Below are 55,089 nucleotides of genomic sequence, written 5' to 3' on the forward strand. Positions count from 1 at the left end.
CACGGCGGGAGCCGGGGCCCGGCCGCGTAAGCTGGGCACCGGTCCGTCTGTACCGCCACCCCTGGCTCGTCCCAAGGAGCACCTCGTGCTGGAGTACTTCTACGAAGCCCTGCTGATCCTGGTCTGCGTCGGCGTGCTCGCCTTCGCCGGGCTGACCGTGAAGAAGCTGTACCAGGGCCAGCGCTGACCCACGTCTAGGAACCTCTCCTCATGATCGAGATCCCGTCCGACCTCCACAAGGACCTCGTACCCCTCGCCTTCCTGCTCGGCAACTGGGCCGGCGCGGGCGTGCACGACTTCCCCGGCTCGGAGAAGTGCAACTTCGGGCAGGAGGTCACCTTCACGCACGACGGCAGGGACTTCCTCGAGTACCACTCCCGCACCTGGGTGCTGGACAACGACGGGAACAAGGTCCGTCCCCTGGAGTCCGAGTCCGGCTTCTGGCGGGTCGACGCCGGCCGCAGGGTCGAGGTCACGATGACCCGCGACGACGGCGTCATCGAGATCTGGTACGGCGAGCTGGCCGACAGGAAGCCGCAGATCGACCTGGTCACGGACGCGGTGGCGCGCACGGCGGCCTCCCGCCCCTACAGCGGCGGCAAGCGCCTGTACGGCTACGTCAAGAGCGACCTGATGTGGGTCGGCGAGAAGCAGACGCCCGACGTCGAGCTGCGCCCCTACATGTCGGCGCACCTGAAGAAGGTCGTCACCCCCGAGGAGGTCGAGCGCTGGGCCAAGGCCCTGCCCGACGACCTGCCCGACGACGGGATCGCCTTCTTCAAGTAGTCCTAGACTTTCCGGTGTGGTGAGCACCGACTGGAAGAGCGACCTGAGGCAGCGCGGCTACCGGCTGACGCCGCAGCGCCAGCTTGTCCTCGAAGCAGTGGACACCCTGGAGCACGCGACCCCCGACGACATCCTCATGGAAGTGAGGAAGACGGCGTCGGGGGTCAACATTTCCACCGTCTACCGCACCCTGGAGCTGCTGGAGGAGCTGGGGCTGGTCTCGCACGCCCACCTCGGGCACGGAGCGCCCACCTACCACCTCGCCGACCGCCACCACCACATCCACCTGGTCTGCCGCGACTGCCAGAACGTCATCGAGGCGGACGTCCAGGTGGCGGCCGAGTTCACCGCGAAGCTCCGGCGGGAGTTCGGCTTCGAGACGGACATGAAGCACTTCGCGATCTTCGGCCGCTGCAAGGACTGCTCCCTCAAGGGTTCAACTGCCAAGTCGTAGGCTTGTGTCCATGAAAAGCCCCCTGCTGTCCCTGCCCGGCGCCGTCCCCGCCGAGGGTGTGGACGAAGGCGTCGCCGCCCACTACGGCGACCTGTTCCGCGAGCAGCGCGCCCTCGCCGACGGCACCGGCTTCGTCGACCTCTCCCACCGCGGCGTCGTCACCGTCTCCGGCGAGGACCGGCTGAGCTGGCTGCACCTGCTGCTCACCCAGCACGTCAGCGAACTGCCGGCCGGCCAGGCCGCCGAGGCGCTGATCCTGTCCGCGCACGGCCACATCGAGCACGCGCTGTACCTGGTGGACGACGGCGCGACGGTCTGGGCCCACGTCGAGCCCGGCACCCAGGAGGCGCTGATCGCGTACCTGGAGTCGATGAAGTTCTTCTACCGGGTCGAGGTCGCCGACCGCACGGACGAGTTCGCGGTCGTCCACCTGCCGGCCGGCTCGATCGCCGAGGTGCCCGAGGGCGTCGTGGTGCGCGAGACGCCGTACGGGCGCGACCTGTTCCTGCCCCGCGCGGACCTGGAGTCCTACGCCGCGCAGGCCGGGCCGCCGGCCGGGATACTCGCCCACGAGGCGCTGCGCGTCGAGCAGCACCGCCCGCGCCTCGGCTTCGAGACCGACCACCGTACGATCCCGCACGAGCTGGGCTGGATCGGCACCGCGGTGCACCTGCAGAAGGGCTGCTACCGCGGCCAGGAGACGGTCGCCCGCGTGCAGAACCTCGGAAAGCCCCCGCGCCGCCTGGTCTTCCTGCACCTGGACGGCAGCGAGGTCCACCTGCCGCCGCACGGCACCGAGATCCGGCTCGCGGACGAGGGCCCCGACGGCCGCAAGATCGGCTTCGTGACGACGTCCGCCCGCCACCACGAGCTGGGCCCGGTCGCGCTGGCCCTGGTCAAGCGGAACATCCCGCTGGACGCGCGGCTGGTGGCCGGGGACACGGCGGCCGCCCAGGAAACGGTCGTGGAGCCGTAGACCCGACCGGGTCCCGCGTCCGCTTCGCGGGGCCTCAGATGTCCAGCAGGACGGTGAACGGGCCGTCGTTCGTCAGCGACACCCGCATCCGCGCGCCGAAGCGGCCCGTCGCCACCGTCGCGCCCAGCGCGCGCAGCTGGGCGACCACCTCGTCGACCAGCGGTTCGGCGACGTCGCCGGGGGCGGCCGCGTTCCAGGTGGGGCGGCGGCCCTTGCGGGCGTCGCCGTACAGGGTGAACTGGCTGATCACCAGCAGCGGGGCGGCGATGTCGCTGCACGACTTCTCGTCGTGCAGCATCCGGATCGACCACAGCTTGCGGGCGAGCTGGGCCGCCTTCTCCTTGGTGTCCTCGTGCGTCACGCCGACCAGGACGCACAGTCCCTCGCCGGTGATCTCCCCGACGGTCTCGCCGTCCACGACGACGCTCGCGCCGTCCACCCTCTGCACCACTGCACGCATGCGCCCCATGATGCCGTGCCGCCGTGAGCGGCCCGCACCGGGCTTCCGGGCCGGTCCGGAAAGCTTCCCGGGGGACCTGTTTCTGACCTCAACCCCCTCATGTGGGGCCGATCGGGGGCACTCGGTCACATAGCGGCCACTTGGGGTGGCACGATGCTCCCACACGCCGGTCGAGGGGACGGTAGAGGCACATGAGAACTTCGAGTACCGGGCAGCCGCCCGGGCCCGTCGCGCTGACCGACGCGACCGGCCCCGGCACGCTCCGGCCGCCCGCGCAGCGCACCGACAGTCCGGGCCCGTTTCTGCCCGCCGACGCGCCGGAGCACGACCTGACCGTGCTGAGCCTGCCCGAGCTGCGCGCCCTGCGCCGGGACGCGCAGCGCGACGAGGCCGACCTCAGCTACGTACGGCGGCTGCTCCAGGGCCGGGTCGACATCCTGCGGGCGGAGCTGGCCCGCCGGTCCCCCGCGGGCGCGGGCTCCGTCGTCGAGCGGCTGTCCGAGATCCTCGCCGACGGCCCCGCCCGGCACCGTTCCTCGGCCCGCCACGTGACGCTGGGCACGCCGCACGGCGAGGAGTACCGGCGGCTGGCCGCCGACATGCTCGCCGAGGTGGAGCTGTCGGACCTGGGCGCGCGCACGGACCAGGAACTGCAGACCGCGATGGGGCGGCTGGAGCGCTACGAGCAGCAGGTCTCCCGGCGACGGCAGCGGCTGCAGCGCACCGCGGACGACTGCGGCGGCGAGATCGCGCGCCGGTACCGCGAGGGGGAGGCCCAGGTGGACGACCTGCTGACGTGAGGGCGGCGACCGCTCGAGGCCGCGCTCAAGCGTGCTCGAGCACGTGCTCGAGCACGCGCTCAGGGACGTGCTCAGGGACGTGCTCAGGGACGTGCTCAAGCACGCGCTCAGGGACGTGCTCCAGCACGTGCTGAGGGACCCCGCTCGAGGACGTGCGGGGGAAAATCCGCGCGACACCCTCGCCGCCGTGCGCCTACCGTGCTGCCATGAGCCGAGCCGCCGACATCGACGTGCGCCCTGTGACCGAGGCCGAGTACCCCGAGTGGCTGCGGGCCCTGAGGGGCGGGTTCCTGCTGGGGCCGACCGTCTCCGAGGACGAACTCAAGGCACGCGCCACCCAGTTCGAGCCCGGCCGTTACCTGGGCGCCTTCGACGGGGACCGCTGCGTGGCGACCTTCCGGTCCTTCACGCAGGAGGTCACGGCGGTCGGCGGCGCCCCGGTGCGGGCCGACGCGGTCTCCGCCGTCACCGTCACCGCCACCCACCGCCGCCGCGGCCTGCTCACCCGGATGATGACCCGCGACCTCGCGGCCGCCAAGGAGCGCGGCGACGTGGTCGCCACGCTGATCGCCGCCGAGTACCCGATCTACGGCCGCTTCGGCTTCGGCCCCGCCACCCACCTGGTCGAGTGGACGGTCGACGTCCCGCGCGCCGGCCTCGACGTCCGCGGGCCGTTGCCCGCGGACGGCGGCCGCGTCGACCTGGTGGACGGCGACGAGGTGCGCAAGATCGGCCCCGAGCTGCACGAGCGGGTGCGCCGCGCCACGCCGGGCGCCGTCAGCCGCAGCGACTGGTGGTGGCAGCTCAACACGGGCGCCGTGCGCGTCGACCCGAAGTGGACCGAGCCGTTCTGGGCGGTCCACCGCGCGGCCGACGGCACGGTCGAGGGCCTCGTGGCGTACGAGGTGGACGACCGGTGGGGCGACGCCAAGCAGCCGCTGAACACGGCGAGCGTGCGGTCCCTGATCGCGTCGACCCCGGCCGCCGAGCGCGCCCTGTGGCACTACCTCTGCTCGATCGACTGGGTCACCCAGGTCAAGAGCGGCTCGCGGGCCCCCGACGACCTGCTCCCCCTCCTGCTGCCCGACCCGCGGGCCGCCCGCATCACCTCGCAGGCGGACTGGCTGTGGGTGCGCATCCTGGACGTCGAACGCGCGCTCCGGGCGCGGACGTACGAGGGGACCGGCTCGCTGGTGCTGGAGGTGACCGACCGGGCAGGCCTCACCGGCGGCCGCTACCGGCTGGAGGCGTCCGCGGCGGGCGCGTCCTGCGCGCCCACCCGCGACCGTGCCGAACTGACGCTGGACGTCGCCGAGCTGGCGGCCCTGTGGCTGGGCGACGAGTCGGCGGTGCGGCTGGCGGCGCTCGGCCGGGTCCGGGAAGAACGAGCGGGCGCCGCCCTGGTGGCCGACGCCCTGCTGCGTACGTCCAGGCGACCGTGGTGCCCGGACATGTTCTGACGCTCCTTTCGCCGGTGACGGTGGACTCATCCGTAGCGTGCTCTTCAGTTGTGGCTGTGCTGTTCAGTTGTGACTGTGCTGTGGAGTTGTGGCTGTGCGGGTGCTGCTGTTCGGTTGTCGGTGTTCGGTTGTGACGGTGCCGTTCGTGCGGGCCGACCGAGCTCCCGGCTCCCCTCCGGAAGGGAACGCGGTCGACCGGATCCGTGGCGGCCGAGCCGGTGCGGCGCGGCCGGTGCCGTCCGGACCGGGCGTGATCCTCGTGACGCGGCGTCCCGGAATCTATGGCCAACAGTCCAGAAGCTTGACCATGTTGCTCAAGTTGGCGACCAACTTGTCTGTAGTTATCTCCGCTTGGAAGCGTCTCATAACCACCTTCGCATGAACTGCCGCAAGATGGCGGGAAGTTGTAGTGTTCTTGTGTGGACCCGAAACACGCCTCCGCCAATGGGCGGGAACGGTCACAGCGGCCACAGAAGACACACCGTGAAGTGGCCGACGAGCTGCGCGCCCGCATCCGCTCGGGCCGGCTCCGCGCCGGTCAGCGCATGCCCACGCAGGCGAAACTCGCCGACGAGTTCGGCGTCGAACGCGGCGCCGTGCGCCAGGCCCTGCGCATCCTGCAGTCGGAGCACCTGCTGACCAACGTCTCCAAGGGCGCTCCGGCCACTGTCGCCCCCGATCCGGACCTCACCGACGCCCTGACCGGCCCCGCGGCCCTGCCGATGCCCACGACGGTCGCCCTGGCCCCGCGGATCGCGGCCGCCTTCGCCGCCCCGCACGTCGAGATCGACGCCCTCTGCCTGACCTCGGTGTCCCTCACCCTCGCCATCGGCGAGCCGCTGCGCCGGATCCACGCCGGACAGCTGAAACCGGCCAAGGTCGACGTCCGGGTGCTGCTGCCCAGCCGCGACATCGACCTGGCCTTCCCGACCCCGGTGGACCCCTCCGCCGACGGCCGGCTCCAGCGCCGCTGGCTGGCCCAGCGCAACGCCCAGGGGCAGGTGCTCAAGCACAACCTGCTGGCCCTGCGCGCCACGCACGGCATCGACGTGCGCGTCGCCTTCCGCGCGCTGCCCTTCACCCCGCCGGTCAAGCTGTACCTGCTCAACGGCACCGAGGCCCTGTTCGCGTACTACACGCTCACCCGGCGCGAGGCGGAGATCGACCAGGAGCACCTGGAGATGTACGACGCCGAGGGCACCCAGTCGATGCTGTTCGCCTTCGAGCAGGGCACCGGCCTGCGCGACACGACGTTCGTGGAGCAGTCGCACCTGTGGTTCAACGCACTGTGGGAGACGATCAGCTCCGAGCTGCTGCTCACGGGCTGACGTCTCCCACGGACGGCCGGACCGGGCTTCCCCTCACAAGGCGGGGCCCGCGACCAGCAGGGCGAGCAGTACCGCCCCGACGGAGCTGACGGTCGGGTTCTTGGCCTTGATCCCCGTGGTGAGCAGGAGCAGGCCGATGACGCCGACGGCGCCGTACTTCCAGGTGACGAGCTGCTCGAAGCCGACGACGAGGACCGCCGACAGGAGGGCGAGGGCAGGCATGGTGGTTCCCCCTTCAGGCGTGGGCAGGACGGGCATGGGGGGTGCGAGGCGGATGAAGTCGGACGGACGGGGAAGCAACGGGAAGCAAACCCTCCGCCAACTCAACCAAGTTGGTAACCAACTCTGCCTATGTTGTCCCCACTTGGCAGCCAGTCATAAACAACTTTCAAACAACTCCCGGTAGATGGATCGAAGTTGTAGCGTTTGGTCGTGACCCAGGAGAACGTGGCGGAGAACGTGGCAGTGAACGGCGACAGGAAGCTCTCCCCGCAGGAGATCGCCGGCATCCTCCGGGACCGGATCCGCAGCGGTGACCTGAAGGCGGGGGACCGCCTGCCCACCCAGGCCGAGCTCGCGGTCGAGTTCGGCGTGGAGCGGGGCACCGTGCGCCAGGCCCTCCGGGCACTCCAGGAGGACGGCCTCCTCAGCAACGTCAGCAAGGGCAGCCCGCCGAGGATCGCGGAACCGGCGCCCGACCGGAGCGAACCCCAGCCCACGATGGTGGGCCTGGCCCCGCGCCTCGCCGAGGCGTTCTCGGCCCCGCGGGTCCGCGTGGACGCCGCCTGCCTCACGGCGGAGACCCTCATGCTCGCCCTGAGCGAGCCGGTCCGGCTGATCCACGAGGGCCGGATCCGCCCCGAGTCGATCGACGTGCGCATCCTGCTGCCCAGCCGCAAGATCGACCTCGCCTTCCCGGTGCCGGTGGACGGCCGCGGCGAGGACGACGCCGTGCACCAGCGCTGGCTCGCCCAGCGCAACGCCCAGGTGCAGGTCCTGCGGCACAACCTGTGGGCGCTGCGCTCCTCGCACGGCATCGACGTGCACGTGACCTTCCGCGCGCTGCCCTTCACCCCGCCGGTGAAGCTGTACCTGCTCAACGGCACCGAGGCGCTGATCGCGTACTACATGATCACCCGGCGCGAGGAGGAGTGGGACAGCGGCACCCTGGAGATGTACGACGCCCTGGGCGGCAAGTCGCTGCTGTTCTCCTTCGAACAGCGCGCCGGCCGGCGGGACGCCGCGTTCGTCGAGCAGTCCCAGAAGTGGTTCGACGCCCTCTGGGAAACCATCACGACGGACCTGACACTCTCCTAGTGACTTCCGATACGGCGCAGACTGAACCGGTGACGGCAGAGACAGAGAACCTGCGTGAGCTGATCACCGAGGCCCGCTTCGTCCTGTTCGACTTCGACGGCCCCATCTGCCGTCTCTTCGCGGGGCACACGGCGGAGAGCGTGGCCAAGGAACTGGTGGACTGGCTCGAGCTGCAGGGACTGAGAGGGCTGCTGACGGAGGCGGAACGGGTCCACCCCGACCCGATGGTCGTCCTGTACGCCGTCAACAGGAGGCATCCGCGCAGCGACCTGGTGACCGAGCTGGAGGAACGGCTCACGCAGCAGGAGCTCAAGGCGGTCCCCTCCGCCATGCCGACCGCGTACGCGGACCCGCTGATACGCACCTGGACCGCCGTGGGCGGCAGGCTGGCGGTCGCCAGCAACAACTCGCCCCGCACGGTGACGGAATACCTCTCCGTCCGCGGCCTGGCCGACTGCTTCGCCCCGCACGTCTACGGACGCACCGGCGAACTCGACCTCCTCAAGCCCCACCCGCACTGCCTCAACCGGGCACTGAACGCCATGGGCGCCGCCCCCTCCACCGCCCTCATGATCGGCGACGCCCCCACGGACCTCCGGGCCGCCGAGCGGGCGGGAGTGCCGTTCCTCGGCTACGCGAGTAATCCGTACAAGGAGAAGCAGCTGAGGGACGCGGGCGCCCGCACCGTCGTGGCGTCCCTGGAACCCGTACTGAGAGCGCTGCGCGGTTAGGGCCCGTCCGGCGGATCATGCCGGAGACGCGGGGCCTGGCACGCCCGTCCGGGTTGGAAGGCGCCGCCGGTTTCCTCCGACCCGATCCGCCGACCAGGCCCTAGGCCTGAGTCATCAGGAGCACGAAGACCACGGCGCCGGCCGACAGGCAGGCGGTGTCGCGCGCACGGAAGCCGGCGCCCAGCAGGAACAGGCACAGCAGCCCGAGGGGCCCGAACCGCGACGTCAGCATCTGCTCGGCGCCCAGCGCCATGACGGTGCCCACCAGTTGGAAGAAGACCACGGCTCCCACCCCTTCAGCTCTCCGACAACCGATCAACAACCCTTCCAATTGGACTGGTTGCCTTGAATTGGATGTGCCCCGACTGCTTGATCCCTTAACTGCCCTTCAAATACCGCCCGTCCAATCGTCCAATCCGTCGCCTATATGACCGAAAGCCGTTTGCCCCGTTGTCCGGAGAGGTACGGTCGCGGTGTGAGCACAGGGCGTGGCGACAGCGGCGGGAAGGGCTCCAGTTCCCTTCTGGAGGACCTGCGTGCCCGTATCGCCGACGGCACCTACCCCCTGGGCGGCCTCCTGCCGACGCAGCGGGAGCTGGCCGAGGAGTTCGGCATCTCGCGCGACACCGTGCAGCGCGTGCTGCGGGAGCTGAAGAACGAGGGCTGGATAGAGTCCCGCCAGGGCAGCGGCTCACGGGTCGTCAAGAGCCCCGTGCACTCCGGCAGGGAGCCGCAGGCGGCGCCACGGCTGCGTGCGGCGCTCGGGCCGTTCGTCGCCCGGGCCTTCGCCCAGCCGGTCGTCCGGCTGGACGTCCACACCCTGACCTCCGAGAGCCTGGACGCGCACGTCCGGCTGCAGGCCGAGCGCATCCGCACCGGGGAGATCGCCACCCCCGAACGCATCGAACTGCGGATGCTGCTGCCCTCCGAGACGCTGGAACTGCCGTACCCGCGAGCGATGACCCGGGGCGAGGACGGGACCGCGGCGGAGCAGCCGGCCGCGCTCCAGGAGCGCATCCAGGAACGGCTGCGCGGCATCACCCGGCGGCACACCACCTCCTTGCGGTCGGCGCTGCGGGACCTGGAGACGGAGGGCGTGGTGCCGTCCGTGGACGTGCAGGTCCGTCAGGTCCCCTTGGTCCCCGCCTTCAAGCTGTACCTGCGCCGGGGCGCGGAGGCGCTGTTCGGACCCTACGAGGTGATCGAGCGCCCGATCCTGCTCGACGACGGAACCGAGATTGCCGCCCTGGACGTCCTGGGCCTGGGCTCGACGCTGACGCGCCACGTGAACGACGAGGGCGACCCCAACTCCACCGGGTCCGTCTTCATGGAGAGCATGCAGGCCTGGTTCGACTCCTGCTGGGAGCGGCTCGCCACCGCACTCTGAACCGACGGCGGCGCGCGCCGCGGGACGGGCTCGGCAGCGTGCGGTGTCCGCTGTCACCGCCTCGGGCACCACACACGTTGGCGAGGTGGTCATTTCTGTGGCCTCCGGGGCACTACAGTGTGCGCACCCCTCCGCGGCGCAATGACATCGGTGGCGTCGTGCAGTCATCCAGGAGTGACCTTTGGGCGGTCCACCCATGCCCGGGACCTCCGCTCTGGCGCGTGACGCGGCGTTCGACCGCCTGGTGTCGTATGCCACGGCGCAGGGCGAGGCCAGCCGAGGCCATCACAACCTCAACCACGTGGTGCGGCCTCCGGAGGACGTCGTCGCCGTGCTCCCGGCCCTGACAGGGCACGACCGGGTGACCGTCAGGCGGCGGATCCGGGCGGCGCTGCCCGTCGTGATCAGGACCTGGCAGGACGAGGCGGAGATCCTCGGCGCGGTGCACGGCGTGCTCCCGCACGTGCCGCAGTGCCTGGTCAAACGGGGTGATGTGACCGTCCTGAGCTACGTGCAGGGCGTGCCCCTGTCCACCATCTGCCGCAACGGCAAACCGGTGGAACCGCATCTGGTGGCCGCCCTCGCGGGCCTGCTGGCGGACATGACGCAGGTACGCAGAAAGGATCTGCCACCACTGCCGCAGTACTGGCCCCGCACCAGCCGGGACAGCCGGGCCTTCCTGCGGGCCCTGGCACAGGCCGCGGAAGAACAGATCAGGCGGCCCAACTGGGCCACCTTCGGCGGTCTCTTCGCCATGCTCGGCATCTGGGAGGACGCCATGGTGCGTTTCGCCGAGCGGGTGCCGACCCTGATCAGCCGCCCGTTCAGCCTGCTCCACACCGACCTGCACCGCGACAACGTCATCTTCTCGTACGACGGGGACCCGCCCCTGATCTGCGTGGACTGGGAACTGGCCACCTACGGAGATCCTGTGCATGACCTGGCCACCCACCTCGTACGCATGCGGTACCCGCACCGGCAGTGGCACGAGGTCGTCGACGCCTGGGTGGAGGCCATGGGGACGCGGTGCAGCAAAGCGGTCAACGGTGCCAAGCGGGATCTCAAGCACTACGTGGCCTTCGAGCAGGCCCAGTCCGTCTACCCCGACGTGATACGTGCGGTGACCTCGCTGGGCGACGAGTTCGACCAACGGCACCTGGACGCCGCGACGCACGCGGTGCAGCGCGCACTGAAGGCCGCGGCCGAGCCCCTGCGCCTGAAGAGCGTGCCGGACGAGAAGGCGATCGAGGGGATCCTCGTCCGCTGGAACACATCCCACGGCAAGCGGCACAACCGGGACAGGGCGGCTACGTCCATCCCGTGGAGCAGCGACCCACGGGTCCCGGAGCATCCCAGGTTCCCTGCCTGGGCGGTCAGGAACGCGTTGTTCGAGGAGGGCGCCGCGCCGGCGAACCACGTGTTCAAGGGGACCGCGCACCTCAGTACCGCGGTGCGGGTGCGGGGCATTCCGTTCCCGGTCATGGTGCGGCGGAAGGTGGGGGCGGCCAACCCGAGGGAGCGGCGTTTCCTCAACGAGCATGCCGTGCTCGGGGCGATCGAGAAGTCCCGGGTGCCGGTGAACGCCCCGCGCGTGCTGGCACTGGGCACGAGCCACCGCCATCGGGACCAGTTCACCATCCACACCTTCGAGGGTCCGCAGGGCGAGATCCGGCCACCGGACCATCCGGTGGACGGCCTGCGGCCGCACGAGGCGGACGACCTCGTCGACCAGCTGCGCGCGCTGACCTCGGTCGACTGCTGCGAACTCGGTCCGGACACGCTCGGCCAGGACTTCTACCGCGGACTGCGCGAGGAACTGCTGCGCATGGTGGCCGGACTCCCCAAGGGAACCCTGGCCCTGGCCAGGGAGCTGGGACTGCCCGGGGACATCGTCCGGCTGGGCGAGATCCTCGACCGGCATCTGCCGACTCCGCGCCGGGCCGTCCTGCTGCACGGAGACCTCAACCCGTGGAACCTGATCCGCCGGGAGGACGGCACCGGACTGACCTTGATCGACTGGGAGATGGCGATGGTGGGTGACCCGCTCTACGACCTGGTCCGGCACATCCACCTCACGCCGACCCTCCCGGACATCCGGGAGCGCCTTTTCGTCCGCTGGTCCCGGCTGCTGCCGGAGGAATGCACGAAGGGCTGGCGCGACGACTGGCGGGTGTACCGCTGGATCGAGACCGTCCGCTCGGCCTACGTGGACCTGGACCGCCTGGTCACGGGCGACGGCCTGGACGCCCCGAACGTCCGGCGGGCCGTGGACACGTACGCCATGACGCTGAAGTCGGCGACCGCGGTGCTCGGGCTCAAGGACCGGACGACGACCAATCCCTATCTTGCCCTCGCCCTGCCGCGTGCCGACCATGAAGAGGCGCCGGCGTACGGGGCGCCCATGGAGGTGTGATCCCCGGACGGTGCGGAGTGCGGGGGAGGGCTGCGCATGTCCGGTGGTGGGAACGGCATACCCGACGACGGTGTGGGCGAGAGACTGAGGCGCTTCCAGGCGCGCTTCGAGCCGGCGATCACCCGGGTGGTGTTGCTGGGCATCTTCGTCACCGGGCTGACGGCCCAGTTCGTGAAGCCCGTGGGCGACGCCCTGGAGGACAAGGCGTTCCTCGGCGGAGCTCTGCTCAGTCTGGTGGGGTACGTCCTGTACGACACCCTGAAGGACCTCGACGCGTCCCTCCGGCTGCCTACGCGCACCCAGGTCGAGTCCCGGGAACTGGGCGGCTTCGTGACCGAGACGTTCCGGGCCCGGGAGGTGGAGATCAGCTTCCTCGGCTACACGGGCGAGACGCTCTACAACGCCCTCTACCACCGGCTGGAAGCTCTCCTCGACGACCCCGGTCCGACGAGACGCGTCTCCATCAGGTTCCTGGTGCCGGACTTCCAGAAGCCCATGAGCGTGCCCTCCCGGGTGGGGCCCGACGGCGCGCCGGTGGACGACGAGAGGTTCCGCAAGCGTCTGGAGCTGAAGTGCCGCGAATACGACCGGACGCTGTCGGCGATCGCGCAACGGCTCACCGCGGTGGGACGGGTGACGGCGGAGTGCGAGTACCGCTTCTACCCCGGTATCCCCAGGGACAAGATCTGCATCTTCAACCGGGAGTCGGTGCTGCACGGCCTGTACGACGTCGTGGCCCGCACCAGGGGCTACAGCACCGAACCCGACTACTACGACCCCAAGGGCTACCGCACCGACCTGAATCTGTGGTCACGCCGGGACGGTGAGGACTCCAAGGCGGTCGTCGCCACCTGGAGCAAGCACTTCGACGACCTGTGGGGCCTGGCCGCGAAACCGCCGTGGCGCCGGGGTACGACGCCCTGACGCCCGCCCCCGGCCGCATCCGGCACCCTCATGGGCCCGGTGGTGCCCGCCGCCGCCGACTCGTACGGCCGGTTCCGTCGCCGCCCCCGCTTCGGCGATCCTGGCTTCGATGCTGCTCTTCCTCGACATCGACGGCACGCTGATCCCGTTCGGCGGGGCGGCGCCGTACCCGGTGTACGCCGCGCGCCGCGTGTCGCCGCGACTCGCCGCCTCGCACCCGTTGCTCACCCGCGTCGACCCGGCACTCGGCCCGAAGCCGGCCGCGCTGGGCTGCGTGCTGGTGTGGGCCACGACCTGGGACGACGACGCCAACGAGTGCCTCGCGCCCTGGCTCGACCTGCCCCCGCTGCCGCTGGTGACCTGGCCGGACGAGGCCGCGGACGACGTACCCGCCGAGACGTACGGCGACGACGGGCCGGCCGGGGCGACCCACTGGAAGACCCGGCCCCTCGTCGCCTGGGCGGCCGGCCGCCCCTTCGTGTGGCTGGACGACGAACTCACCGACGCCGACCGCGCCTGGGTGGCGGTCCACCACCCCGCTCCGGCCCTGCTGCACCGTGTCGACCCCCGGTACGGCCTCACCGACCGGGACTTCGCGGCCGTCGAGGCGTGGCTCAGAGGCGTCGGAGGGATCAGAAGTCGTACACGGACCAGTCGGTGAGGTTGCGGTAGCCGAGGCGCTGGTAGAGGGCGTTGCTGGTGGGGTTGGACCGGTCCGCGAACAGCACCACGTCCCTCGCGCCCGCGGCCAGCGCGGCCCGGCTCACCTCCGCCGTCACGGCGCCCGCGTAGCCGCGACCGCGCAGGTGGGCCGGGGTGTAGACGACGTCCACCTGGATCTGGCCGCCGATCAGCGGTTTCATGCCCGCGACGGAGACGGGGGTGCCGTCGGGGGTCTCCCAGAGGGTGTAGCGCTTGTCGGCGAAGCGGGTGCCGGCCCACGAGCCGGCGTCCAGGGAGACGTCCTCCCCGACGGCCTTGGCGAACTCGCCGCACCAGAAGATGATTTCGTCGAGGTCCCGCTCGCCCAGGACGCGGCCCCGGCCCGCCGGCATCGGCTCCGGCGGGGTCAGCGTGCCGAGGCGGTACAGACGGACCCGCGTGTCGCGGAGCCTCGGCGTCGCCCCGGTGCGCCGCTGTCGGAACAGCCGGCCTGAGACGGGTGTCCCGTCCCCGGCATGTCCGGGAGCTGAACTCAGGTGCCGGCAGGCACGGGGTCGGGCGTCGCCGGGACGAGGCCGGCGGCGGTCACTCCGCGGCCGACCCGGGCGAGGCCGATCAGCAGGTCCGCGCAGTCGATGCGGTCGGATCCGCGCCGCTCGGACGGGCCGTTCCTGCCCGCCAGGGCGCCGGAGACGGGCGGCGGCGTCCTCGCGGACGCCGGTGACGACGGGGCCACGGCGTCGTCGGAGGCGCCGGTAGCGATTCCGGGCGCGGACGCTGCCGGGGCCTGCGGACGCAGGGGAGCGCACTCCTGCAAGCAGCTTGCTTGCAATAGTTAGCGCATGGGTGCACAGTGGAGACATGGCATCGCTCAACGTCGGCAATCTCGGTGAGTACCTGCGCGAGCAGCGGCGCAACGCGCAGCTGTCGCTCAGGCAGCTCGCCGACGCCGCCGGGGTGTCCAATCCGTACCTGAGCCAGATCGAGCGCGGACTGCGCAAGCCGAGCGCGGAGGTGCTGCAGCAGGTCGCCAAGGCGCTGCGGATCTCCGCCGAGACGCTGTACGTGCGGGCCGGCATCCTCGACGACGAGCGGGACCGGGACGAGGTGGAGACGCGCGCCGTCATCCTCGCCGATCCCACGCTGAACGAGCGGCAGAAGCAGGTGCTGCTCCAGATCTACGAGTCCTTCCGCAAGGAGAACGGATTCGGGATCGCCACGGCGGAAGCGGCGAACGAGGCGAACGCGGCGGGCAGGGCGGACGACGCGGACAGGGCCGGCATGGCGGCCGGCGGCGCCGCGGTGAGCGACACCGGCGAAGACGGCGGCACCGCAGCGCGCCGCGCCCGCGAGGGCGACGGCGACGCCACCGGCGAGCGCCGTCCCCGCACGACCACCCGCACGGCCGGCGGTCGCAAGTCCGCCGCGCGCCGTACCGCCCGCACGTCCGACGGCAGCGACGCCGACCCGCAGCAGACAGCCGGCTGATCATGACCGAGCAGCGAGACCGACCGGTCGGCCGACCGATCGCGGGAATCCAGACCCTCAGCCGAAAGCGATCCGGGAGGACCAGCATCATGGCCATCACTGACGACCTGCGTAAGACATTCAGCGACCCGACGCCGCTCTACTTCGCCGCCGGCACCGCCGACCTCGCCTTCCAGAAGGCCAAGAAGGTTCCCGCGCTGGTGGAGCAGCTGCGCGCCGAGGCGCCGGCCCGCATCGAGGCCGTCCGCAACACCGACCCCAAGGCGGTCCAGGAGAAGGCCGCCGCGCGCGCCAAGGAGGCGCAGGCCCGCGTCAAGGAGCGGCAGGAGAGCCTCCAGGCCAAGGTCAACGAGTTCCTCAACACCCTCGACGGTGACGTCAAGAAGCTCGGCGCCACGCTCGACGCCGACCTGAAGAAGCTCGGCGAGGCCGCCCAGGACATCGCCCTGCGCGGTGTGGGCGTCGCCGCCGAGTACGCCGTGAAGGCCCGCGAGACCTACGAGAAGGTCGCCGAGCACGGCGAGCAGACCGTGCGGACCTGGCGCGGCGAGGCCGCCGAGGGCATCGAGAACGTGGCCGAGGAGGTCGAGGAGCTGGCGGTCGCCGTCGAGCCGAAGCCCGAGCCCGCCGGGGTGAAGGAGGAGGCCAAGCCCGCCGAGGTGAAGCTCGCCGCGGTCGAGTCCGAGCCCGCCGCGGACAAGAAGCCCGGCGTCAGGAAGACGCCGGCCCGCAAGACGACCACCGCGAAGAAGACGATCCCGCCCGTCAAGTGATACGGGGACCCGTCAAGTGATACGGGGAAGGGGAACGACGCCGGACGGGCCGGGCACTTACGGAGTGCCCGGCCCGTTCTGCGGGTAGCGGGGTCGCGGGAGCGGGTACGGTGACCCGCGTAGGGACGAGCCGAGTCTGGTGGTGGACGTAGTGCTGATGCAGGGCTTCGCGGGGTTCATGTGGCTGCTGAGCATGGCCCTGATCCTTTTCAGCGGCTTCGCGCTGGTCGACGCCGCCACGCGCCGCGAGGACGCCTACCGCGCGGCCGACAAGCAGACGAAGCCCTTCTGGCTGATCGTCCTCGGGATCGCCTTCGTGGTGAACCTGATCTTCAACATCCTGTCGTTCCTGCCGATCATCGGCCTGATCGCGACCATCGTGTACATGGTCGACGTCCGGCCCGCCCTGCGCGGCATGTCCGGCGGGGGCCGCAGCCGCCGCGGCTCCAGCAGCGACGGTCCGTACGGCCCGTACAACGGCGGACGCTGACCGACGCTGACGCCGTCGGCCCGGCTTCCCGCACGGCGCCCCGGTCCGGCGGCAGGCAGGCCCGCGGAGCGCTACGGCGTCCGGTCCAGCAGCAGGACGGCGACGTCGTCCGTCAGTTCGCCGCCGTTGAGGTCGCGCACCTCGTTCACCGCGGCCCGCAGCAGTTCCTCGCCGTTGAGGCCCCCGGCGAGCTGCCGGCGCACCAGCTCCACCATGCCGTCCTGGCCGAGCCGCTCCCCGCTCTCGCCGACGCGGCCCTCGATCAGGCCGTCGGTGTAGAGCATCAGACTCCACTCGGCACCCAGCTCCACCTGCATCCGCGGCCAGCGGGCGCCCGGCAGCAGGCCGAGCGCGGGGCCGTTGTTCTCCTGCGGCAGCAGCCTCGCCGGGCGGCCGGGGTGGGCGATCAGCGGCGCCGGGTGACCCGCCAGGCACAGGCCGGCGCGGCGGCCGTCGGGGGCGATGTCCACCGTGCACAGCGTCGCGAAGATCTCGTCGTCGGAGCGCTCGTGCTCCAGCACCTGCTGCAGCGTGCCGAGCAGCTCGTCGCCGCACAGGCCCGCCAGCGTCAGCGCCCGCCAGGCGATGCGCAGCTCCACGCCGAGCGCGGCCTCGTCCGGGCCGTGGCCGCAGACGTCGCCGATCATGGCGTGCACGGTGCCGTCCGGGGTGCGGACGACGTCGTAGAAGTCACCGCCGAGCAGCGCGCGGGAGCGGCCCGGGCGGTAGCGGGCGGCGAACCGCAGCGGCGAGCCCTCCAGCAGCGGGGTCGGCAGCAGCCCGCGCTCCAGGCGCCGGTTCTCCTGGGCGCGCAGCTTGCCCTCGGCGAGCCGCCGCTCGGCGGTGTCGGAACGCTTCCGCTCGACGGCGTAGCGGATCGCCCGGCTCAGCAGCCGGCCGTCCAGCTCGTCGCGGAAGAGGTAGTCCTGGGCGCCCACGCGCACCGCCTCGGCGCCGCGCTCGGCGTCGCCGGACGCGGTGAGCGCGAGGACGGCGTGCCGGGGCGCGAGCCGCAGCACGTGCCGGAGGACGGCGAGCTCGTCGTCGCCGTCGGAGCGGCCCGGGGCGGACAGCGCGAGGTCGAGCAGGATGCAGTGCACGTCGTCCGTCAGCAGCCGCTCGGCCTCGGTGAGGTTGCGGGCGGTGCGCACGCGGATCGGCTTGCCCGCCGAGTCGTGCAGTTCGGGCACGATCGGCGAACCGCCGGGATCGTCCTCGATCAGCAGCAGCGTCAGATGGGCGGGCGTGGCGCCGTTCGTGTCGACCGTGACTTCCTTCGGCGGGGCCGACGTTTCCTTGGCGGAGCCGCCGTCCGGGGACACGGCCTGCGCCTGACCGCTCTCCACGGCCGGGATCGCTCTCTGCCGCGGTACGGGTACGGGCATCGTGCTGGGTTCCTTCCCTCCCCCCGAGGGCACGGCAGCGCGAGGGGCCTCGACCTGCCGACGGGGACCATAGCGGGTGTCGGCGCCGCAGCGGAATGGCGCGGGCCACGTCCATCGGCAGCTGGCCACTGTCATATGCCGCGATCCGTATCGCACTTCGACAGGCGGGCCGTGACGGCGGAATGACGAACGTCACGTCCGCGCGGGGTTTGGCCGCGCACCCGTGTGGGGCGCGTCACGTGGCCCGGCTCACGCGTCCGGCCGGACCACCCCGAGGATCGGCATCGTCCCGGCGCCCGCGAGCGTCACCGTCCGCCCCGGGCGCGGGGCGTGCACGATCGCGCCGTCGCCGACGTACATCCCGACGTGGCTGGCGTCGTCGAAGTAGATGATCAGGTCGCCGGGGCGCATGTCCTTGACGTCGACGTGCTTGAGCTGCTTCCACTGCTCCTGCGAGGTGCGCGGGATGGGGTGTCCGGCGTCCGCCCAGGCCTGGGAGGTCAGTCCCGAGCAGTCGTAGGCGTCCGGGCCCTCGGCGCCCCACACGTACGGCTTGCCGATCTGCGCCGTGGCGAACTTCACCGCCTTCTTGCCCTGTTCGGAGGCCTTTCCGTTGATCTCGTCGAGGATGCCGGAGTCGAGCCAGGCGGTCTGCGCCTGGTAGGCGGCCTGCCGCTCCAGCTTCGCCAGGCGCTCCTTCTCCTGCTTCTCCAGCTGCGACTCGAGGTCCTCGGCCGCCGCGATCTGCTGCTTGATCTTCTTGCGGGCCGCGGCCTTCGCCTTGCGGTGGCTCTCCAGCTTCTTCCACTGGGCGGAGGCGTCCGCGGCGTACTGCTTCAAGTCCTGCTGGGTGTCCGTCATCTCACGGATCAGGCCCTTGGTCGCGCGCTGGCCCTGCAGCACCCGGCCGGTGCCGTCGAGGAAGTCCTGGGGGTCGTCGCTGAGCAGCAGCTGGGCCTCGTCGGGCAGACCGCCCGTGCGGTACTGGGCGGCGGCCGCGGCGCCCGCGCGCCGCTTCAGCTCGTCGAGCCTCCGCTGCCCCTCGACGATCTTCTTCGCCAGCTCGACGATCTCGGCGGACTGCTTCTCGGCCTTCTCCTCGGCCGCGTTGTACGCGTCCGTGGCGACCGCCGCGTCGTGGTACAGCTTGTCGAGCTTCTCGCGGACGGCCTCGAGGTCCTTGTTCGGGGCCGGCGCCGGCGCCGGGGACGCGGAGGACGAGGGCGAGGGGGACGCGGAGGGGGACGCCGACGGGGACGGGGCCGGGCCGGGGCTCGCCAGCGCGGTGCCCGGTGCCGCCAGGACGGTGACCGCGCAGACCACGGTGACGGCGGTCGCGATCAGGCCGTGCTTGCCCGGTGCCATCGCCATCCGCATGCCTCTGTCCCCCAACCTGATTAACCGTCAGTAACTTGCGACGCCTGGGGGATCGTGCCATGCCCGCGCGCAAAACGACAGAGGCCGTCGGACGTGGGACTTCCCTTCTTGCCTTCCCCTGATGGCGATCTCCCCGCCTTTGTGACGAACGACTCACCTTCGCCGTTCCCGACAGGCCGTCACTCCTGCGGCAGTTCACCCGGCCGGTGCACTCTGCCCGGTGCCCGGCCGGTGCACTCTGCCCGGCGCCCCGGTGGGTCGTTCCCTCCGGACCGCCGCGCAGGTCAGCCGGTGCGCGGCAGGCGGGGGTTCACCCGCGCGGGGCCACCGCCCGCCAGGCGGGGTTCATCCGCGCGGGGCCAACGCCCGCCAGGCCACCGTCACTTCGCCCTGGCGCCAGCGCGTCGGCCCGTCCGTCACCGGCCAGTCGGCCGCGAGGGCGCGCACCGCGCGGATCCAGCGCTGCCGGGCGCCGTAGGAGGCGTACGGCGCGGCGGCCGCCCAGGCGCGGTCGAAGTCGCGCAGGAAGGCGTGCACGGGCTCGCCGGGCACGTTGCGGTGGATGAGCGCCTTCGGCAGCCGCTCGGCGAGGTCCGAGGGGCGCTCCAGGGACCCCAGCCGGGTGGCGAACGTGACCGTGCGCGGCCCCTCGGGGCCCAGCGCGACCCACACGTGCCGCCGCCCGATCTCGTCGCAGGTGCCCTCGACCAGCAGCCCGCCCGGTGCGAGCCGCCCGCGCAGGCGCTCCCAGACGGCGGCGACCTCTCCCTCGTCGTACTGGCGCAGCACGTTGGCCGCGCGGACGAGCAGCGGCCGCCGGGGGAGCGGGATCTCGAAACCGCCGTGCCGGAAGACCAGGCCGTCGCGCTCGTACGGCTCGGCCGCCGCGACCCGGGCCGGGTCGATCTCGATGCCGACCACGCGCACGCGCGGAGCGGCGGCGCGCAGCCGGTGCAGCAGCTCGACGGCCGTCCAGGGCGCGGCCCCGTACCCGAGGTCGACGGCGACCGGATCGTCGGCGCGGCGCAGCGCGGCCCCGTGCACGGCCGCGATCCAGCGGTCCATGCGGCGCAGCCGGTTGGGGTTGGTCGTCCCGCGCGTGACCGTGCCCACGACGGCGGTGCTCCCGCTCGGGCGGGGCCGGGAGCGGGGGACGGCGGCGGCGCGGGAGGTCATGCGTACGAGGGTATGCGGGCCGTGCGGGGGCCGGGACGGACGCGCCCTGTCGACGAACGGTTGAGCGGCTGTGGGTAACACCTCGGCAAAGTTCGTTCCGCCCGGGATGGGAACCCGTTCCCGCGCTGTTGCACACCCCTGGAGGGAGCCCCACACCCTCTGTCCGGCATGTCCGTACCAAGGAGGAACGCCACGTGAGCCAGTACGGCAGCAGGCTCGGGCGTCGTTCCCCGGCAACGCCCGCACGGCTCTGGCCGCACCGCCGCCCCCGCCGCGTCGCCATGCTCTCCGTGCACACCTCCCCCCTCCACCAGCCCGGCACCGGCGACGCCGGCGGCATGAACGTCTACATCGTGGAGCTCGCGCAGCGCCTGGCCGCGATCAACGTCGAGGTCGAGATCTTCACCCGCGCGACCGCCGCCGCGCTCCCGCCGGTCGTGGAACTGGCGCCGGGCGTCCTCGTACGGCACGTCGACGCGGGCCCCTACGAGGGCCTGGCCAAGGAGGACCTGCCCGCCCAGCTGTGTGCCTTCACGCACGGCGTGATGCAGGCCTGGGCCGGCCACCGCCCCGGTCACTACGACCTCGTCCACTCCCACTACTGGCTCTCCGGCCACGTCGGCTGGCTCGCCGCCCAGCGCTGGGGCGCCCCCCTGGTGCACGCCATGCACACCATGGCCAAGGTGAAGAATGCCAACCTCGCCGACGGCGACACCCCCGAACCCGCCACCCGCGTCATCGGCGAGACCCAGATCGTGGCCGCCGCCGACCGGCTGATCGCGAACACCGCGGAAGAGGCCGACGAACTGGTACGGCACTACAGCGCGGACCCCGGCAAGGTCGCCGTCGTCCACCCCGGCGTGAACCTCGACCGCTTCCGCCCCGCCGACGGCCGCGCCGCCGCCCGCGCCCGCCTGGACCTCCCGCAGGACGCCCTGATCCCCCTCTTCGCGGGCCGCATACAGCCCCTGAAGGCCCCCGACGTGCTGCTGCGCGCGGTGGCCGTGCTGCTCGACGAGCGTCCCGAACTGCGTTCCCGGATCGTCGTACCCGTCGTCGGCGGGCCCAGCGGCAGCGGCCTCGCCAAGCCGGAGGGGCTGCAGAAGCTGGCGTCCCGGCTGGGCATCGCGGACGTGGTCCGCTTCCACCCGCCCGTCCGGCAGGAGCAGCTCGCGGACTGGTTCCGGGCGGCCTCCGTGCTCGTCATGCCGTCCTACAGCGAGTCCTTCGGCCTGGTCGCCATAGAGGCGCAGGCGGCGGGCACACCGGTGCTCGCGGCCGCCGTGGGCGGGCTGCCGGTCGCCGTGCGGGACGGCCGCACCGGGTTCCTCGTGCGCGGCCACGACCCGGCCGACTACGCGCGCGTGCTGCGCGGCTTCGCCGACGACCCGCGGCTGCCGGACCGCATGGGCGCGGCCGCCGCCCGGCACGCGCAGTCCTTCGGCTGGGACGCAGCGGCGGCCGCCACGGCGGACGTCTACACGGCGGCGATGCAGTCGCACCGGCGTCGCGTACGCTCCCACCATGGCTGATGCGGAGAAGGCAGGTCAGGTCATCGAAGGTGTCCTGAAGGACGCCGAACTCGAGTGGGAGAGCCCCGCGCCGGGCAGCTACGTCGTCAAGCTCCCCGGCACCCGCAAGCTGTCCACCACGGTCTCCCTGATCGTGGGCCGCCACTCGCTCTCCCTCAACGCCTTCGTGATCCGCCACCCCGACGAGAACGAGGCCGGCGTCCACCGCTGGCTGCTGGAGCGCAACCTCAAGCTCTACGGCGTCGGTTACGCCGTGGACCACCTCGGCGACGTCTACCTCACCGGCAAGCTGCCGCTGTCCGCCGTCACCCCCGACGAGGTCGACCGCCTGCTCGGCCAGGTCCTGGAGGCCGCCGACGGCAGCTTCAACACGCTCCTGGAACTGGGTTTCGCCTCCGCGATCCGCCGGGAGTACGAGTGGCGGGTGTCGCGGGGGGAGTCGACCCGCAACCTGGACGCCTTCGCACACCTCACCCGGCGCTCCGGGGAGTAGCCCCGGCCGGTGTGGCCGGTGCGGCCGGGGCGACCGTACAACCTCCGTGGGCCCGCCGCGGTCTACTCGCTGTCAGCCCCACCGGCAAGAAGAGGTTGTACATGCGCACAGGCAGAACCGGCGCCGTGACCGTGACCGCGACCGCGCTCGCGGGAGCCCTCGCCTTCACGGTGTTCGCCGCGCCGGCCGCCCAGGCGGCGGACACCGGCATCACGGTGACCGGCATGGTCGTGAACAACGGCAAGCCCATCGTCGTGGGCATCAGCGAGGAGAAGTCTCCCGGCCTCAGTTTCCGCGTGACCTGGCCCGCGAGCCACACGGTCACCACCATCGACGCGCACCCGTACCTGTACCACGACACCACGGCCGCCAACGGCGCCGACCACGGCGGCATCTACATGGGCAGCGTCACGCTGTACGACGACAGCCCGACCTCCGCGGACTGCGACGGCGAGCTGTACATCGACCCTCCCTACACCCTGGACTCCAACAACGACGCCACGACCTGGAAGATCGGCGTCGTCGCGCGGCTGTGGGACAAGACGGACACCAAGCTCCAGGCCCAGGAGTACCTGACCGGCTTCGGCAGCGTCGCGGTCAAGCGCGCCGCCCGGGCCACCGTCAACGCCTCGCCCGAACCGGTCGCGAAGGGCAAGGCGATCACCGTGACGGGCCGGGCCACCCGCGCCGACTGGGTGAAGCACGCCTACGTCGGCCATGCCGACAAGCTGGCCAAGCTCCAGTTCCGCAAGGCGGGCACCAGCACCTACCAGACCGTCAAGTACGTGCGGACCAACTCCACCGGCTACCTGAAGACCACGGTCACCGCGTCCGCCGACGGCTACTGGCGCTGGAGCTACGGCGAGACCTCGACGACGGGCGGCGCGACGGCCAAGTCCGACTACGTCGACGTCGTCTGACGGGACGCGGGGTCCGGGCGCGAGGTGGGGTGAACGTCCGGACCCGCCGGCTCCGGTGATCCCCGGCGGCCTGCCGCCCGCGCGTAACGCCTCGGCGGCACCCCCACCAGCCTGCGGAAGTGCCGGGTGAGATGGGACTGGTCGTAGAAGCCGGTCAGGGCCGCGACCTCGCCCGGCGGGCGTCCGTCGAGGAGCAGCCGGCGGGCGCGGCCGACGCGGCGGGACATCAGGTACTGGTGCGGGGCGATGCCGTACGCGGTGCTGAACGCCCGTACCAGGTGCGCGCGATGGGCGTGCAGGAGCGCGGCCGCCTCGTCGAGGGTGAGGCCCTGCACGACACGCTCGTCGAGGAGTTCGCGCAGCCGCCGGGCCAGGGCGGGGTCGCGGCGCGGGGGATCGGCGCCGGCCCCGGGCCGCAGGTGCGCGCGCAGCCGGTCGCCGATCAGGGTCAGCCTGCTGTCCGCCTCCAGTTCGTCGCCGGGCCGGGCGAGGGCGGTGTGCAACTGGCCGACGCGCAGGCGCAGTACGGGGTCGCGCAGGTCGGGGGAGTCCACCGCCGGGCCGATCAGGTCCGCGCCCAGCCGGGAGCCGTCGAGGTACAGCACCCGCTTGCGGAAGCCGTGCGGGGTGGCCGGCGAGCCGTTGTGCGGGACGTGCGGCGGCAGCAGCGAGACCGTGTCGTGCGGGGTGCCGTGCTCGTGCCGGTCGAGGTCGTACCGTACGGCGCCGTCGTCCACGATGAGCAGCGTCCACGCCTCGTGCACGTGCATCGGGTAGGCGTACTCGGTGAAATGGGCGTGGAAGACCTCCATCACCCCCGGGACGCGGGGGCGCCAGGCGGTCACGTCACGCTCAGCGGCCATGCGACGAACGTACAAGACGCCGCCGCCGGGCGGTCGGCACGCTCGGGGCATGAGCGAAGCACCCATCCGGTTCGACACCAAGATCGCCGTCCTGCTGCGCGAGGACCTGGAGACCTGGCAGCGGCTGAACGTCACGGCGTTCCTGGTCAGCGGCCTCGGCACCATGGTCCCCGAGGTCGTCGGCGAGCCCTACGAGGATGCCGACGGCGTGCCCTACCTGCCGATGTTCCGCCAGCCGGTCCTGGTCTTCGAGGGGACGAAGGAGACGCTGACCGCGGCACACGCGCGTGCGCTGAGCCGGGCGCTGCCGCGGGCGGTCTTCACGAGCGACCTGTTCACGACGGGCAACGACCGCGACAACCGGGCGGCCGTACGGGCCGTGCCCACGGGCGGACTGGACCTGGTGGGCCTGTCCGTGCACGGCCCGAAGAACGCGGTGGACAAGATCCTCAAGGGCGCCCGGATGCACCCCTGACGATCCTCACGGGCGCCCGGACGCACCCCTGACGCCCCTCACGATCCTCACGCGGCACTGGCCTCCGCCGGGGCGGCCGCCGGCTTCCCCACGGCGGGCTCCTGCGCCGGCAGCCGCCGCATCAGGGCCCCGTAGCCGAAGGCGGCCACCGAGCCGACCGCCGCGCACAGGCCCCACAGCCACTCCGCCCCGAACCGGTCGATGACGAAGCCGGACATCAGCGGCGCGACGAGCGCGGCGACGGACCAGGAGAGCGTGTACACGCCCTGGTAGCGGCCGCGTCCGTGCACGGGTGACAGCCGGACGACCAGACCCGTCTGCGTCGGCGCGTTGATCATCTCGCCCAGCGTCCACACGCACACGGTGAGCGCGAGGACGCCGACCGATCCGGCGAAGACGGTGAGCCCGAAGCCGTACCCGGCCAGCAGCGCCGACGCCACCAGCAGCCGCCGTGGGTCCCGGTGCTCGATGAACCGGGTCACCGGGATCTGCAGCGCGACGATCAGGATGCCGTTGACGGCGATCGCCATGCCGTAGTCGGCGGGCGTGAACCCGGCCTCGCCCATCGCCACCGGCAGGCCGATCGACCCCTGCTGGAAGATCACGGCGATCAGGAACGACAGGCCGACGACGGCCATGTAGCGCCCGTCGCGCAGGACGGCGCCGAGGCCGACGTCGTCCTCCCGCGCGGCCTTGGCCGTGCGCTCCGGCCGGGACTCGGGCAGCTTCAGGAACACCACCACCGCGCAGACCGCCGTCATGCCCGCCTCGAGCAGGAACCCGGCGCGGTAGCTGACCTGGGCGATGAACCCGGCCGCCACCGAGGAGACGGCGAAACCGAGGTTGATGGCCCAGTAGTTGAGGGAGAAGGCCCGCACCCGGTCCTCGGGCCGGACGATGTCGGCCATCATCGCCTGCACGGCGGGCCGCGAGGCGTTGCTCGTCATGCCCACCAGGAAGGCGACGGCGGCGATGGCCACGGGGTCGTGCATGAAGCCCAGCAGCGCCACGGAGGCGGCCGTCGAGGCCTGGGCGACGAGCAGGGTGGGCCGCCGCCCGAGCCGGTCGGTCATCACACCGGCGGCGAGGGAGGAGACCACGCCGCCGAGCCCGTGCAGAGAGGCGACGAGACCCGCGTAGGAGGCGGAGTAACCGCGCTCCACGGTCAGGTACAGCGCCATGAACGTGGCGACGAAGGCGCCGAGCCGGTTGACGAGGGTGCTGGTCCACAGCCACCAGAAGGCGCGGGGGAGTCCGGAGACGGTTTCGCGGGCGGCGCGCCCCAGGCTGGCGAGTGGCATGCGGGTCCCCCACGACGGTCGGCACGGTGCGAGCGGCTCACGCCTGTCTGATGTAAGCGGCTGATGCGGCACGCACAACTTACAAATCCGTCACCCTCCCCGGCCACTCGATTAACGGATCCCGTCAACTGTCCGGCTGCCGGGCGGGCCACGCATGGGTTCGAATGCGTGGATTACGCTCTGGGGCATGGCCGACGCACCGTACAAGCTGATCCTCCTCCGCCACGGCGAGAGCGAGTGGAACGCGAAGAACCTGTTCACCGGCTGGGTGGACGTCAACCTCAACGAGAAGGGCGAGAAGGAGGCGGTCCGCGGCGGTGAGCTGCTCAAGGACGCCGGCCTGCTGCCCGACGTGGTGCACACGTCCCTCCAGAAGCGCGCGATCCGCACGGCGCAGCTGGCCCTGGAGGCCGCCGACCGCCACTGGATCCCGGTCCACCGCACCTGGCGCCTGAACGAGCGCCACTACGGCGCCCTCCAGGGCAAGGACAAGGCCCAGACCCTGGCCGAGTTCGGCGAGGAGCAGTTCATGCTGTGGCGCCGCTCCTACGACACCCCGCCGCCGCCGCTCGAGGACGGCACCGAGTGGTCCCAGTCGGACGACCCGCGCTACGCGACGATCCCGCCGGAGCTGCGCCCCCGCACGGAGTGCCTCAAGGACGTCGTCGTCCGTATGCTCCCCTACTGGTACGACGGCATCGTCCCCGACCTCCTGACCGGCCGCACGGTCCTGGTCGCGGCCCACGGCAACAGCCTCCGCGCCCTGGTCAAGCACCTCGACGGCATCTCGGACGCCGACATCGCGGGCCTGAACATCCCCACGGGCATCCCCCTCCTGTACGAACTCACCCCCGACTTCAAGCCGGTCACCCCGGGCGGCCGCTACCTCGACCCGGAGGCAGCGGCAGCAGCCATCGAAGCGGTCAAGAACCAGGGCAAGAAGAAGTAAGCAGTACTGATCAAGGCCCCTGCCTGCGGCTTTCCCGTGGGCAGGGGGCTTGGTTTCTGTGGCTGGGGTCCGTGAAAGGGATTCGGGCCCTTGGACTCCGATGTGACCGATGCGCTGCCGCGCCCCACCTGAACGTGGCGTATGAGTTCCAAGGGTCCGGCAGGGCTCAGGTCGGATGCCGGGCCTTGTCGATCGACGAGAGCTACGGCACGCGCCTCAGGCGACGGTGTACTCCGCGTCGCCGAAGTCTGCGACCACGCGCAGTCGACCGCCGAGCGCTTCCACGTAGGCTCGGAGAGTCGCGACCTCTGCGCGATCCAGCTCACCGTGCTCGATCGCGGAGACCCGAGGTGCTGAGACCCCCATTGAATCCGCTACTTGGCGCTGAGTAAGTGCCTGTTCACGCCTGACCTCCGCAAGCTTGTGAGCGCGCACTTCGGCGGTCAGCCGGTCCATGGCCGCTTGCTTCTCTTGAGGTGACCGCACCGGCAGCCCCGAAGCCGCACGCCGTTCGCGCGCCTTGCGCTTGGTCTCCTCCCAGCTCACGGTGCTCATTCGTACTCCCTGGTTTCAAGATCGGCCAGATGTGCCCGGTACCGCTCCTCAGCGAGCGGAATGTTGCTGTCGTACCAGCGCTGCCAGTTACCGGCCTTGTCGCCGGCCACCAGCAGTACTGCCCGACGCACCGGATCGAAGGCGAAGAGAATGCGGATCTCGCTGCCTCCGGACGAGCCCGGTCTCAGCTCCTTCAAGTGATGGTTCTCGCCACCCTTGATCCGATCGACCAGCGGACGGCCGAGCGTCGGCCCTGTGGCCGCCAGCATGTCAATGGCGTCTTCTACCTGTTCAGCGCTGTCCCAGTCGTCCTCGGCCAGTGCTTCGAACCACGCCGCGACCTCCCCGACAAGGACCACTTCCCATTGAGCCACGCCCCTCATGTTAATGCAAGCGTTAATTTCGCTTCGGCGGCCGACCGACGTACGGCGCACCTGGGCAGGCCAGGAGACACCGGTGGCAGCCAACTCACTGGACCGCGCCAAGTAGGCGGTCCCACCCTCCGAGGCCGCAGCCAGCCGCACCGCTGCCGCCGTCGTGGCCGACTGTCGTCCGCTGGGGCAGAGGCGAGCCCGATCCAACTCCGAGCAGACGTCTCCTGTCACCTACCCACCCGCGGCCGGTGCGGCGGGACTGTGCATCCTGATCACCGTGACGAACCCCGAAGGCGCATACGTGAAGGTGCACTTCCGGCTTGAAGTCGAAGATGACTGGCCTCCGGCGTCGGTGGAGAGTCTGTGGGCCGTCGACCAGGGCGACGGCACCGCGCGGCTCGACAACATCCCCTGGTTCGTCCGAGGCATCGCCTGCGGGGACATCGTGGCAACCGAGCCCGATGACGAAGGCGTGCGGTGGGCCGGCGAGGTGGTTCGACGTTCGGAGAACTGCACGATTCGCCTCATCGTGTTCCGTGACGGCGGCTCGGGAACTGCACGGCAGAGCGTGATCAACGTGTTTCAAGAACTCGGCGTCGGCGGCGAGGGCATAGAGCGGTTCGGCATGGTGGCCTTGGATGTCCCGCCGACTGCCGACCTGGCCAAGGTGCAGAGGCTCCTCAGCCATGGAGTGGCCGAGGAATGGTGGGCGATGGAAGAGGGATGCATCACTGCGCAGTGGGAGGCTGCCGCCGCCGACTGAGGCCGTTCTCGGGGCAAGGCTCTGGAGGAGGGCAAAACCGTCTACATGGCGGTCCTGACAGGTGTGCGCCCGGACGCCGTGCGTGGCGTCCGGGCGCGGGGCGGACGGCGGCGCGCCGTCCGTCGCGGCGTCGCTCAGGACCGGTGCTGGTGGGCGCGGCAGTCGGAGAGCCGGAAGGAGGCGATCCGCGTGTGCCAGTCATTGGCGCCTTCGGACGGCTGGTACTGGTTGGTGTACCAGAAGGTGCAGTCGTCCGACGGGTCGATGGCCATGGACGTGTAGTCGCCCCAGCGGCTGTCTTCGGTCTGGGAGGCCGAGCCGGTCCACACCGTGGTCTCGCGGAACGTCATCCGGCCCGGCCGGTCGCCGGCCAGGCGTCCGGTGACGCGGATCGAGGGATGGTCCTGGGAGGACGACTGCGAGTAGCCCAGCGCGATGTCACCCACCCGGTTCTGGGCGATGGAGCCCATCCACCGGTAGGTGGGGTCCGGAGCGAAGGTGCTCTGCTGCTCCACCACCGGCCGGCCGTTGCGCAGCCGCAGCTCGTACCAGCGCACGCCCACGGCGCCACGCGCGTCGACCGAGTGGTTGAACACCAGCGACTCGCGACCGCCGATGTTGCGGTAGGCGAGCCGGTACATCGGGTAGAGGGAGAGCGAGTCCAGCTTCTGCGTGGTACCGGCCTGCGGGACGCATTTGTCCCCGAAGACATTGGTGCGCTCACACGCGCGGGTGAAGGGAGCCACGCTCAACCTCCTGGGGCCGGTCACGGAGGTGGCGGCCTGGTCCCTCCAGTCGACGTGGAAGCGGAAGTAGTCCAGGGACTCGTTGTCGTCGCCCAGGGTGACCAGCGTGTTCGGCTCCCCGAACCGGGGCGGATTCGTGCCGTCGAGGTCGGAGGCGAGCGGGATGGGGCCCACCGGGAGGTAGTAGCACTGCTGGTCGGCATCCTGACCGCGCAGCATCCTGCTGCGGTCCCAGGCGCACGCCTCCTTCATGTCGAGACCCACAGGGTTGATGGTCACGTAGTAGGCGTCGGGCCACACCGCGACCTTCTCGTAGTCGGGGTCGTACTGGTACCCGAAGGCGTAGCGGTGGTAGGAGCCCGTCGCGTCCGACGTGGTGGAGACGGCCACGCACAACCGCTTCTGGTTGTCGGAGAACTGGGTGAAGACCCAGCGGCGGGCGAGGGTGTCCCAGCGGACGACGGGGTCCACGTTGAACCCGGTCTCGCAGGGTCCCCCGAAGCCCTCCCACAGGGTGTTGGTCGGGGTCGGCCCCAGCAGCGTGCTCCCGCTCTTGGAGTAGATCGCGAGTTCGACGTTGGTGACCTGCATGATCTGGCTGGTGCCCACCGAGGCGTTCGGGTCCGGCGGATGGGTGCCGCCCTGGGAGATGCCCTCGAAGTTGCGGCGCAGCTGGACCGGGGACCGGCTGCCCTGTTGCTTCTGCACCACCGGATCCGGGGCGGCTCGCCCGGGGAGAGGGGGGTGCGGCAGCTGCCGGGGACGAGGGGCGGTGGGTGACGGGGGCGGGACCTGGCCGGGCGTCTGCGCCAGCGTGCGCAAGGGCGGTGAGGTGTCATGGTGCAGCGCGGGTCCCGAGTCGGGTGACCGAACCGGCTGCTCCCGCCCCGTGCGCTCGAGATCGGCGCCGGCGGCGGGCGTGGGGGACCATGCGGGGAAGACAGCCAGGGCCACGCCCAGCGCTGCGAGGGCCGAGAGCGAGCGCAGGCCACGGAAGACTTGCACAAAGCCTCCAAAGCGGTCGGCGAACCCTGGGGTCGGTTCGCCCGGTGACGGCACCGGGGCGACGCCGCGCCCGCCTACGACGGCTGCCCCGAGGGCACACACGCCCGGGGCGCATCGCCATGTGCCGTCCGTGCCGGAAGGCGGCTTCTCCGGTGCAAGGACCCCCAGTTACCCACGCCGCCCACCGCCGGCCACGGCACCTGACGCCGTGTCATGCGCGCATCCCTCGTACGGCGCATCGCCAGGGGGGCGCCGCGGCGCCGCCGCGCCCGTTGTGCGCGTGTGGCCGGAGGTGTGCTCATGAACGCCGTTCACGACAACAGGGGTCTCAGGGACCGGCCTCTCCACCGGCCCGAACGCACCGAATGGGGCCATTAGGTGTAAATCAGGATGTTATTCGTGATGTTGTGCGGCGTGTCGGGCACCTTTCGCACAACATCTCTGCCGCGGCGCCGCACGAGGCCTTCTCGTGCCTGTGCGTCCGCGGCAGGCGTCCCCAAAAGGAGTGGCATGTTCACGCGTAAATTCTGCGTCCGGTCCGCCCAGGTGCTCTGCGCAGGCACCGCCGCAACGCTCATCCCCCTGGCCCTGGCTCCTGTCGCCTCGGCCGCGACACTGAACGTGGCGTGCACCGAGGCCGCCCTGAAGTCCGCCATCAACACGGCCAACAGCACCCCCGGCAGCGACACCCTCAACCTGGCGCCCCGCTGCCCGTACCGGCTGACCACCGAACTGCCCGCCATCACCTCGCCGATCGTCATCAACGGCAAGGGCGACACCATCAGCCGGGTGTCGGGGACGTTCCGCATACTCACGGTCAGCGGCGGCGCCCTGACCCTCCGGGAGATCGTCCTCAGCAACGGTGACGCCACGGGCAGCTCGATCGCGAGCGGAGCCGGCGGCGCCATCGTCGTCACCGGTAATGGCAGCCTGAACCTCACCGCCAGTGTGATCAGGAACAACCACGCCAACTTCGGCGGTGGCGTCAGTGTGTTCAGCGGGTCCCAGGCACAGATCAGCGCCAGCGTCTTCACGGGCAACAGCGCGACCCAGAACGGCGGTGCCGTCGTCAGTGACAGCACGGTGTCCGTCACCGCCTCGCAGATCAGCGGCAACACGGCCGGCAACGTCGGCGGCGGCATCGCCAACATCGGGACACTGACGGTCAGCGCCACCAACATCATGAACAACACGGCGCCGAACGGCGGCGGGGGCCTGGCCAACGGTGTACCCGCCGCCCCCGGTGGCACCGCCACGTTGACCGCCAGCGCCATCATCAACAACTCGGCAAGCGGTACGAACCCGGGCGGCATCTACAACAACGGCGGCACCGTGAACCTGCGTGCCAGCTTGGTGGCCGCCAACAAGCCGAACAACTGCCTCAACAGCCCGACACCGGTCCCCGGCTGCGTCGGCTGATCCCTGCGCCCATTCATTCCGGACGGGAGGGCAGCGACCTGTGCCGGCACAACGCTGCTCCTCCGCAGGCCCCATGCCGCGCCAGAAGCCGAAGGCCCTGGCGCGGCACACGGTTCCGGTGACCCACCGCTGGGGCCGCCGGTGTCCCCGCGGCGTCGGCTGGGACGATGCCTGAGTGCACTACTTCTCGTATGTCGGCCTCGGTGACGGTCATGACCGGCGGCCTTCCCCGGAGCCCAGGCGGGCCGAGCCCGGCGAGTGGCCGAAGCTGGAGGCCGCGCTCGCCGTGGTCGATCGGGACCTGGCGGCGACCTTGCCGGGCCATGACGCGCTGGTGCTGATGGTCGTGCCGTCCCGGCGGCCTGCGTCACCGGGCGGGACCGACGACGGGGACCAGGTCTACGTGGCGATGGCGGACGGCCGCTGGCACGGGAATCAGGTGAACGCTTGTGACCTGGAGGAGGGCGACCCGCCGGAGCCGGACGAGGCGGCGACGGTCCTGACCGTGGTCGCGGCTGCCGCACAGGAGACCGTCATGGAACTGCTGTGGCAGGTCTGGCCGACCTGCCGGGAACACAGGATCGGCATGCATCCGCGTCCCGCCGGTACCGCTGAGGACTGGTACCAGGGCGAGACGGACGCGGCCGGCCCGCCGGTGTGGTGGTGCCGGGGCGGCCCGGACGGCGACTGCCATGATGCCGCCCCGGTGGGCGAGTTGGCCGCCACCCTGCCGGGAAAGCAGCGCCGCGCACTGCGGCGCAGCGAGCGTCGACGAGACGGTCGCCGATAGCCGCCATGCGGTTTCCTGCCGGGCGCAGGGGCAAGAGTACGGAGCAGAGGGGGAGTTGGACGTCGCGGTGCGGTGGTCCAGGGATGAGCTGGACTCGGCCACCGAGCCGTTCGACGCCGGGACGCTCGGTCTCGCGTGGCCGGCCGGCCGGCCCGAGTGCGCCGGACTGACGTTGGCGGGCGTGCGGTCCGGTGGGCTCGTCGAGCAGCGGTACGTGCCCGCGCTGACGCGCTACTGGGACGAGCACGTCGACCGTCTGCCGACGCAGGGGAACGCCGTTCGCCTCACTCTTTGACGGCGGTCACAGCATGGCGAGGGGGCCCCGGCCGTCAGGTGCCGGGGCCCCCTCGTCGTCCTGTGTGTGTCAGTTCGGCGTCGTCAGCCGCACTGACACGCGCCGCCCGACTGGCAGCCGCAGCCGCAGCCCGAGCCGCAGCCGCACGCGCCGACGAGCGGGAGGCTCCGGGCTTCGGCGGGCTGGTCCGTCTCGCGCTCCTGCGTGGGGTCGGGCGTGATGGGGGCGTCGGCCATGGGTCCTCCTCGAGGCGGGTGCCTTTGCCCATTGCATCCCCGCCCCCCTGGGCGCATCAACGGCGCACGGAGGCAACGGCGCAAGGAGAGAACGGCGCAAGGGGGCGCCCCATAGGCGTTGCGCCCCCGAAGGCCCGTTCCCGAAGGGCTACGCCCCCTCGCCGCCCGTCACCGGCTGCACGTCCGACTGCAGTTCGTCCGCGTGCTCGCCGGTGACCAGGAACACCACCCGCTTGGCGACCGCCACCGCGTGGTCGGCGAACCGCTCATAGTAGCGGCCGAGGAGGGTGACGTCCACCGCCGTCTCGATGCCGTGCTTCCAGCGGTCGTCGATCAGGTGCTGGAACAGCGTGCGGTGCAGCAGGTCCATCGCGTCGTCGTCCGCCTCCAGCTGCAGCGCCAGGTCGACGTCCTTGGTGATGATGCACTCCGCCGCCTTCGCCATCAGGCGCTGCGCGAGCTGGCCCATCTCCAGGATCGTGGCATGCAAATCCCGCGGCACCGCGCGCTCGGGGAAGCGCAGCCGGGCCAGCTTGGCCACGTGCTGGGCGAGGTCGCCCGAGCGCTCCAGGTCGGCGGACATCCGCAGGCTGGTGACGACGATCCGGAGATCCGTCGCCACCGGCTGCTGGCGGGCCAGCAGCGCTATGGCACGGGCCTCCAGCTCGTGGTGGAGCTCGTCCACCTTCTTGTCGGCCTCGATGACGCTCTCGGCCAGCTTCAGATCGGCGTCGAGGATCGCGGTCGTGGCGCGCCCGATCGCCGACCCGACCAGCCGGGCCATCTCCACCAGACCGTCGCCGATCGAGTCCAGTTCCTCGTGGTACGCGTCCCGCATCTTCGCATTCCCTCTCGTACGTGTTCATCCGGGGGCTGCCCGGGGCCCGGCGCGAAACCGGCGCTTCGCACCCCACGCTCCCACGTTCCGGCCCGTACGCGTCCGTTTCCGTCACCCCAAATGAACCATCCCTGGCTCCAAGGTGAACTCTGGGCGACGAGTGTCCGAGGTCGCACCGCGACGGCTGTGGGCATGACTTACCCCATGCCTAACCTGGACGCATGGACGTGAACGCGGCGGTCGCCGCAGCGGCAGCGATCGCCGGTGTGCTCACCGGTGTGATCGCCATGCTGGCGTTCCGCTGGAGCGAGCGGGAGCTGAAACGCCCCACCCGCACCTCTCTGCACACCGACCCGGTGCTTCCGCCGGGCGTGGACACCGTCCTGTCCGTGCTCCGGTCGTCCGCCGTGGTCCTCGACGAGGCGGACGCCGTCGTCAAGGCCAGTTCGGCGGCGTACGCCCTGGGACTGGTCCGCGGCGGCCGGCTCTCCGTCGAGCCCATGCTGCAGATGGCCCGGGACACCCGGCGGGACGGTGAGATACGGCAGGTCGAGCTCGACCTGCCCAGACGCGGGACCGGGCGCGGGGAAGCCCTCGCCGTCTCCGCGCGGGTGGCCCCGCTCGGCTCCCGGCTGGTGCTGCTGCTCGTCGAGGACCTCACCGAGGCCCGCCGCATCGAGGCGGTCCGGCGTGACTTCGTGGCGAACGTCAGCCATGAGCTCAAGACGCCGGTCGGCGCGCTCTCCCTGCTGTCCGAGGCCGTGATGGACGCCTCCGACGACCCCGAGGCGGTGGAGCGCTTCGCCGGCCGCATGCAGATCGAGGCGACCCGGCTGACCAACCTGGTGCAGGAACTCATCGACCTGTCGAGAGTGCAGAACGACGACCCCCTCGAGGACGCCGAGCCGGTCCGGGTCGACGAACTGGTCGCCGAGGCCGTCGACCGCTGCCGGCACGCGGCCGGCGCCAAGCAGATCACCATGGCCTCCGGCGGCACGGCCGGCCTGCGCGTGTGGGGCCACCGCGGCCAGCTCGCCGCCGCCCTGGGCAACCTCGTCGAGAACGCCGTCAACTACTCGCCCGCCCGCACCCGCGTCGGCATCGCCGCCCGCCGGGTGGTCGGACCCGGCGGCGACAGCATCGAGATCGCCGTCACCGACCAGGGCATCGGCATCTCCGACAAGGACAAGGAGCGCATCTTCGAGCGCTTCTACCGCGTCGACCCGGCCCGCTCCCGTGCCACCGGAGGCACCGGCCTGGGTCTGGCGATCGTCAAGCACGTGGCCGCCTCGCACGGCGGGGAGGTCACGGTGTGGAGTTCCGAGGGACAGGGCTCCACGTTCACCCTGCGACTGCCGGAGGCGGGCGCGGCCCGCGACCGCGCGCACGAGCACCCCGGTCACGATGACGAGACCGGGCAGTCCCGCGATGTATCTCCTGACACCACCCCGTACGAACCGCTTCCCGCCCCGGAGGTCCTTCCGTGACCCGTGTGCTCGTCGTCGAGGACGAGGAGTCCTTCTCCGACGCCCTGTCGTACATGCTCCGCAAGGAGGGCTTCGAGGTCGCCGTGGCGGCCACCGGGCCCGACGGACTCGACGAGTTCGAGCGCAACGGCGCCGACCTCGTCCTCCTCGACCTGATGCTGCCGGGTCTGCCCGGTACGGAGGTGTGCCGTCAGCTGCGCGGCCGCTCCAACGTCCCCGTGATCATGGTGACGGCCAAGGACAGCGAGATCGACAAGGTCGTCGGCCTGGAGATAGGCGCCGACGACTACGTCACCAAGCCGTTCTCCTCGCGGGAACTGGTCGCCCGCATCCGGGCGGTGCTGCGCCGCCGGGGCGAGCCGGAGGAGGTCACGCCGGCCGCGCTGGAGGCGGGCCCGGTCCGCATGGACGTGGACCGGCACGTGGTGACGGTCTCCGGCTCCAAGGTCGACCTGCCGCTGAAGGAGTTCGACCTGCTGGAGATGCTGCTGCGCAACGCCGGCCGGGTGCTGACCCGTATGCAGCTCATCGACCGGGTGTGGGGCGCCGACTACGTCGGCGACACCAAGACCCTCGACGTGCACGTCAAGCGGCTGCGGGCGAAGATCGAGCCGGACCCGGGCGCGCCGCGCTACCTGGTCACGGTCCGCGGTCTCGGCTACAAGTTCGAGCCGTAGGCCGCCGACCCCGCAGCGCCGTAACACCTGGGTCACCTGGCCTGGGTCACCTGGGGCACCTGTGTCACCAGGCCGCCGCCTGCGCCGGACATGCCGAAGGGCGGGACCTCCCCGGGAGGTCCCGCCCTTCGGCGTACGGCTGCTCAGCCGGCCGTGGCCGTGGCGCTCGCGGTGGCCGAGCCGGTCGCGGTGGCCCCGGCGGACGGCGACTCGCTCGTCGAGGCCGACGCGGAGGCGGAGGCGGAGGCGGACGCGGACGGCGTCTCGGTGGCCGAGGCGGTCGCCGAGGGGGTCTCGCTCGGGCCCCAGGAGGAGAAGTAGCTCTCGGCCGGGACGACGAACGCGCGCAGGCTGATCTCGCCCGTCTTGCTGAAGGTGAAGGTGATCTTCTGCGCGTTGCCGTCCTTGAGGGCCTCGCGGCCGCTCGCCAGGACGGCGGAGGCGTTGCCCTTGCCGCCGATCACCACGGAGCCGTGCGCCGGGACGGTCAGCGGACCGGTGCCCTCGGCGGGCTTGATCCGGGCGGACGCGCTGGTGCCGGGAAGCGTGACGGAGTCCAGCGTCTGATCGCTGTCGCCCGTGTTGAACACGGTCGCGGAGACCACGGCCGGGCCCGTCGACTCACGGTCGGGCTGCGTGATGATCAGGACGTTCTGGAGCCTGAGGTCACCGACGGCCGTCGCCGCGTTGTCCGGCTTGATCTGCAGCGTCTGGGCGTCGTTGCCCGCTGCGCACGCGGCGAGCGAGGCGATCGAGATCGCGATGGCGGAGGCGGCGAGGGCGCCGCGTCGAAGGCTGCTGCTCACGGCGGCGGCAACTCCTTGACTCGAGCGTGGCGACCATAAAGCCGCCCTAAGTGTCTGTCAGCGGCCTCAGGTTACCGAGCCGTTCCCCGGGGCCCGCACCCGACCCTCCCTCAAGGCCCCGTCTTCCCTCCGCGGGGCGTAACACCCACCCATCTCACCTGCGTCTCACCTGCCTCATCCGACTCACCAGTCACATTGCCGTGACGCCCGTACGGCATTCACATAAGCCGGCTCGCAAAATTTCCGTGAAGGAATGCGGGGCGGCCCGGAAATCGATCACACGCCGCTCGGCCGGGGGTCCGTGATCAATTCCGGAAACGTCTCGTACCCGACTCCCGTCTGCCGAACGGAGTAGCGGAAGTCGCACGTGTGGAACCAGACATTTGGGGACGTTCAGGCGCTCCGACGGGCCCCTGGACGCGTGTAACGTACGCGTTTCACCTGCCCCGGACAGCGGCTCCGACCTGCGAATACCTTCTCCCGCCGGCCCCGCGCAGCACGTTCCGGTTGCTGTTGTCAAGCCCTGAGATATGCCCTGACCTGCGGAAACGCCATTCAGAACCCGCGGTTTCCGTGTTACCCTGGATAGCCACGGAAGGGGTACCTGTCACATGACGTTCAAGGTTGGCGACACCGTGGTCTATCCCCATCACGGGGCCGCGCTGATCGAGGCCATCGAAACTCGCCAGATCAAAGGCGTGGACAAGACCTACTTGGTGCTGAAGGTCGCCCAGGGTGACCTGACGGTACGTGTGCCAGCGGACAATGCGGAGTTCGTCGGCGTGCGTGATGTGGTCGGTCAGGACGGGCTGGACCGGGTCTTCGAGGTGCTGCGCGCGCCGTACGCCGAGGAGCCCACGAACTGGTCGCGCCGCTACAAGGCAAACCTGGAGAAGCTCGCCTCCGGCGATGTCATCAAGGTCGCGGAAGTCGTGCGTGACCTGTGGCGTCGTGAGCGTGAGCGCGGACTCTCCGCCGGTGAGAAGCGCATGCTCGCCAAGGCCCGCCAGATCCTGGTGAGCGAGCTCGCCCTCGCGGAGAACACGAACGAGGACAAGGCCGAGGCCCTGCTCGACGAGGTTCTCGCGTCCTGAACGCCTGACGCAGGCGCGAGCCCGCTTCAGCACTCGGACCATGGAAATGCCGCGGTGCCCGATGACGCTTTCCCGTCGCCGGGCGCTGCGGCATGTCCGTACACGGATGTCCGTACCCGGACGCTCCGTACTACGCGGACGCCGTCTGTACACCTGCTCGGGGATGACTTCCCCCGATACTCGGTGCCCCGATACTGGTGTGCCGGGCCCGGGCAGTCGGCTCGACCGGTGTCACGGAAGGGTCCGGTCAAGGCGTCGTGCCCGGCACTTCCCCTGCCATACCCAAGCCGGGCCAGCACACAAACCTGACAGGAACCGATGTCTGACGATTCGCGCCCTTCGCCCACGGAGCTGCGTACGGCAGCCGTGATTCCGGCCGCCGGCCGGGGCGTACGCCTAGGTCCGGGCGCCCCCAAGGCGCTGCGCGCACTGGGCGGCACTCCCATGCTCATCCACGCGGTGCGCGCGATGGCCGCCTCCCGCGCCGTGTCCCTGGTCGTCGTCGTGGCCCCGCCCGAGGGCGTGGCCGAGGTCAAGTCGCTGCTCGACGCGCACGCGCTGCCCGACCGGACCGACTTCCTCGTCGTGCCCGGAGGGGACAGCCGCCAGGAGTCCGTGAAGCTCGGCCTGGACGCGCTGCCGCCCGGCCACGACATCGTGCTGGTGCACGACGCGGCGCGGCCGCTGGTGCCGGTGGACACCGTGGACGCGGTGATCGAGACGGTGCGCGCGGGCGCCCCGGCCGTCGTCCCCGCGCTGCCCCTCGCGGACACCGTGAAGGAGGTCGAGCCGGCCGCCGTCCCCGGGGACCCGGAGCCGGTGGTGGCCACCCCGGTGCGGGCCCGGCTGCGCGCCGTCCAGACACCCCAGGGCTTCGACCGGGCGACGCTGGTCCGCGCGCACGAGACGGTCACCGACGACGTCACCGACGACGCCGGCATGGTGGAGCGGCTCGGGCTGACGGTGGTGGCCGTGCCGGGCCACGAGGAGGCCTTCAAGGTCACCCGCCCGCTCGACCTCGTCCTCGCGGAGGCGGTCCTGACCCGCAGGAGGCTCAACGATGGCTTCTTCTGAGGCTTCTTCTGCCGGGATCCCGCTTCCCCAGGTCGGCATCGGCACCGACATCCACGCCTTCGAGGAGGGCCGCGAGCTGTGGTGCGCGGGCCTGAAGTGGGAGGGCGAGGGGCCGGGACTGGCCGGCCACTCCGACGCGGACGTGGTCGCGCACGCGGCCTGCAACGCGCTGTTCTCCGCCGCCGGACTCGGTGACCTGGGGCAGCACTTCGGCACCGGGCGCCCCGAGTGGTCGGGCGCGTCCGGGGTGACGCTGCTGACCGAGGCCGCGCGGATCGTGCGCGCGGCGGGCTTCCGGATCGGCAACGTCGCCGTACAGGTGGTGGGGCCGCGCCCGAAGATCGGCAAGCGGCGCGAGGAGGCCCAGAAGATCCTCTCCGAGGCGGCCGGGGCGCCGGTGTCGGTGTCCGGGGCGACCACGGACGGGCTCGGCTTCCCGGGGCGGGGCGAGGGACTGATGGCGATCGCCACCGCGCTCGTGGTACGGGTGAGCTGACGGCCGACGGGGTACCCGTCACCGGGAAACGATCGAGGTCCACGGAAAGGTGCCCCATGTCAGCCGTACTGTCCGACCGGCTCAAGGAACTGCTCGACAGCCCCGTCTTCGTGAACGTCGGCACGATCCAGCCCGACGGCAGCCCCCAGCTCTCCCCCGTCTGGGTGGCGCGCGACGGGGACGACCTCCTCATCTCCACGACCGTGGACCGCCGCAAGAAGCGGAACCTGGACCGCGACCCGCGCGTCAGCGTCGTCGTCCAGGTCCCCGACTCCCCGTACGAGTACGCGGAGATCAGAGGCCATGCGGAGCTGACCACCGAGGGCGGGCCGGAGCTCATCGACCGGCTCTCGCTGAAGTACACCGGCAAGAAGTACGCCGAGTTCAACCCGGCGTCCGCGCAGGACGCCGAACGGGTCGTCGTACGGATCGTGCCGCGGAAGGTCGTCGGCAACGTCTGAGCGCCCCGCGCACGTCCCGAGCCGCCCGCGCACGTCCTCAGGCCGCCCGCGTATGTCACGAAAGCGTGCTGCTTGAGCCAGGGGTAGTGGGGCACTGTCCCGCGCCCACTACCCTGGAGTGGTGACCATTCGCCTGTACGACACCAACGCCCGGCAGATCCGCGACTTCACCCCGCTCAAGCCGGGCTGTGTCTCGATCTACCTGTGCGGTGCCACCGTGCAGGCACCGCCGCACATCGGGCACGTCCGCTCGTACCTCAACTTCGACATCATGCGCCGCTGGTTCCGGTACCGCGGCTACGACGTCACCTTCATCCGCAACGTCACCGACATCGACGACAAGATCATCGCGAAGGGCCAGGAGCAGGACCGCCCGTGGTGGTCCATCGGCTACGAGAACGAGCGGGCGTTCAACGACGGCTACGACGCCCTCGGCTGCCTCCCGCCGACGTACGAGCCCCGCGCCACCGGTCACGTGCCCGAGATGGTCGAGATGATGCAGCGGCTCATCGAGCGCGGCCACGCCTACGAGGCCGACGGCAACGTCTACTTCGACGTGCGCTCCTTCCCCGGCTACCTGGAGCTGTCCCGGCAGGAGCTGGACAACCTGCTCCAGCCGTCCGGGGAGGGCGAGACCGGCAAGCGGGACCCGCGGGACTTCGCCATGTGGAAGGCCGCCAAGCCGGGCGAGCCGAGCTGGCCGACGCCGTGGGGCCGCGGACGCCCCGGCTGGCACCTGGAGTGCTCGGCGATGGCCCACAAGTACCTCGGCTCGGCCTTCGACATCCACGGCGGCGGCCTCGACCTGATCTTCCCGCACCACGAGAACGAGATCGCCCAGGCCAAGGCGTTCGGCGACGAGTTCGCCCGGTACTGGCTGCACAACGCCTGGGTGACCATGGCCGGCGACAAGATGTCCAAGTCGCTCGGCAACTCGGTGCTGGTCAGCGAGATGGTCAAGACCTGGCGGCCGATCGTGCTGCGCTACTACCTCGGCACCCCGCACTACCGCTCGATGATCGAGTACAGCGAGGAGTCGCTGCGCGAGGCCGAGTCGGCGTTCGCGCGGATCGAGGGCTTCATCCAGCGCGTGGTGGAGAAGGCGGGCACCGTCGAACCGGCCGCCGACGTGCCGCCCGCCTTCGCCGAGGCGATGGACGACGACCTCGGCGTGCCGCAGGCCCTCGCCGTGCTGCACACCACCGTCCGGCAGGGCAACTCCGCCCTCGCCGCCGACGACAAGGAAGCCGCCGTGGCCCGCACCGCCGAGGTGCGCGCCATGCTCGGCGTCCTCGGCCTGGACCCCCTCGACGCGCACTGGGCCGGCGAGAGCGACCGCGGCGAGGACCTGCACGGCGTCGTCGACAGCCTCGTCCGCATGGTCCTCGACCAGCGCGAGGCGGCCCGCTCCCGCAAGGACTGGGCCACCGCCGACGCCCTGCGCGACCAGCTCGGCCAGGCGGGCCTCACCATCGAGGACAGCCCGCAGGGCCCGCGCTGGAGTCTCGGCCCGCGCTGACGCGGAGCACCGGTGGAGATCGACTGTGCCGCCCGGCCTCCCGGGCGGCACACTGCATAGACGTACGTACGACATTCTCACGACAGACAGGTAGGTCATGGCCGCGAACAACCGCCGCATGTCCGGCAAGAAGGGCGCGCAGGTCGGCAGCGGCGGCCAGCGGCGCCGGGGCCTGGAGGGCAAGGGTCCGACCCCGCCCGCCGAGATGCGCAAGGGGCACGCCAAGCAGCGCGCCGCGCAGGCCAAGGCGCGCCGCGCGCAGGGGCGCCCGCCGCAGCGCCGGGGCGGCAAGGGGACGTCCGAGCTGGTCGTCGGCCGCAACCCGGTCGTCGAGGCGCTGCGCGAGGGCGTGCCCGCGAGCACCCTCTACGTCCAGCAGTTCATCGACAACGACGAGCGGGTCCGCGAGGCGCTGCAGCTCGCCGCCGACCGCGGCGGCATCAACCTCATGGAGGCCCCGCGCCCCGAGCTCGACCGCATGACCAACGGGCTCAACCACCAGGGCCTGGTCCTCCAGGTTCCGCCGTACGAGTACGCCCACCCCGAGGACCTGGTGGCCGCCGCCCACGACGACGACCAGGACCCGCTGATCGTCGCCCTCGACGGCGTCACCGACCCGCGCAACCTCGGCGCCGTGGTCCGGTCCGTCTCCGCCTTCGGCGGCCACGGCGTGGTCGTGCCGGAGCGGCGGGCGGCCGGCATGACCGCCGGCGCCTGGAAGACGTCCGCGGGCACGGCCGCCCGCACGCCCGTCGCCCGCGCCACCAACCTCACGCGCGCGCTGGAGGCGTACAAGAAGGCCGGTCTCGTGGTGGTCGGCCTCGCCGCCGACGGCGAGGCCGAACTCGGCGAGCTGGACGCCCTGGCGGGCCCGGTCGTCATCGTCGTGGGCAGCGAGGGCAAGGGCCTGTCCCGCCTGGTCGGCGAGACCTGCGACTTCCGGGTGCGCATCCCGATGCCGGGCGGCGCGGAGTCGCTCAACGCCGGTGTCGCGGCGGGCGTCGTGCTGTACGAGGCGGCGCGCCGGCGGGGCTGAACGGACGTTCGGCGCCGTCCCCCGATCGGGGTGTTCTGGGCGTCTTGGGCGAGCTTGACGCGGTCCGGACACTTCGGACCGGTCACGGCAGTGTCCTAACCACACGTCACTCGGTTAGATGAGTGTGGACACCAGAACACCCCGCACACCCACGGGGGACCGCTCGCCGCAGGCCGGCGACTCTCCCGCGCTGAGCATGGTGAAGGTGCCGAGCGATCCGGCGCAGGTCATCGTCAATCATGCGAGCTTCCGCGTGCAGTTGGGCGCGTCGTCCCGGCGTTCCCTGTCCCCGCGGGGCGCACGGCACATGAGCGCCGGCGCGGACACCACCCGCGTCCCGGCCGCCGGCGCGACCGCCCGCCGCCGTCCCGTCGTCTGGAGCGGCCGTTCCGCCCCCGACGACACCGGCGCCCACCGCCTGCTGCAGGCCGCGCGGGGCAACAGCGTCCGGCACGGCGAGCAGCCGTCCGCCGACGCCGGGGCCACGCAGGTCATCCCGCGCGTCGTGGCCGACCCCGGTTACGACGACGACGCTCTGACCCGCACCGTCGAGACCCCCGTCGTCGGCCACCAGCGCACACCCGTCCCCGCCCCCGGCCAGACGCGCCTGCTGCCGAACATGCGCACCGTGGGCAGCGCGTACGACGAGCCCCGCTACGGGGACGGCGGGTACGGCGCCTACGACGACACCGGCGAGTACCGCGCGTACGGCGACTACGACGACTACGACGAGTACGGCGACCACGACGGCACCGGCGAGGACGGCGAGGCCGCCGGGACCGACCCGGCCGCCCGGACCGGCAGACGCCACGGCGACGACCCGGCCCGGCACGCCTACTTCCCCGGCCGCCGGATGAACCTCGGCGTCGTCCTGCTGCCCCTGCGGATCTTCCTCGGCTTCATCTCCGTCTACGCCGGCATGGGCAAGCTCTGCGACCCGCTCTACTTCGACGGCGGCAAGCGCGGCTCCATGGTCAAGTGGCTGAACAGCCTGCACCCCTGGGAGGTCGCCGAGCCGCTGCGCCAGTTCGCGCTGCACCACCCCGTCGGCTCCGGGCTCGTCATCGCCTTCGCCCAGGTGCTCGTCGGAGTCCTCACGGTCCTCGGCTGCTGGCAGCGCGTCGCCGCCGTCTTCGGCGCCCTGCTGTCGGCCGCGCTCATCGTCACCGTCAGCTGGAAGACCGTCCCCGTCTACGACGCCCCCGACATCATCTATCTCGCCGCCTGGTCCCCGCTGATCATCGCCGGCGCGCCCGTCTACTCCATCGACGGCCGCCTCGCGGGCAGCGCCTGGCGCCGGCTCGGGCCCCGCTCCGACATCTGGGAGCTGCGCGCCTATGTGCTGCGCCGCGGCGCCCTCGTCACCGCGATCGTCACCGGGCTCACCCTGCTCGTCGGCTCGGTGCTCGGCGGCGCCGTCCGCGACGCCGGCCGGGTGGTCGTCCCCGGACCCGGCGAGGCCCCGCGCAACGAGCTGCCCGGCTCCCCGCTCCCGCAGGAGCCCGGCGAGCGGCACCGGCAGTCCCCGTCCGCCTCGAACGGGCCCACCCAGGGCGCCACGGCCGGCGCCGACCCCACCGGCGCCGCGACCACCCCGGGCGCGGAGCGCTCGACGGGCGCGGTCACCGGCGGCTCGCCCAGCCAGACGCAGGGCACCGCGGGACAGGCCCCGCCGCAGCAGCCCGCCCCGGCCGGACAGGCCCCGAGCACCAGCTCCGGACCCACCTCCGGCGGCAGCACGGGCAGCGGCACCGCGTCCGGCGGCTCGACCGGCGGCTCGGGCGGCGGTTCGACCGGCTCGGGTTCTTCCACCGGCCAGTCGGGCCTCGTGGGCGGCCTGTTGGGGTAGCCGAGCCGGTGGGCGGCATGCTGGGCAGGCCCACCGGCTGAATCACCGGCCCACACACCGAAGGGGTCCCCCGCGCGTCACGCGCGGGGGACCCCTTCACGGTCCCGCGGTACGGGGGGCTCGTCACCGCCCCAGAGCGGCCAGCTCCTTCGCGGCCTCGGTCAGGTCCTTGGCGGTGTCGATCGCGCGCCAGTAGGCGCCGTGCGGGATCGGGAAGCCCGCCAGCCGCCGCTCCCGCGCCAGCCGCGGGAACGTGGTGCGCTCATGGTCGCCGCGCGCCGGAAGCAGCCCGGCGAACTCGGGGGAGAAGACGTACACGCCCGCGTTGATCTCGAAGGTCGACGGGGGCGCCTCGATGAAGTCGGTGATGTGCCCGAACCCGTCCGTCTTCACGGCGCCCCAGGGAAGGCGCGGCCGGGCCAGGGCGAGCGTCGCGACCGCGTCGCGCTCGGCGTGGAAGCCGGCCATGTCCCGCAGCGAGAAGCGGGTCCAGATGTCGCCGTTGGTGGCGTACCAGGGCCGGTCCGGGTCGGGCAGGCGCGCGGCCGCGTACTTCAGGCCACCGCCGCGGCCCAGCGGCTCCGTCTCGACGACGGTCGTCACGTTCACCGGCAGGTCGGTGGACTCCAGCCACTTCTCCAGGACGTCGGCGAGGTGGCCGCAGCTCACCACCACGTCCGTCACGCCCTCCTCGGCCAGCCAGGCGAGCTGGTGGCCGATGATCGGAGTGCCCGTACCGGGGATCTCGACCATCGGCTTGGGCCGGTCGTCGGTGTAGGGGCGCAGCCGGGAGCCCTGGCCCCCGGCCAGGACGACGGCTTGAACGGGGCGGGAGGCGACGTTCGGATCGGTCATGAACGCACTGTACGGCCCGCCCAGCCCGCGCCCTGGGCCGGGCAGCCGTTCCTTGGCCGGCTGTTTCCCTGCTCGACCGGCTGTTTCCTTCCTTGGCCCGCTGTTTCCCTCCTCGACCGGCTGTTCCCCTCCTCCGGACCCCGCAGGGTCCGGAGGAGGGGCGGCCGAGGGCCGGTCGGGGGCCGCGGGCGGGGGCCGGTCGCTCAGCTCTGCGCGGCCGTGACCCCCGAGGCGAAGGAGGTGTCGCACACCGGCCGGGCGTACGACTGCGCGCGCGAGGGCCCGTACCTGCGCACCGCGGCGCGGCCGAGCGTGCGGGCGATGGCCACGCAGTGTCCGGCGAGCGAGGGCCGCTCGGTCACGGCCTGCTGGAGGTGGGTGAGCACCGTGCCGGGGTCCTTCTCCTGGAGCTCGGCGAGGAGGCGGTCGCGCAGCACGTCCTGCGGGGCACGGTGGGCCGCGGCGGCGCCCGTGGTGACGTCCCTGGCCGCGGAGGCGGTGAGCACCGAGTCCGAGGAGCTCCCGGACCAGTCGACTCGGGTGACCGCGAGGGTCCCGGAGAGCACCAGGACGACGGGCAGGACGAGGGCGAGGCTGCGGCCGACCCGGCGGGCGGGGCCCCGGCCGCGTCGTGTCTGTTGGTTAGTGGAGTGCTTCACGCGAGTGAGGGTAGCGCCCGGTGATGATTTGGCGACATTCAGTCACCATTTCGAGGGATAGGGTGGCGCTTCCCTGCGGTCGGCGGGTTGACGTACACCGCTCGAAATGACCGGTCTGCCGGGGTATTCGGCGACAGCGAAGAGGGGCCCCGCAGCAGGCTGCGGGGCCCCTCTTCGTCAACCCGGGTGAATTCACCCCGGCCGGTGGTTTTCCCGGCCGGGGGTTTGCGGGTCAGTCGGTCAGGCGCTCGCCGGTGGAGGTGGAGAACACGTGGGTCTCGCCCGGCCGCGGCACGACGTGCAGCGTGGCGCCCTTCTCCGGCACCCGGCGGCCCTCGACGCGGACGACCAGGTCCTTGGTCTCGCCGCCGACCTCGGCGGTGCCGTAGACGTAACCGTCGGCGCCGAGCTCCTCGACGACGTTCACGGAGACCGCGAGGCCGGCCGGGGCGTCCTCGGTGTCCTTCGACAGGGCCGAGGCGGCGCCGCCGTTCTGCTCGACGATGTCGAAGTGCTCCGGGCGGACGCCGACGGTGACCGTCTTGTCGCCCCTGTCGGAGGCGGCCTTGAGCGCGTCGCGGTTGACCGGGACGACGCTGTTGCCGAACTTCACGCCGCCGTCGGTGATCGGGACCTCGACCAGGTTCATGGCCGGGGAGCCGATGAAGCCGGCGACGAACAGGTTGGCCGGGCGGTCGTACATGTTGCGCGGCGAGTCGACCTGCTGGAGCAGACCGTCCTTCAGCACGGCCACGCGGTCGCCCATCGTCATGGCCTCGACCTGGTCGTGGGTGACGTAGACGGTGGTGATGCCGAGGCGGCGCTGCAGGGAGGCGATCTGCGTACGGGTGGACACACGCAGCTTGGCGTCCAGGTTGGACAGCGGCTCGTCCATGAGGAAGACCTGCGGCTCACGCACGATGGCGCGGCCCATCGCGACACGCTGGCGCTGACCGCCGGACAGGGCCTTCGGCTTGCGGTCCAGGTACTCGGTCAGGTCGAGGATCTTCGCGGCCTCCTCGACCTTCTTGCGGATCTCCGCCTTGTTGACGCCGGCGATCTTCAGGGCGAAGCCCATGTTGTCGGCGACCGTCATGTGCGGGTAGAGCGCGTAGTTCTGGAACACCATGGCGATGTCCCGGTCCTTGGGCGGCAGGTGGGTGACGTCGCGGTCGCCGATGCGGATCGCGCCGCCGTTGACGTCCTCGAGCCCCGCGAGCATCCGGAGCGAGGTGGACTTGCCGCAGCCGGACGGGCCGACCAGGACGAGGAACTCGCCGTCCGCGATCTCGATGTCGAGCGAGTCGACGGCGGGCTTGGTGGAACCCGGGTAGATCCGGGTCGCCTTGTCGAACGAGACAGTGGCCATGGTGAATGGGCCCCCTTCTACCGGCAGGAACGTGCCGGACGATCCGTTGTAGGAAGGTGGTGGTGTAGTCCACCGGAGTGAACTGGGTCAGGACGCTACCTGGCGTCCACCCGATCTGTCAGCACTCCAGGCCATGTGAACTTCACGGAAATTCCCGGCGGGCCGCACCCCGGACCTGGGTACACTGCACGGGCGCGCACGTCCCGCGTGCGTGCAGGCCTCCTTAGCTCAGCTGGTCAGAGCGCCGCTCTTGTAAAGCGAAGGTCGTCGGTTCGAATCCGACAGGGGGCTCCGAGGTATCACCCGCGCACCGCGGCGCGCCGCCCGGCGCACGATGGCTGTGCTTTCTCTGCCCCGTCACGCCCCGTGGCCGTACGCTGGTCGGCACCATCAGGGAACCGCGCCGGCTGTCTGGAGGTAACGGGGTGAAAGGGCGCAGTCCGGAGCGTGTCCGCAACGAATTGATCGTCTCCATCGTGGACGCGTTGCAGGGCTCGCCCACCGTGAACCAGTCGAGCAGCCGCGACCTGTGGCGCGAGATGCTGGCGGGCGAGCTGGCCGCGCCGGTCGAGCCGTTCGGCGGCGACCGCTTACGGCCCTGGCTGCTGCAAGTGGTGCGGATGTGCACCGAGGTCGGGGACGGCCTGGCCTGTCTGGTGCGGGCGCTGGAGTACGTGGAGCAGCAGTCGGCCACGGTCGCCGGGCTGTGGCCGCTCGTCGACGAGTGGGAGGCGTTCGACTTCTACCCGAATGCCGACCTGCGCCTGCTGATGCCCGTGCTGCTGTCGATGAACTCGCCGGACCTGCCGCTGATGGCCCGCCGGGCCAGCCGCTCCCGGGTGCAGGAGCTGCCCCCGTGGTGCCACACGGCGTGGCAGGTCTTCCTGCGCCTGTCGGGCGTGAACTCCCCGGACGGCGAACTGCCGCCCGGCATGGCCTTCCTGGCGCTGGCCGCCGACCGGCTGATGGAGGACGGCCGCCCGGACGACGCCGAGCTGCTGCGCCGCTTCAACCGCGGCCAGGCCAAGGCGCTCGGGCACGAGAGCCTGCTGGCCGGCTGGCAGCACCCGGAGTTCCCGCCGCCCGAGCCGTCGCTGATCCCCGCGTACCTGCTGATCCAGTTCGAGCCGGACCGGATGGACCCGGACCGCTACTACCTCTCGCACTGGCGCCAGTCCGACTCCGAGGGCTGGCACCCGGTGCGCGGCGAGACGGAGCACCTGGGCCGGGACGACCTGCCGGGCGCGGTGGAGAAGCTGATCGAGCAGGCCGAGGCGCTGTGGGCGGACCTGCGGCAGCCGGTGATCCTGGAGTTCGTGCTGCCCTGGGAGCTGCTCAACGAGCCGGTCGAGTGGTGGCTGAAGGAGTCCGACTCCGACGCGCCGACCCCGCTGACGCTGGACTACCCGGTGGTGGTGCGCAGCCTGGAGCGGCTGCAGCGCGCCGCCTGGCACCGGCCCTGGCACAACAAGTGGCGGCAGCTGCGGGAGCGGCCCGCCGACAGCCACCCGCACTGGAGCCGCCCGGACGACGAGGACGGCTACTTCTTCCACCTGGAGCGGGAGCTGAAGGAGGACAGCCACGCGGTGTGCCTGGTGCTCAGCCGGCCCCCGGACGACGACTCGGGCATCGGCCGGCGCGAGGTGCTCGCCGGGCTGCGGGCCGGTGTGCCCGCGATGATCTGGCACCGCGCCGACTGCTCGGACCCGACCTTCCAGGACGCGGTCAGCGAGATCCTTCAGGACCGGGAGCTCGGCAGCCTGGTGGAGCGTGTCGGGCGGTGGCGCAACAAGGCGCTGGCCCTCGGCCCCGGGGGCTGGGACCAGCACGTCGGCCGCCATCTGGCCATCCTCCTCGACGACCCGGAGCGCAAGCCCGGCCCGGCCGGGCCGGTGTAGGCCGTGATGCCGTCGCGGACCCGGGACGAGCCCGGAGCGGGGCTCCGGCCGCCACGCCGGGCCGGACACGGGATGCCCTTGCACCCGCCCGGCCGAGGTGCCACGCTGGTGCGCGGGCCGGCGCGTCGCCGGTCGGACGTGCGCGGCCTCACCGGGGGGCGCGTCGCACACGCCCTGTTGCACCCTCACTCCGTCACCCCCCTGTGGCCTGCCGTCTTGCACCTCCCGCACACCGCTGCCAGGCTTGGCACGTGGATGTCACGCATGCCCGCGGAATGCGGGACTCCTCTTCGGCACTCCTTACGTTCCCGGGTGTCGCCGGACGTGCTGCGAGTGCCCATGCGCTGTGACGACGTCCCACGATCAGCACGGGCGCCGGGGGCCGACGGCGCCCCGCCCGACGCCGTGCCGCACAGCCTGAACGCGCTCCGGGATCCGGACTCCGACGACCGCCCGGACGTCCTGCTCGTGGTGGACGCCCACGTGACCATGCAGGTCTGGCAGGAGACCGTCGACGAACTGGCCGCCTCGCTCGCCCGCCAGCCGGGCCTGGGCCGGGTGTCCCGCGTGCCCCTGCTGTCCTCGGACGACACCGAGCCGGCCCGGATCCGGCTGGCGGAGCTGCCCCCGGCGGTCGGCAGCCGGCGTGTCGTGCTGGTGGTGACCGACGGGCTGGCCGCGGGCTGGCGTTCGGACGCGGTGCTGCCGCTGCTGCAGGTGCTGGGCCGCAGCGAACCGGTCGCCGTGCTGCACCTGCTGCCGCAGCGGCTGTGGGGCCGCAGCGGGCTGGACGTGCACCGGATGCGGTTACGCGCCGAACGGTCCTGGACGCCCAACGCCGAGCTGCGCTGGGAGCTGCACACCTCGCCCCTGGAAGCCGTCGACGACGCCGACGCGCGGGCCGGAGTGGTGCCCGTGCCGGTGCTGGAACTGGCCGAGCGTTCCACCTCCGCCTGGGTGGACCTGGTCGCCGGGCGGGTCCGCGGCTGGGCGGAGATGTCCGGGATCAGAGCGCGGGAGTGGAAACGGCGGCAGGACGCGGCGCGCGCCGTGCCGTGGGTGGAGGACGTGCCCGATCCGGGCAGCGCCCTGCCCGCCTGGGAGCGGGTCTCCGAGTTCCGGGCCGCCGCGTCGCCCACCGCGTTCGCCCTGGCCACCCGGCTCGCGGCGGCGCCGCTCACGCTGCCGGTGATGCGCGCGGTGTGCGCCACCGTGCCGGGCGCCGGGCCCGCCCACCTGACCGAGCTGCTGATGAGCGGCCTGGTCCGGCCGGCCGGGGCGGCGGCCGAGCGGGCGGACGACGTCGTCTTCGTCTTCGGCCCCGACATCCGCCAGGAGTTACTGGCGCTCAGCCGCCGCCGCGACACCGCCCGTGTGCTGCGGGACGTGCGGCCGCTGGTGGTGGCGGGCACCGAGGGATCCGAGGCGGCGGACCCGGACGCCGGAGTGCCGTACGAGACGGCCGCGGTGCCGCTCGTGACCCGGCGCAACGTCGCTTTCCTGCGGGTCGAACTGCTCGCCCTGCGGGCCCTGTCCGGCCGCTTCCTGCCGCGCGCCGAGCGGCTCGCCGAGGCGCTGCGCGCCTACGACCACCAGAACACCGTCAGCCTGCGCAAGGGCGCAGGCGCCCGGGACCGCACCCGGGACCAGGCTGCCGACAGCGCCCCCGGGGGGCGCGGGACAACTTCAGAAGGAGCGACGGCCATGACCGCCACGCAGCAGCCCGCGGTGGAGAGCGGGCGTTCGACGCAGCCGCGGATCTGGGGCAACGTCCCCCCGCGGAACCCGAACTTCACCGGCCGCGTGGACCTTCTGGAGATGCTGAGCGACCGCCTGCGCCGCGAGGGCACCACCACGGTGCTGCCGGAGGCCATCCACGGCATGGGCGGCGTGGGCAAGACGCAGCTGGCCATCGAGTACGCCTACCGCTACCAGTCCGAGTACGACATCGTCTGGTGGATCCCCGCCGAGCGCCCCGGCCAGATCGGCCAGGCCCTGGTGGAGCTGGCCCAGCGCCTCGGCCTGGTCACCAGCGCCGAGGCCAACATCGCCGGGCCCGCGGTGCGCGAGGCGCTGCGCGAAGGCCGGCCGTACTCCCGCTGGCTGCTGATCTTCGACAACGCCGACAGCCCCGAGCGGGTCCGCGACTACTTCCCGACCGGCGGCAGCGGCACCATCCTCGTCACCTCCCGCAACCGGCGCTGGAGCCTGCTCGGCAGCTCCCTCGAGGTGGACGTGTTCACCCGCGAGGAGAGCAAGGAGCTGCTGCGCCGCTCCGGCCCGCACGGCGACGACCTCGACGACGCCGAGGCCGACCGGCTCGCCGACGCGCTCGGCGACCTCCCGCTGGCGCTGGAGCAGGCCGCCGCCTGGCGCGCGGAGACGGGGATGCCCGTCTCCGAGTACCTGCGCCTGTTCGAGCACAAGCGCACCGAGCTGCTCGAGGTGTCCCCGCCGCCGGACTACCAGCTCCCGGTCGCCGCCGCCTGGAACGTGTCCCTCGACCACCTGGAGACCCGCAGCCTCACCGCGCTGCGCCTGCTCCAGCTGTGCTCCTACTTCGCGCCCGACCCGATCTCGCGGTCCATCTTCGCGGGCCTGGGCGGCTCCAGCATCGACCCCGAACTCGACCGCGCCCTCAACGACCCCATGCGGCTCGCGCGGGCCATAAGGGAGATCAACCGCTACTCCCTCGCCCGCATAGACCACCGGACCAACTCGATCGAGATGCACCGCCTGGTCCAGGCGGTTCTCATGAACCGCATGAGTCCCGAGGAACAGACCCGTATGCGCAACGGCGCCCACACGCTGCTGGCCGCCGCCGACCCGAAGGGCCCCAACCAGGCCGCCAACTGGCCGCGCTACGCCGAGCTGTACGGCCATGTCATCGCCTCCGGCGCCGTCGAGTCCGACCAGCCGTGGGTGCGCGAGCTGGTGATGAACGTCGCGAAGTACCTGTGGTACTGGGGGGATCACAAGGTCGCGCGGGAGTTCACCGAGCAGGCGTACCAGACCTGGACGCAGAAGTTCGGCGAGGAGGACCAGCAGACCCTGCTGATGGGCTGGTGGCTGGGCTTCCTCTACCTCAGGGTGGGCCGCTACGACGACGCATCCCGGGTCGTCTCCCGGCTCAGGGACGTCTACGGCCGCACCGCGCCCGCGGACCGCGAGGAGAACCGCGAGGACGCGCTGGTGACGATGAACCTCGAAGCCGCGGTGCGGCGGGTGCAGGGCGACTTCGCCGCCGGCGCCGAGATCGACGAGATCGCCTACCGGCAGGCCAGGCGCGCCTTCGGCGAGGACGATCCGACCACCCTGGTCACCGCCCACAACCTCGGCGTGAGCCTGCGGCTGGTCGGCGACTTCCCGCGCGCGCTGGAACTCGACCGGCGTACGCACGCGATGAAGACCCGGCTGTTCGGCCGCGACCACCAGCAGGCGCTGGTGACCGAGGCGAGCGTCGCCGTCGACGTGCGCGAGACCGGCGACTACGTGGGCGCGCGGGCGCTGCAGCAGGCGGTCTTCGACGGCTACCGCACCGCTTTCGGACCGCGGAACCCCACCACGCTGGAGACCATGCGGCAGCTCAGCGAGGCCTGCCGGAAGGAGGGTGACCACGCCACCGCGCTGGAACTGGCGCGCGAGACGTTCCAGCAGTTCACCCGCCGCTACGGCAGCCTGCACCCCGACGCCCTGACGGCCGAGCTCGCCCTGTCGGTGGCGTTGCGGCAGAACGGCGACCTGGAAGAGGCCCGGGAACGGGGCGAGAAGGCGTGCGAACGCTACCGGCAGATCTTCCACGCCGACCACCCGCACGTCCGCGGGGCCGACGTCGACCTGGCGGTGACGCTGCGGCGGCTGGGGCTGGTGCAGGAGGCCAGGCGACTGGACGAGTCGGCGCTGGCGTCGCTGACCGAGCGCCTCGGGGAGAGCCATCCGATCGCGCTGGCCTGCGCCATCAACCTCGCCAGTGACCTCAGCGCCCTGGGAGAGGTGCGCGAGGCCCGGGACCTCGGCGAGAGGACCCTGGCGCTGTGCCGGGAGCGGCTGGGCGAGGACCACCCGACCACCCTGGTGTGCGCGGCGAACCTCGCCCTGGACCTCGTCGCGCTCGGTGACGAGACGGAGGGCCGGGCGCTGCGCGAGGACACCCTGGCGCGCATGGAGAGGGTCCTGGACGAGCCGCGGATGCACACCGCCGACGCCGCTCCCCACCCGGCGACCTTGCAGGTCCGGGCGGGTCAGCGCAACGACTGCGACATCGACCCGATGCCGATGTGAGGTGCCGGCCGGGCGCGTGATCCGGGTGCCCGGATTCCCGGCGGGCGGTCACACGGGGGACGATCCCAGCCAGGCGGCGAGCCGGACCGGGTCCGGTGCCGTGCCCGTCGTGCGCAGCAGGGCCTGGTGGACCGCCCGGGCCCGTTCCGGGTGACGCAGCAGCAGGCGGGCCGCCGCGGGTTCGGTCCCGCCCGTGGTGAGGGCGTCGGCCAGGCCCGCCCAGGCGCCGGGCCGCAAGGGGGCGTCGGCCAGCTGGGTCAGGTACGCCGTCCGGGCCCCGGCGGCGTCGCCGGCGGCCAGCAGGGCGTCGCCGACGAGCGCTCCGGTGACCCTGGCCGCGGCCTTCTCGGCTCCGTCGGCCGGGAGACGGTCGTCGTCGGCGCCGCTGAGGCGGTAGCGGACCAGCGTCGCCAGGCTGTCCAGCCAGCGGGCGGACGGATCGGGCACGATCCCGGCCTCGGCCGCCAGGGCGCCGGGAGGCGCGTCGGCTCCCTCCAGCCAGGCGCGCACGGCCGCGTCCACGGCCGGTGCGGGGGGCCGCAGGTGGTGGACCCGCCAGCGGGCGACGTGGTCGTCGGCGCAGAGCCGGGCCAGGGCCGACTCCTGCTCGGGGACCGGCTGGGCCAGCCACTCGGCGCACCGGGCGTGCAGCGTCTCCAGCAGAGTCGAACCGACCCGCGTGAGCCGGGGGTGACGGCGGACCTGCTCCAGCGCCGTGGCCGTACGGCGGCGCCACAGCGCGAACTCGAAGTGCGCCATGGGGATCTGCGTACGCGTGGCGGTGCGGTGCGTGTTCCAGAAGTCGGTGATGCCGGCGAACGCGTAGATGCCCTGCAGCAGTCCCGCGAGCGGCCGGGGGTCGTCCCGCCAGGGCGCGTACCACCACTCCGGTTCCTCGTCGGCGGCCGGCGTCAGCAGGGGTGTCAGGTGCAGCAGACCGCCGAGTTTGGTGTGCTGGAACTCGTGCTTGAGGGTGACGGCCAGCTGCACGGGATCGTCCGGCTCCGACGCCTCGATGCCGCCGAAGGCGTCCCCCGATGTCACACTCCGTGGCCGAAACCTTTCCCTGGCCGCTGTCGGCGTGAGCGACAGCAGGCTTCGCCGCATGGCTCCGGCCGTCTCCGGCTGCTGCGCCAGCAGTACCTCCCAGGCCTGCTCCAGCAACTGCCGCCAGTGCGCCACGGACTCCTCGGACAGCGGGCGGGGTTCGGTCGGCCGCGGATACGTCCGGTACGGGTCCACGTCGTCCAGCACGACGTCGAGCCGCCGGCCTGCCGGGCCCACCGCGATCCGGCGCAACGGATGCCACCCCGGCCCCGCCGACCCGGGCGGCAGCGGTACGGCGACGCGGGCGCCGCCCGCCTCGACCACGGCGCGTCCGGACCTGGCGGCCACGCTGCCCGTCGCCCAGGGCTCGGTCACCGGCAGGACCGCACAGCCGAGGGTCGGCAGCGGCACGCGCCCGTGCCGGACGGGCACCTCGAGGGTGAAGTCGAGCCCGGCCCGCAGCCCCGCCGCGGCCGCGAGGGCGGCGAAATGCCCCAGCAGCACCCACTGCGGCGGATCGTCGTCCGCCGTCACCTCGC

At 71.9% G+C, this 55,089-nt stretch carries 53 protein-coding genes, 1 tRNA gene and 1 pseudogene (1 of these 55 cut by a window edge); 36 read left to right on the forward strand and 19 right to left on the reverse strand.

Features of this window, described 5'->3' with window-relative positions:
* Positions 1-210 precede the first annotated feature (210 nt).
* Genes ACH4ZX_RS24160 through ACH4ZX_RS24170 form a run of 3 tightly spaced genes read left to right on the forward strand, consistent with a single transcriptional unit; the run spans position 211 to position 2,216 of the window.
* Complete coding sequence (locus ACH4ZX_RS24160) at positions 211-786, forward strand: FABP family protein (protein WP_398276292.1); 576 nt, start codon at positions 211-213, stop codon at positions 784-786.
* Positions 787-802: 16 nt separating this feature from the next.
* On the forward strand, positions 803-1,240 hold the full coding sequence (locus tag ACH4ZX_RS24165; protein WP_324783550.1) for a Fur family transcriptional regulator: 438 nt from the start codon (positions 803-805) through the stop codon (positions 1,238-1,240).
* Between the two features lie 10 nt (positions 1,241-1,250).
* Entirely contained in the window at positions 1,251-2,216 is a 966-nt protein-coding gene (locus ACH4ZX_RS24170) for a YgfZ/GcvT domain-containing protein (protein ID WP_398276297.1), read from the forward strand.
* A gap of 34 nt (positions 2,217-2,250) precedes the next feature.
* Here ACH4ZX_RS24170 and dtd read toward each other — a convergent pair whose 3' ends face one another.
* A complete protein-coding gene (dtd, locus tag ACH4ZX_RS24175) occupies positions 2,251-2,676 on the reverse strand; it encodes a D-aminoacyl-tRNA deacylase (protein WP_398276299.1) in 426 nt (141 codons plus the stop codon).
* A gap of 191 nt (positions 2,677-2,867) precedes the next feature.
* On the opposite strand from dtd, the gene ACH4ZX_RS24180 reads away from it, so the two are divergent.
* From ACH4ZX_RS24180 to ACH4ZX_RS24190, 3 genes are all read left to right on the forward strand, one after another.
* The gene (locus ACH4ZX_RS24180) at positions 2,868-3,476 is read left to right on the forward strand and encodes an aerial mycelium formation protein (RefSeq protein WP_398276302.1); all 609 of its coding nucleotides are present in this window, start codon (positions 2,868-2,870) and stop codon (positions 3,474-3,476) included.
* A 206-nt stretch (positions 3,477-3,682) separates the two neighbouring features.
* Positions 3,683-4,936 (forward strand): GNAT family N-acetyltransferase, encoded by a 1,254-nt coding sequence (locus tag ACH4ZX_RS24185; protein WP_398276305.1) that lies wholly within the window; start codon positions 3,683-3,685, stop codon positions 4,934-4,936.
* 419 nt (positions 4,937-5,355) lie between these two features.
* Positions 5,356-6,264 (forward strand): winged helix-turn-helix domain-containing protein, encoded by a 909-nt coding sequence (locus ACH4ZX_RS24190; protein ID WP_398276308.1) that lies wholly within the window; start codon positions 5,356-5,358, stop codon positions 6,262-6,264.
* 33 nt (positions 6,265-6,297) lie between these two features.
* On the opposite strand, the gene ACH4ZX_RS24195 is transcribed toward ACH4ZX_RS24190, so the two are convergent.
* Complete coding sequence (locus ACH4ZX_RS24195) at positions 6,298-6,486, reverse strand: hypothetical protein (RefSeq protein WP_324783544.1); 189 nt, start codon at positions 6,484-6,486, stop codon at positions 6,298-6,300.
* A 204-nt stretch (positions 6,487-6,690) separates the two neighbouring features.
* On the opposite strand from ACH4ZX_RS24195, the gene ACH4ZX_RS24200 reads away from it, so the two are divergent.
* Both ACH4ZX_RS24200 and ACH4ZX_RS24205 read left to right on the forward strand, forming a co-directional pair.
* Positions 6,691-7,581, forward strand: coding sequence for a GntR family transcriptional regulator (locus tag ACH4ZX_RS24200; protein WP_398276311.1), 891 nt, complete (start codon positions 6,691-6,693; stop codon positions 7,579-7,581).
* Positions 7,581-8,312 (forward strand): HAD family hydrolase, encoded by a 732-nt coding sequence (locus tag ACH4ZX_RS24205; RefSeq protein ID WP_398276314.1) that lies wholly within the window; start codon positions 7,581-7,583, stop codon positions 8,310-8,312. Before ACH4ZX_RS24200 ends, ACH4ZX_RS24205 begins: the two co-directional genes overlap by 1 nt.
* A gap of 100 nt (positions 8,313-8,412) precedes the next feature.
* Here ACH4ZX_RS24205 and ACH4ZX_RS24210 read toward each other — a convergent pair whose 3' ends face one another.
* Positions 8,413-8,595 carry a hypothetical protein gene (locus ACH4ZX_RS24210; RefSeq protein WP_398276317.1) on the reverse strand — a complete coding sequence of 61 codons (183 nt, stop codon included), beginning with the start codon at positions 8,593-8,595 and terminating at the stop codon, positions 8,413-8,415.
* 192 nt (positions 8,596-8,787) lie between these two features.
* Here ACH4ZX_RS24210 and ACH4ZX_RS24215 point away from each other — a divergent pair, with 192 nt between their 5' ends.
* From ACH4ZX_RS24215 to ACH4ZX_RS24230, 4 genes are all read left to right on the forward strand, one after another.
* Positions 8,788-9,699, forward strand: coding sequence for a GntR family transcriptional regulator (locus ACH4ZX_RS24215; protein WP_398276319.1), 912 nt, complete (start codon positions 8,788-8,790; stop codon positions 9,697-9,699).
* Between the two features lie 196 nt (positions 9,700-9,895).
* Positions 9,896-12,112 (forward strand): phosphotransferase, encoded by a 2,217-nt coding sequence (locus ACH4ZX_RS24220; RefSeq protein ID WP_398276321.1) that lies wholly within the window; start codon positions 9,896-9,898, stop codon positions 12,110-12,112.
* Between the two features lie 36 nt (positions 12,113-12,148).
* Positions 12,149-13,036, forward strand: coding sequence for a hypothetical protein (locus ACH4ZX_RS24225; protein WP_398276323.1), 888 nt, complete (start codon positions 12,149-12,151; stop codon positions 13,034-13,036).
* Positions 13,037-13,145: 109 nt separating this feature from the next.
* Positions 13,146-13,697, forward strand: coding sequence for an HAD domain-containing protein (locus ACH4ZX_RS24230; RefSeq protein ID WP_398276326.1), 552 nt, complete (start codon positions 13,146-13,148; stop codon positions 13,695-13,697).
* Here ACH4ZX_RS24230 and ACH4ZX_RS24235 read toward each other — a convergent pair.
* Positions 13,669-14,175: pseudogene (locus ACH4ZX_RS24235) on the reverse strand (GNAT family N-acetyltransferase); the annotation flags it as partial. The gene ACH4ZX_RS24230 and the pseudogene ACH4ZX_RS24235 sit on opposite strands and share 29 nt — an antisense overlap.
* Before the next feature lie 56 nt (positions 14,176-14,231).
* On the reverse strand, positions 14,232-14,435 hold the full coding sequence (locus ACH4ZX_RS24240) for a hypothetical protein (RefSeq protein ID WP_398276528.1): 204 nt from the start codon (positions 14,433-14,435) through the stop codon (positions 14,232-14,234).
* Between the two features lie 125 nt (positions 14,436-14,560).
* Here ACH4ZX_RS24240 and ACH4ZX_RS24245 point away from each other — a divergent pair, with 125 nt between their 5' ends.
* The 3 genes from ACH4ZX_RS24245 (at position 14,561) to ACH4ZX_RS24255 (ending at position 16,450) form a co-directional block, all read left to right on the forward strand.
* Positions 14,561-15,187, forward strand: a complete 627-nt coding sequence (locus tag ACH4ZX_RS24245) for a helix-turn-helix domain-containing protein (RefSeq protein WP_398276329.1) — start codon at positions 14,561-14,563, stop codon at positions 15,185-15,187.
* An 89-nt stretch (positions 15,188-15,276) separates the two neighbouring features.
* Positions 15,277-15,960: a hypothetical protein gene (locus tag ACH4ZX_RS24250; RefSeq protein ID WP_398276332.1), complete on the forward strand. Its 684-nt coding sequence runs from the start codon at positions 15,277-15,279 to the stop codon at positions 15,958-15,960.
* Between the two features lie 157 nt (positions 15,961-16,117).
* Complete coding sequence (locus tag ACH4ZX_RS24255) at positions 16,118-16,450, forward strand: DUF2516 family protein (RefSeq protein ID WP_360753805.1); 333 nt, start codon at positions 16,118-16,120, stop codon at positions 16,448-16,450.
* Positions 16,451-16,521: 71 nt separating this feature from the next.
* On the opposite strand, the gene ACH4ZX_RS24260 is transcribed toward ACH4ZX_RS24255, so the two are convergent.
* From ACH4ZX_RS24260 to ACH4ZX_RS24270, 3 genes are all read right to left on the reverse strand, one after another.
* Complete coding sequence (locus ACH4ZX_RS24260) at positions 16,522-17,835, reverse strand: PP2C family protein-serine/threonine phosphatase (RefSeq protein ID WP_398276335.1); 1,314 nt, start codon at positions 17,833-17,835, stop codon at positions 16,522-16,524.
* A 249-nt stretch (positions 17,836-18,084) separates the two neighbouring features.
* Positions 18,085-19,200, reverse strand: coding sequence for an NlpC/P60 family protein (locus ACH4ZX_RS24265; protein ID WP_398276516.1), 1,116 nt, complete (start codon positions 19,198-19,200; stop codon positions 18,085-18,087).
* A 357-nt stretch (positions 19,201-19,557) separates the two neighbouring features.
* Positions 19,558-20,388, reverse strand: a complete 831-nt coding sequence (locus tag ACH4ZX_RS24270) for a class I SAM-dependent methyltransferase (RefSeq protein WP_398276338.1) — start codon at positions 20,386-20,388, stop codon at positions 19,558-19,560.
* 194 nt (positions 20,389-20,582) lie between these two features.
* Here ACH4ZX_RS24270 and mshA point away from each other — a divergent pair, with 194 nt between their 5' ends.
* The 3 genes from mshA (at position 20,583) to ACH4ZX_RS24285 (ending at position 23,333) form a co-directional block, all read left to right on the forward strand.
* The gene (gene mshA / locus ACH4ZX_RS24275; RefSeq protein ID WP_398276341.1) at positions 20,583-21,920 is read left to right on the forward strand and encodes a D-inositol-3-phosphate glycosyltransferase; all 1,338 of its coding nucleotides are present in this window, start codon (positions 20,583-20,585) and stop codon (positions 21,918-21,920) included.
* Positions 21,913-22,413 carry a YbjN domain-containing protein gene (locus tag ACH4ZX_RS24280; RefSeq protein WP_398276344.1) on the forward strand — a complete coding sequence of 167 codons (501 nt, stop codon included), beginning with the start codon at positions 21,913-21,915 and terminating at the stop codon, positions 22,411-22,413. Before mshA ends, ACH4ZX_RS24280 begins: the two co-directional genes overlap by 8 nt.
* Positions 22,414-22,514: 101 nt before the next feature.
* Positions 22,515-23,333, forward strand: a complete 819-nt coding sequence (locus tag ACH4ZX_RS24285) for a hypothetical protein (RefSeq protein WP_398276350.1) — start codon at positions 22,515-22,517, stop codon at positions 23,331-23,333.
* Here the strand turns inward: ACH4ZX_RS24285 and ACH4ZX_RS24290 are convergent.
* Positions 23,315-24,196, reverse strand: a complete 882-nt coding sequence (locus tag ACH4ZX_RS24290) for an AraC family transcriptional regulator (RefSeq protein WP_398276353.1) — start codon at positions 24,194-24,196, stop codon at positions 23,315-23,317. The two genes, ACH4ZX_RS24285 and ACH4ZX_RS24290, sit on opposite strands and share 19 nt — an antisense overlap.
* Between ACH4ZX_RS24290 and ACH4ZX_RS24295 the strand changes: the two genes are divergently transcribed.
* The gene (locus ACH4ZX_RS24295; RefSeq protein WP_398276356.1) at positions 24,195-24,671 is read left to right on the forward strand and encodes a DUF2000 family protein; all 477 of its coding nucleotides are present in this window, start codon (positions 24,195-24,197) and stop codon (positions 24,669-24,671) included. The two genes, ACH4ZX_RS24290 and ACH4ZX_RS24295, sit on opposite strands and share 2 nt — an antisense overlap.
* 47 nt (positions 24,672-24,718) lie before the next feature.
* Here ACH4ZX_RS24295 and ACH4ZX_RS24300 read toward each other — a convergent pair whose 3' ends face one another.
* Positions 24,719-25,972, reverse strand: a complete 1,254-nt coding sequence (locus ACH4ZX_RS24300; RefSeq protein WP_398276359.1) for an MDR family MFS transporter — start codon at positions 25,970-25,972, stop codon at positions 24,719-24,721.
* Positions 25,973-26,159: 187 nt separating this feature from the next.
* Here ACH4ZX_RS24300 and ACH4ZX_RS24305 point away from each other — a divergent pair, with 187 nt between their 5' ends.
* Positions 26,160-26,921: a phosphoglyceromutase gene (locus ACH4ZX_RS24305; RefSeq protein WP_324783525.1), complete on the forward strand. Its 762-nt coding sequence runs from the start codon at positions 26,160-26,162 to the stop codon at positions 26,919-26,921.
* A gap of 216 nt (positions 26,922-27,137) precedes the next feature.
* On the opposite strand, the gene ACH4ZX_RS24310 is transcribed toward ACH4ZX_RS24305, so the two are convergent.
* Together ACH4ZX_RS24310 and ACH4ZX_RS24315 are read right to left on the reverse strand one after the other, a co-directional pair.
* Positions 27,138-27,476: an XRE family transcriptional regulator gene (locus tag ACH4ZX_RS24310; RefSeq protein WP_398276363.1), complete on the reverse strand. Its 339-nt coding sequence runs from the start codon at positions 27,474-27,476 to the stop codon at positions 27,138-27,140.
* On the reverse strand, positions 27,473-27,859 hold the full coding sequence (locus tag ACH4ZX_RS24315) for a type II toxin-antitoxin system RelE/ParE family toxin (RefSeq protein WP_398276366.1): 387 nt from the start codon (positions 27,857-27,859) through the stop codon (positions 27,473-27,475). The genes ACH4ZX_RS24310 and ACH4ZX_RS24315 overlap by 4 nt, the downstream gene beginning before the upstream one ends.
* 268 nt (positions 27,860-28,127) lie before the next feature.
* Here ACH4ZX_RS24315 and ACH4ZX_RS24320 point away from each other — a divergent pair, with 268 nt between their 5' ends.
* Entirely contained in the window at positions 28,128-28,613 is a 486-nt protein-coding gene (locus tag ACH4ZX_RS24320) for a DUF4265 domain-containing protein (protein ID WP_398276369.1), read from the forward strand.
* A gap of 134 nt (positions 28,614-28,747) precedes the next feature.
* On the opposite strand, the gene ACH4ZX_RS24325 is transcribed toward ACH4ZX_RS24320, so the two are convergent.
* A complete protein-coding gene (locus tag ACH4ZX_RS24325; protein ID WP_398276372.1) occupies positions 28,748-30,067 on the reverse strand; it encodes a hypothetical protein in 1,320 nt (439 codons plus the stop codon).
* 687 nt (positions 30,068-30,754) lie between these two features.
* Between ACH4ZX_RS24325 and ACH4ZX_RS24330 the strand changes: the two genes are divergently transcribed.
* From ACH4ZX_RS24330 to ACH4ZX_RS24340, 3 genes are all read left to right on the forward strand, one after another.
* Complete coding sequence (locus ACH4ZX_RS24330; RefSeq protein WP_398276375.1) at positions 30,755-31,783, forward strand: right-handed parallel beta-helix repeat-containing protein; 1,029 nt, start codon at positions 30,755-30,757, stop codon at positions 31,781-31,783.
* Positions 31,784-31,958: 175 nt separating this feature from the next.
* Positions 31,959-32,573, forward strand: coding sequence for a hypothetical protein (locus tag ACH4ZX_RS24335; RefSeq protein ID WP_398276378.1), 615 nt, complete (start codon positions 31,959-31,961; stop codon positions 32,571-32,573).
* Between the two features lie 55 nt (positions 32,574-32,628).
* Positions 32,629-32,868, forward strand: a complete 240-nt coding sequence (locus ACH4ZX_RS24340; protein WP_398276381.1) for a hypothetical protein — start codon at positions 32,629-32,631, stop codon at positions 32,866-32,868.
* Between the two features lie 384 nt (positions 32,869-33,252).
* Here ACH4ZX_RS24340 and phoU read toward each other — a convergent pair whose 3' ends face one another.
* Positions 33,253-33,942, reverse strand: a complete 690-nt coding sequence (phoU, locus tag ACH4ZX_RS24345) for a phosphate signaling complex protein PhoU (RefSeq protein ID WP_324783519.1) — start codon at positions 33,940-33,942, stop codon at positions 33,253-33,255.
* Positions 33,943-34,163: 221 nt separating this feature from the next.
* Here phoU and ACH4ZX_RS24350 point away from each other — a divergent pair, with 221 nt between their 5' ends.
* Both ACH4ZX_RS24350 and ACH4ZX_RS24355 read left to right on the forward strand, forming a co-directional pair.
* Positions 34,164-35,429, forward strand: a complete 1,266-nt coding sequence (locus tag ACH4ZX_RS24350) for a sensor histidine kinase (RefSeq protein WP_398276384.1) — start codon at positions 34,164-34,166, stop codon at positions 35,427-35,429.
* Entirely contained in the window at positions 35,426-36,106 is a 681-nt protein-coding gene (locus ACH4ZX_RS24355) for a response regulator transcription factor (protein WP_010358452.1), read from the forward strand. Before ACH4ZX_RS24350 ends, ACH4ZX_RS24355 begins: the two co-directional genes overlap by 4 nt.
* 143 nt (positions 36,107-36,249) lie before the next feature.
* Here the strand turns inward: ACH4ZX_RS24355 and ACH4ZX_RS24360 are convergent, their stop codons facing one another.
* Positions 36,250-36,912 carry a DUF461 domain-containing protein gene (locus ACH4ZX_RS24360; protein WP_398276387.1) on the reverse strand — a complete coding sequence of 221 codons (663 nt, stop codon included), beginning with the start codon at positions 36,910-36,912 and terminating at the stop codon, positions 36,250-36,252.
* Between the two features lie 611 nt (positions 36,913-37,523).
* Here ACH4ZX_RS24360 and ACH4ZX_RS24365 point away from each other — a divergent pair.
* The 7 genes from ACH4ZX_RS24365 to ACH4ZX_RS24395 all read left to right on the forward strand — a co-directional run bounded on the left by ACH4ZX_RS24365 (position 37,524) and on the right by ACH4ZX_RS24395 (position 44,441).
* On the forward strand, positions 37,524-38,006 hold the full coding sequence (locus ACH4ZX_RS24365) for a CarD family transcriptional regulator (protein ID WP_003953493.1): 483 nt from the start codon (positions 37,524-37,526) through the stop codon (positions 38,004-38,006).
* Between the two features lie 318 nt (positions 38,007-38,324).
* Positions 38,325-39,080: a 2-C-methyl-D-erythritol 4-phosphate cytidylyltransferase gene (gene ispD, locus ACH4ZX_RS24370; protein ID WP_398276390.1), complete on the forward strand. Its 756-nt coding sequence runs from the start codon at positions 38,325-38,327 to the stop codon at positions 39,078-39,080.
* Positions 39,067-39,576, forward strand: a complete 510-nt coding sequence (gene ispF, locus ACH4ZX_RS24375) for a 2-C-methyl-D-erythritol 2,4-cyclodiphosphate synthase (protein ID WP_398276393.1) — start codon at positions 39,067-39,069, stop codon at positions 39,574-39,576. Before ispD ends, ispF begins: the two co-directional genes overlap by 14 nt.
* Positions 39,577-39,632: 56 nt before the next feature.
* The gene (locus ACH4ZX_RS24380; protein WP_398276396.1) at positions 39,633-40,037 is read left to right on the forward strand and encodes a PPOX class F420-dependent oxidoreductase; all 405 of its coding nucleotides are present in this window, start codon (positions 39,633-39,635) and stop codon (positions 40,035-40,037) included.
* A 121-nt stretch (positions 40,038-40,158) separates the two neighbouring features.
* Entirely contained in the window at positions 40,159-41,556 is a 1,398-nt protein-coding gene (gene cysS, locus ACH4ZX_RS24385) for a cysteine--tRNA ligase (RefSeq protein ID WP_398276399.1), read from the forward strand.
* Between the two features lie 97 nt (positions 41,557-41,653).
* Positions 41,654-42,592 carry a 23S rRNA (guanosine(2251)-2'-O)-methyltransferase RlmB gene (rlmB, locus tag ACH4ZX_RS24390; RefSeq protein WP_398276402.1) on the forward strand — a complete coding sequence of 313 codons (939 nt, stop codon included), beginning with the start codon at positions 41,654-41,656 and terminating at the stop codon, positions 42,590-42,592.
* A gap of 118 nt (positions 42,593-42,710) precedes the next feature.
* Complete coding sequence (locus ACH4ZX_RS24395) at positions 42,711-44,441, forward strand: DoxX family protein (RefSeq protein ID WP_398276405.1); 1,731 nt, start codon at positions 42,711-42,713, stop codon at positions 44,439-44,441.
* 123 nt (positions 44,442-44,564) lie between these two features.
* Here the strand turns inward: ACH4ZX_RS24395 and ACH4ZX_RS24400 are convergent, their stop codons facing one another.
* The 3 genes from ACH4ZX_RS24400 to ACH4ZX_RS24410 all read right to left on the reverse strand — a co-directional run bounded on the left by ACH4ZX_RS24400 (position 44,565) and on the right by ACH4ZX_RS24410 (position 47,324).
* On the reverse strand, positions 44,565-45,296 hold the full coding sequence (locus tag ACH4ZX_RS24400; RefSeq protein ID WP_360744400.1) for a nucleotidyltransferase family protein: 732 nt from the start codon (positions 45,294-45,296) through the stop codon (positions 44,565-44,567).
* 203 nt (positions 45,297-45,499) lie between these two features.
* Complete coding sequence (locus tag ACH4ZX_RS24405) at positions 45,500-45,955, reverse strand: hypothetical protein (protein ID WP_398276409.1); 456 nt, start codon at positions 45,953-45,955, stop codon at positions 45,500-45,502.
* A 232-nt stretch (positions 45,956-46,187) separates the two neighbouring features.
* Positions 46,188-47,324 (reverse strand): ABC transporter ATP-binding protein, encoded by a 1,137-nt coding sequence (locus ACH4ZX_RS24410; protein WP_398276412.1) that lies wholly within the window; start codon positions 47,322-47,324, stop codon positions 46,188-46,190.
* A gap of 217 nt (positions 47,325-47,541) precedes the next feature.
* On the opposite strand from ACH4ZX_RS24410, the gene ACH4ZX_RS24415 reads away from it, so the two are divergent.
* The 3 genes from ACH4ZX_RS24415 to fxsT all read left to right on the forward strand — a co-directional run bounded on the left by ACH4ZX_RS24415 (position 47,542) and on the right by fxsT (position 53,503).
* Positions 47,542-47,615, forward strand: a tRNA-Thr gene (locus ACH4ZX_RS24415).
* Positions 47,616-47,749: 134 nt separating this feature from the next.
* Positions 47,750-49,222: a hypothetical protein gene (locus ACH4ZX_RS24420; protein WP_398276415.1), complete on the forward strand. Its 1,473-nt coding sequence runs from the start codon at positions 47,750-47,752 to the stop codon at positions 49,220-49,222.
* A gap of 324 nt (positions 49,223-49,546) precedes the next feature.
* Positions 49,547-53,503, forward strand: coding sequence for an FxSxx-COOH system tetratricopeptide repeat protein (gene fxsT, locus ACH4ZX_RS24425; protein WP_398276418.1), 3,957 nt, complete (start codon positions 49,547-49,549; stop codon positions 53,501-53,503).
* 48 nt (positions 53,504-53,551) lie between these two features.
* On the opposite strand, the gene ACH4ZX_RS24430 is transcribed toward fxsT, so the two are convergent.
* Positions 53,552-55,089, reverse strand: partial view of an HEXXH motif domain-containing protein gene (locus ACH4ZX_RS24430; protein WP_398276421.1) — the 3' portion only. Its footprint extends 277 nt past the window's final position; 1,538 of the gene's 1,815 nt are visible here — the last part of the coding sequence; the start codon falls outside the window, past its right edge; it ends in the stop codon at positions 53,552-53,554.

This window comes from Streptomyces sp. NPDC020490 (assembly GCF_044335305.1).
In the GTDB taxonomy this organism is placed as follows: domain Bacteria; phylum Actinomycetota; class Actinomycetes; order Streptomycetales; family Streptomycetaceae; genus Streptomyces.

Excerpts from the sequence above, each read along its gene's own strand:
- ACH4ZX_RS24295 (WP_398276356.1), top strand. The coding sequence starts at position 24,195 with ATGCGACGAACGTACAAGACGCCGCCGCCGGGCGGTCGGCACGCTCGG.
- ACH4ZX_RS24180 (WP_398276302.1), top strand. The coding sequence starts at position 2,868 with ATGAGAACTTCGAGTACCGGGCAGCCGCCCGGGCCCGTCGCGCTGACC.
- ispF (WP_398276393.1), top strand. The coding sequence starts at position 39,067 with ATGGCTTCTTCTGAGGCTTCTTCTGCCGGGATCCCGCTTCCCCAGGTC.
- ACH4ZX_RS24300 (WP_398276359.1), bottom strand. The coding sequence starts at position 25,972 with ATGCCACTCGCCAGCCTGGGGCGCGCCGCCCGCGAAACCGTCTCCGGA.
- ACH4ZX_RS24160 (WP_398276292.1), top strand. The coding sequence starts at position 211 with ATGATCGAGATCCCGTCCGACCTCCACAAGGACCTCGTACCCCTCGCC.
- ACH4ZX_RS24380 (WP_398276396.1), top strand. The coding sequence starts at position 39,633 with ATGTCAGCCGTACTGTCCGACCGGCTCAAGGAACTGCTCGACAGCCCC.
- ACH4ZX_RS24170 (WP_398276297.1), top strand. The coding sequence starts at position 1,251 with ATGAAAAGCCCCCTGCTGTCCCTGCCCGGCGCCGTCCCCGCCGAGGGT.
- ACH4ZX_RS24290 (WP_398276353.1), bottom strand. The coding sequence starts at position 24,196 with ATGGCCGCTGAGCGTGACGTGACCGCCTGGCGCCCCCGCGTCCCGGGG.
- ACH4ZX_RS24285 (WP_398276350.1), top strand. The coding sequence starts at position 22,515 with ATGCGCACAGGCAGAACCGGCGCCGTGACCGTGACCGCGACCGCGCTC.
- dtd (WP_398276299.1), bottom strand. The coding sequence starts at position 2,676 with ATGCGTGCAGTGGTGCAGAGGGTGGACGGCGCGAGCGTCGTCGTGGAC.
- ACH4ZX_RS24395 (WP_398276405.1), top strand. The coding sequence starts at position 42,711 with ATGAGTGTGGACACCAGAACACCCCGCACACCCACGGGGGACCGCTCG.
- rlmB (WP_398276402.1), top strand. The coding sequence starts at position 41,654 with ATGGCCGCGAACAACCGCCGCATGTCCGGCAAGAAGGGCGCGCAGGTC.
- ACH4ZX_RS24225 (WP_398276323.1), top strand. The coding sequence starts at position 12,149 with ATGTCCGGTGGTGGGAACGGCATACCCGACGACGGTGTGGGCGAGAGA.
- ACH4ZX_RS24365 (WP_003953493.1), top strand. The coding sequence starts at position 37,524 with ATGACGTTCAAGGTTGGCGACACCGTGGTCTATCCCCATCACGGGGCC.
- ACH4ZX_RS24265 (WP_398276516.1), bottom strand. The coding sequence starts at position 19,200 with ATGGCACCGGGCAAGCACGGCCTGATCGCGACCGCCGTCACCGTGGTC.
- ACH4ZX_RS24245 (WP_398276329.1), top strand. The coding sequence starts at position 14,561 with ATGGCATCGCTCAACGTCGGCAATCTCGGTGAGTACCTGCGCGAGCAG.
- ACH4ZX_RS24315 (WP_398276366.1), bottom strand. The coding sequence starts at position 27,859 with ATGAGGGGCGTGGCTCAATGGGAAGTGGTCCTTGTCGGGGAGGTCGCG.
- ACH4ZX_RS24250 (WP_398276332.1), top strand. The coding sequence starts at position 15,277 with ATGGCCATCACTGACGACCTGCGTAAGACATTCAGCGACCCGACGCCG.
- ACH4ZX_RS24305 (WP_324783525.1), top strand. The coding sequence starts at position 26,160 with ATGGCCGACGCACCGTACAAGCTGATCCTCCTCCGCCACGGCGAGAGC.
- ACH4ZX_RS24350 (WP_398276384.1), top strand. The coding sequence starts at position 34,164 with ATGGACGTGAACGCGGCGGTCGCCGCAGCGGCAGCGATCGCCGGTGTG.
- ACH4ZX_RS24195 (WP_324783544.1), bottom strand. The coding sequence starts at position 6,486 with ATGCCTGCCCTCGCCCTCCTGTCGGCGGTCCTCGTCGTCGGCTTCGAG.
- ACH4ZX_RS24270 (WP_398276338.1), bottom strand. The coding sequence starts at position 20,388 with ATGACCTCCCGCGCCGCCGCCGTCCCCCGCTCCCGGCCCCGCCCGAGC.
- ispD (WP_398276390.1), top strand. The coding sequence starts at position 38,325 with ATGTCTGACGATTCGCGCCCTTCGCCCACGGAGCTGCGTACGGCAGCC.
- ACH4ZX_RS24260 (WP_398276335.1), bottom strand. The coding sequence starts at position 17,835 with ATGCCCGTACCCGTACCGCGGCAGAGAGCGATCCCGGCCGTGGAGAGC.
- ACH4ZX_RS24255 (WP_360753805.1), top strand. The coding sequence starts at position 16,118 with ATGCAGGGCTTCGCGGGGTTCATGTGGCTGCTGAGCATGGCCCTGATC.
- ACH4ZX_RS24230 (WP_398276326.1), top strand. The coding sequence starts at position 13,146 with ATGCTGCTCTTCCTCGACATCGACGGCACGCTGATCCCGTTCGGCGGG.
- ACH4ZX_RS24220 (WP_398276321.1), top strand. The coding sequence starts at position 9,896 with ATGCCCGGGACCTCCGCTCTGGCGCGTGACGCGGCGTTCGACCGCCTG.
- ACH4ZX_RS24400 (WP_360744400.1), bottom strand. The coding sequence starts at position 45,296 with ATGACCGATCCGAACGTCGCCTCCCGCCCCGTTCAAGCCGTCGTCCTG.
- ACH4ZX_RS24330 (WP_398276375.1), top strand. The coding sequence starts at position 30,755 with ATGTTATTCGTGATGTTGTGCGGCGTGTCGGGCACCTTTCGCACAACA.
- ACH4ZX_RS24310 (WP_398276363.1), bottom strand. The coding sequence starts at position 27,476 with ATGAGCACCGTGAGCTGGGAGGAGACCAAGCGCAAGGCGCGCGAACGG.
- phoU (WP_324783519.1), bottom strand. The coding sequence starts at position 33,942 with ATGCGGGACGCGTACCACGAGGAACTGGACTCGATCGGCGACGGTCTG.
- ACH4ZX_RS24410 (WP_398276412.1), bottom strand. The coding sequence starts at position 47,324 with ATGGCCACTGTCTCGTTCGACAAGGCGACCCGGATCTACCCGGGTTCC.
- ACH4ZX_RS24185 (WP_398276305.1), top strand. The coding sequence starts at position 3,683 with ATGAGCCGAGCCGCCGACATCGACGTGCGCCCTGTGACCGAGGCCGAG.
- ACH4ZX_RS24280 (WP_398276344.1), top strand. The coding sequence starts at position 21,913 with ATGGCTGATGCGGAGAAGGCAGGTCAGGTCATCGAAGGTGTCCTGAAG.